Here is a 42,871-nt window from a genome sequence, read left to right as displayed (position 1 = left end):
TTTACTCCGCCGTTGACAATTATGACAGCCATGCCCAGCTGACCGCGCATCTCAACGACTTCATTGACGCCTACAATTATGGTCGGCGGCTGAAGACCCTCAAGAGACTCACACCCTTCGAATACATCTGCAAAATGTGGACAACTGAACCAAACAGATTTACACTTAATCCAACTCATCAAATGCCTAGACTAAACACCTAGCTTCAAATCAAGGTATCAAAATTCATATTTGGTATTCTCGACCACCCAATTCATCGAAGATATGACAGGTCATTCTAACATTGCGGTTAGCGTTCGTGGGAGCTTTTCCAAAAAGAAAGAACGCTCCTGAGAGCTGCGACAAAGGCCAATGGCTGATCGAGCATCAGGTGGTGGCGGGCTTCCGGTATGGCTATTATCGGGATGTCGTTTCCACCCATCTCGCGGATGTAATCGGCAGAATCCTGTGAGAAGAGCAGACTGTTACCGCCGTGCACGATTGCTTTGCGGCCCGGCGCTTGCACCAGCCGCTTACCCATGTTCAGCCACTCCTCGGGCCTATTGCTCCGCCGGAAAACCTCTGGTGAGAATTTCCACGTCCAACTGCCTCTTTTATGCTTCAGCGAATGATACGCAATATAATCTAGCAGGAATGGCTCCTCGGCGGGCTGAGGCGGCGATAGGATGTAGCGCGCACGCGCTGCTTCATAGCTGGGATAGCGCTTGTTGGGCTTGTCCGGATTCCCTGATCCCGGGCTCGACCGATCGTTCTTCCAGTATTTTTCAAGCAATTCAGGGCGCATGATCATAAGGTCGCATACGACCACTCCAGCAAAGGCGTCGGGCGACTGGGTCACGGCTGTCAGCGCGGCACCCGAACCGAAGCTGTGCGCGATGATCGTTGGCTTTTGGCCATCCGCAAACATGTTCAGGGCCTCGGCAACCTCGGTGAATTCCCTCCCGCGGCCGCCGTGTCAGCTGCCCCCCGCATTTCGCTGTCCCCCATACCCGCCAAATCGAATGCCACGACATCATATTCTTCCGCGAAGAACGGCGCAATAAAAGCGAAGCAGCGGGCATGGGCGAGGAAGCCATGTGTCATTAGCAATTTGGGCTTATCGGGCTGCCCCAGCGGAGATAGTGCACCTTGGCACCGGAAATCTCTACATAAGCTTCTTCGCGCGGCACGTTCAGTGCTGCTATGAACCATTCGGGCAGGTGCGAACCGTCCCCGGCCCACAAGGAATCGATGTCAGTCGGAAGGTTGTTTACAGGGGTCATTTCATTCATTGCGCGAAAGGTTCCTTGTTGGTGAGTTTTTAGGTGGCGAATCCGCGATAGGCATTTTGCGCTACGTCGTCGCATACGGCGGCATAGCCAACCACGCTTGGGAAATTGATAAGCTGGCGCTTCTTGCTCGGGATGTTTGCGCCCATGTACCAGGAGTCCGCTTCGGGAAAGAGTGTCATCGCGCCAGCTTGGGCGACTATTTCGGTCCAGGTCGTCTCGGCCTGCGGTTCGGCATCGAAGAGCTTGATCCCGCCTTGCCTCAGCCATATCAGAAAGTCGCAAATCCAGTCGCCTTGTATCTCAGCGCTCGTTGGGCCGTTCGCAAAACCTGATGGGCTCAGGGGACCGTAAGAAAACAGCATATTGGGAAAGCCCGTCACGGACATGCCCAGATAGGCGCGCAAGCCATCGTTCCAGGCCTGTGCCAAACCGAGCCCGCCCAGCCCGGTTATATTCATGTCGATCAGTCCGCCGCGTCCGGCATCGAAGCCTGTTGCAAAGACGATCAGATCGCAGTCAAACGCCCCATCCTGAGTTTCGATACGGTCCGCGCTGATCCGGACGATCGGCGTTTCCTTCAGATCGACGAGCGCGACATTTTCCTGCGCAAAAATCTCGTAATAATTCTGTTCCAGCGATGGCCGCTTGGTGCCGAAGGGGTGGGGCGGCTCGGCAGGAGCAAGTTTTTCCGCAAGCGCCGGATCGACGATCCGCTCCCGGACTTTGTCGCGCCAGAAATCATAAGCGTAGCGGTTTGCTTCGCGGTTGGTGAGCATATCCGCAAAATTGTGATACCAAAATTTTAGACCGCCGCGCTGCCAGAGATGCTCGAAATGTGCGGTGCGCTCCTCATCGCTAACCTCAAGTGCCGATTTTCCAGCGACTGGTATTCAAAACCCCCGCTGGTCTGCTTGCGTTGTTCGAAAATGGCCGGATACCCCTGCTTTTCGCACACCTGCCCTTCCTCGGTCATTGTCTCCTGGCGCATGGGAAGGGCCAGGATCGGCGTCCTCTGAAACAGTGTCAGCCGGTCTGCTGATTTTGCTGCCTCCTGTGCCACCTGCACACCGCTGGCGCCGGTGCCGATCAGGCAAATCTTGCGGCCTGCCAGATCAATGCCTTCCTGAGGCCAGCGCGCGGTGTGGCACCATTCGCCAGCGAAGGTGTCGAGGCCGGGAATGTCGGGGACATAAGGCTTCGACGCGAAGCCGAGAGCCGGCAGGAGAAACCGCGCTGTCACCGTGTCCCCACCGTCCAGATGCAGGCGCCAGAGCGATGCCTTTTCGGCGAAGCGCGCGCTTTCGACCCTCGTGCCCAAACGCATGTGCGGCCACAGATCGAGGGTATCGCAGACATGACGAAAATAGGTGCGCAGCTCTTCCCATCCGGGAAAGCGCTCGGTCCAAGACCATGTCTGCCATATATCTGGGAGTGAGAATTCGTAAAGCGGAACCTGCGAATCGACCCGCGCGCCCGGATAGCGGTTCCAGTACCAGATGCCGCCGGGCTGGGCGGCAGCATCGACCAGCAGGATATTGAACCCGGCCTCGCGCAGTTTGTGAAGCAGGTAGATGCCGCTGAAACCGGCACCGACGATCACCGCGTCATAGTCTGGCGTGGTCTTGCCGCTCACGCTGCCGCCCTGCTGCCTTCCGCAATTTTCTTTGCCGCTGCGTAATCCGCCTTTCCGTTCGAGGCGCGCAGAGGCGTGTCGGTAGGATGGATCGCCTTGGGCGTTTTATATCCCGCCAGCTGCTGGCGGACGTGATCCTTTACAGCTTGCTCATCAAATTCAGCCTGCTTGTCGAGATGAACCACGGCGGTTACCGCTTGACCCCATTTTCGTCCGGCACGCCGACCACCAGCGCATCGGCGATGGCGGGGTGGGTCTTCAGCACTTCTTCGACTTCTTCGGGATAGACCTTTTCACCAGCGGTGTTGATGCACACGCTGCCCCGGCCGAGCAGGGTCAGGCTGCCATCGGTCTCCACGTGGCACCAGTCGCCCGGTATCGAGTAACGCACACCGTCGATTGTCTTGAAAGTCTTGGCCGACTTTTCGGGGTCCTTGTAATAGCCGACCGGGATCGCACCCTTGCGCGCGATAAAGCCGGGCACGCCGCTGCCCGGTTCGACCGTCTGGTCGTTCTCGTCGAACACGTCGCAGAACTCGCCGATGCCGAATTTGGCGGTGTTGGTGCCGCCTTGCGCGGTGGTGACCGAAAGGCCGTAGCCGAGGCCTTCGGAAGCGCCGAAACTGTCCATCAGGATGACTTGAGAAATGTGCTTGCAAAGACCGGCCTTGACCTCCTTGCTCCACATCACGCCGGACGAGATGATCGACACGAGGCTGCTGGTATCCCAGCGGCCGGGATGTTCGTCGAGGGCGCGAAGCATCGGCTTGGCGAAAGCGTCACCCACGATTGCGATACTCTCGACCTTGTGTTTCTCGACCGTCTCCCACAACTCTTCGGCATCGAATGACGGGTCGGAGAGTGTAACGATTGCACCGCCCGACATCAGCGCGCCGATCCCGGTGATAAAGCCTGTGCCGTGCATCAGCGGGCAGGAGGGGAGGGTGCGGCGTCCCGGCCCCTGGCTCTTGATCAGCGCGACGTTTTCTTCGTGCGACTGCGGCACCGGGCCGAGCAGCTTTTGCGCGTCGAGCTGCGCCTTGCGCATGTCGTCGTGCCGCCACATCACGCCCTTGGGCATGCCGGTGGTGCCGCCGGTATAGATGAACAGCAGATCGCCTGGTGAGCGCTCGATGCCTAGAGGCGAACCGTCTCCCTGCGTCGTGAGATGTTCATAGGGAACGGCGAAAGGGGCGATTTCCGACGCATCACCGATCTCGACGAAAGTGTGGACCTTCTCAAGCCGGTCCTTCAGCTCAAGGATATAGTCGCGAAATTCGGAGCTGTAGACGATCACCTCGCTGTCGGAATCGTCGAAGATGTAGAATACTTCTTCGGGCACGTAGCGATAATTGATGTTCACATGCGTGAGCCGACCCTTGAAGCAGGCCGCCATCAGCTCGCCGTATTCGGGACGGTTTCGCATGTAGAACGCCACCTTCGCTCCGTCGACGGCACCGCGTTCCCGCAGGTTGCGCGCGAGATTGTTCGAACGGACTGACATTTCCGGCCATGTGATGATCCGGTCGCCATGGATCAGCGCGGGCGCATCCTTCGGCATGGCCGGTTCGATAGCATCAAGAATGTCGCCAAGGTTCCAGTCGATCACGTTTCCATCTCATCTCTTGGCGGGGCGCCGCTTGTCTCGCGGCGTCCCCGCAGCTACTTAAATCACGCTGCCCGGGTCCACCCCTGCCGCGCTGCTGCTTCGGCTCTCACCGCTTCGGGGCCGCCAAGAACCTGGCGATCGAAACCGATCCGCTTGAACCAATAATGGAGCCCAAGCAGGTCGGTGAAGCCCATCCCGCCATGCACTTCGGTGGAAGTGCGCGCGACGAAGCGATACACCTCGCCGGTATGCGATTTCGCATGGCACGCGGCGAGCGTGGCTTCATCCGACGCCGCGTCGAAAGCATGCGCTGCGTACCAAATCAGGGAGCGGCATGGTTCGTGACGGGCTGCCATTTCCGCGCACATATGCTTGACCGCCTGAAAGCTGCCAATGATCCGCCCGAATTGTTCGCGCTGTCCGGCATAATCGACCGCCTTCTCAATCATGGCCTGACCCGCGCCGAGGCTGTCAGCGGCCAGGATCACCCGGCCCGCATCGCGCAGCCGTGCCGCAGTCGCTCCGCCATCGTTGGCCAGTGGTTCGGCCGCAACGGTCTCGAACCGCATTTCCCCTACGCTGCGGGTGCGGTCGATCGTCGTCAGCGGGATTTTCTCCAGCCCCGGTGCATCGGCGGGGACGAAGTGCATCCGCCCCGCGGTATCGGCCACCAGGAAGGCCTCGGCGCCGGTGAAATCGAGTGCGAACAGCGCCGTGCCGTCCAGCTTGCCGCTGTTGCAGGTTACGCCCGCCCCGTCGCGCGCCTCAATAGTCTCGGCAATGGCAACGGCGATCTGCGCTTTGCCGCTGGCGATCTGAGGCAACCACTCAGCCTGCTGCTGCTCGTTGCCGGCTTGCGCCAGCGCGATGGGTGCAAGCACATGGCTGGCGAGAAACGGCACCGGAGCGACCGCATAGGCAAGCTGTTCGGCCACAATAGCTGCATCTAGCAAGGTCATACCGAGGCCGCCATGCTGTTCGGGAACCATCATTCCTGTGATGCCCAGTTCGCTCAGTGCAGACTGCACCTTTTCGCTGTAAGAAGCTTCGCCTTCGGCGCACTCACGCACATGGTCGAGCGGGCAGGTGTCGGCGAGGCATCGCGCGACTGTATCGCGCAGCATCTGCTGGTCTTGCGACAGTCCGAAATCCATCAGGCGGCTCCCTGTTTCTGGCGGGCCGCGACGGCGGCGCCTGTTCGGCCGGCGCAGGTTTGGCCAGCTTAGGTTCGCGCGGCATATCGAGACCGCGTTCGGCGATGATGTTCTTCTGGATCTGCGCGGTACCTCCACCGATGATAAGGCCCAGCTGGAACATGTAGTTCCACTGCCACGCGCCTCCTTCGCGCTCGCGATTGCTACCGTGATAAAGGATGCCGATCTCGCCCATGGCGTCGATCGCCAGAGCCGATATCTGATGCGCCAGTTCGCAGCTTTGCAGCTTGACAATCAGCTTGGCCATGCCGCCGGGTTCGCCCTTCAGATTGTCCGAAAGGATACGCATTCCGTTGTATTTCATCGCTGCAACTTCGGCCTGAAGCGCCGCCAACCGGTCGCGCAGCACGGCATTGTCGATCGCGCGGCCTTGGCCGACACGTTCTTTCTGCATTAGCTTGACCAGTGCCTGAAATCGGTTTTCCAGCGCATCGGGATCGCCCAGCATGCCGCGTTCGTGACCCAGTGTCGCATTGGCGACGAACCAGCCTTGACCACGCTGGCCGACGATCTGGTCCATCGGCACCCGCACGTCGGTGAAGAACGTCTCGTTAAATTCGGCGTGACCGGTCATGGTCTTGAGCGGACGCACCTCAATCCCCGGCGTATCCATCGAGAATATCAGATAGGAAATGCCGCCGTGCTTGGGCGCGTCAGGTTCGGTCCTGACCAGGCAGAAGATCATGTCCGCCTGCTTGGCCGTGCTGGTCCAGATCTTCTGGCCGTTGATCACGAATTCGCCGTTTTCGATCCGCGCGCTGGTTTTCAGGCTGGCAAGGTCCGATCCCGCGCCGGGCTCGGAATAGCCCTGGCACCATACGACCTCGCCTTTCAGCGTCGGCTCGACCCACTGGCGTTTCTGTGCCTCAGTTCCCAGTTCCAGCAGTGTAGGGACCAGCATCGATATGCCTTGGTTGGCAAGTCCGCCGGGAATGCCGGCGCGCGCGAATTCCTCGGCGATGATTCGCGATTTGAGAATGTCGGGCTCGGCCCCGTAACCCCCGTATTCCGTGGGGATCGTGCGCGCGGTATAGCCATGTTCGATCAGCAGCTTTTGCCACTCGACCGCCTCGGGACAGGGGCGGGCGGCCCGGCCCTGCTCGGCTGGCGCACGATTCCCGTACGTCTTTAAGAATTGTCGCACTTCCTCGCAGAAAGCGTCATATTCGGGTCCATATTCGAGATCCATTTCGTGCTTATCCTTCGTGGGGTAGGTTCGTATCGGGGCGGAAAACCGGCAGGCGGAAATCCGCGCCGATCAGTTCGAAATCGAGCGTTACCGGAAGGTCCAGCTCTAGCTTGTCGCGGTCGCAATCGATCAGACGCGTGGCCATGCGGACGCCTTCTTCCAGTTCCACCACCGCCGAGACGAACGGAATGTCAGCGGCAAAGGCAGGGTGCAGAGCCTGATGTGTGACCGTCCAGGAAAACAGCGTACCTTTTCCGCTGCTTTGCTCCCAAGAAAAGTCGGGCGAGCCGCATTTTGCGCACATGTAGCGCGGCAGGTGGCGGAAGGTGCCACATTCGCCGCAGCGCTGGAAATAGAGATTGCCGTCCTGGCAACGGTTCCAGAATTCCTGTTCCACCGGATCCTGCGGGCGCGGTTGCGGCTTTGGCGGCGCCTTCTGCGCCGAGGCACGCATTTTGGGCGGAAGATTCTTCTCGTCGCTCATGCAAACCTCCTCAGGATAGCGATACTGCCATCGCCCAAGTCGCCCCAGCCGGTGACCAGCCCGGTCTGCGCGCCTTCGACCTGGCGTTCGCCGCAATCGTGGCGCAGTTGACGCACCGCCTCGACCACGTGGTTGAGGCCCCAGACATGCGCTTCGCTCAGCAGGCCGCCATGGGTGTTGACCGGATAGCGCCCGCCCAGCTCGATCTGCCCGTCGGCGACAAATTCACCCTGTCCGCCCGGTTCGCAATAACCCAGCGCTTCGAGCTGTAGCAGGACGACATAAGTAAAGCAGTCGTAGATCTGCAGGAAATCCATGTCCTCGCGGCGAACGCCCGCCATGTCGAAGGCGCGCGGGGCGGCATAGCTGAGGCCGATTTTGAACGGATCGGGCCGGGAAGGAATGTCGTCGGCCGGATAGGGATGTCCCTCGCTGCGCCCGCAATGCTGACGGGGACATGCGGCATGTCTTTTGCCCGGTCCATCCGCGAGACGACGACCGCGCAGGCTCCGTCGGTTTCCAGGCAGCAATCGTAAAGGCGGAAAGGTTCGGAAATCAACCGCGCCGAGTGATAGGTTTCCGCGTCCAGCTCGCGCCCATAGGTAAAGGCCTGCGGATTCATCTGCGCATGGCGGCGGCAGGCCAGCGCGACGGCCGCCATTGCGTCAGGCCCGACGCCGTAAAGCTTTGAATGGCGGGTCGCGAGCCAGGCATACATTTGCACCGGCAAAAACACGCCATAGGGACTGTAATAGCCTTTGACCGTGTTGGTCAGCGTGTTCATGTTCATCGGCCGCGTCGGCGGCGCACCTGGCTTGGGCCTGAGCGCCGAATATCCGTTCCAGCCCAGCGTTATGAGCACATGGTCGCACAGGCCGCTGGCGATCGCCATTGCCGCGTTTTGCAGCGCCGTAGTCGGGCTGGCCCCGCCCATATGCACTGTGGCGGCATAGCGCAGCACATCGATACCCAGATTGGCGGCCATTTCCTCTGACGTCGTATAGATCGGCGGCGGCACCATGCCATCGATATCGGAAGGTTTCAGCCCGGCATCCGCGATGGCGCGGCGCGATGCTTCCAGCATCATGTCCACTGCGGTGCGTTCGGTGCCTTTGACGAAAGCGGTTTCGCCAACGCCAGTGATAGCGGACCTGTCGCTGAAGCTTAGGGCGGCGGGACCGTTCATGCCTGCAGCTCGCCTTGCCGGCGCGCCTGAAACTCACGCTCCAGTCGCTGTGAAAGATCACGCACGCCTACATATACTGCCGGGGGCTGGAGGTTCAGATCGCGGCGCACTTCCTCAAGCGGGTGATCGAGGTACCTTTCCCAATAGAAAGTGGTCAGGTCCGCTGCCTTGCGACCCAGTCGCCACGCCTCAAACGCGGCGCGCGCGACGGGGAGCTGCCATTGCTCCGCCAGCAGTTTGGGAATACCGACCGCAACGATGAAGGTGATGCCGTGATTGTAGAATTGTGCATTGCCAAAAGAGAGTACGCACAATTCGCCCAATGCATCGCGGCCATAACCGGTCACCACATGGAACAGATCGTGCGAATCGCGCAGACGTTGGCGATAGAGCGTGACCGCAGGATCGCTGAATTCTGCCATGCCGCTTGCCTCGCTCGCCTCGGCCAAGCCCTGAGCGGTCAGTCCCTCGCCATAGACGAAATCGAGATAAGCGCGGCCAAGCGTCCCCGGCGCGCAGCGCGCCAGACGCTCCCGGTCGCTGAGCGTGCCGAGCAAATCGGCCCGTTCCGTCAGGATCGTCTGCCCTTGCGGCGAGGCGGCGAAGCGGCGGAAGTTGCGGTAGTAGGAATTGCCCGATAGCGCCTGGACGATGCGAAATACCTGCGAAGTGTCTTCCTTGTCCGCTATCAGCCGGCGCATTGCCGAAAAGGCTTCTCCAGGGCGAATGCCGCGGCGCAATTCGTGCCCTTGCGGCAAGTTTGGTACTTCGTTCATGACAATACCTCCGTCGCGGTTCACGAGTAGGACTTGGCGGATGAAAGCGCCTCTTCGGCCCCCGTGACGAGATCCTGCATGACCTCGGAGGCGGGACGGATCGCGTCGATCAGTCCGATCCCCTGACCTGCGAAACCGGGAATAACGTCTTTTCGCTCCGCCTTGATGCCGGAGGCCATTACCGGCCCGGAAATCATCGATTGGTACGGCATGGGGAGGGGCTCTTTGCCCGCCTCAACCCATGCATCGGCCCATCTGTTGCGAATCATGCGCGCAGGCTTGCCGGTAAGAGAGCGGCTGACCACCGTGTCGTCCTCGCCGCTTTCGGTGATCGCTTCTTTCTGGAAGTGTTCGATACCCGCTTCCTCGGTCGCGAGGAACGCCGTTCCGATCCATGCGCCCTCGGCGCCCAGCATCATCGCGGCAGCAACGCCGCGGCCATCCGAAATGCCGCCGGCACCGATGACGGGAACGCGATCGCCTACCGCATCGACCACTTGCGGGATGAGCGAGATGGTGCCGATCGGCGAATTGTGACCGCCACCATCGTGACCCTGCGCCACAATCATGTCGATGCCCGAACCGACCACTTGCTCGGCATGTTTAACCTTGCCGATCACCGCCATGACCTTGGTGCCATTGGCATGCAGGCGGTCCATCCACGGTTCGGGATTGCCAAGACCCGCAGCATAGACGGACACTTTTTCCTCGATCACCACTTCCATCTGCGCTTCAAAGAACTCCTTCGAGAAGAGCTGAGGCCCGCCTTTCCCCATTTCGGGGGCGCCAGCCGCCCGCATGGCCGCCTCAGTATCAACTTGAGGAAGGCCTTCGCGGTCCATGAAATCGCGGGTGAACTGCTGGTATTCGCCCAGCAGTTCCATCGGATTTTCGGGTGCGCCACCGCTCTGCGGTGCGGATCCGCGCGTGACCGAGGCGGGCAGCAGCGTATCGACGCCGAAGGGCTTGTCGGTCAGCTCGCGGGTCTGACGAATCCAGTCGCGCAGCTGTTCAGGCGAACACGCCGCCGCACCCAGCACGCCCAACCCGCCCGCATTCGATACTGCCGCGGCCAGTGCCGGAACGCTTGCACCGCCCATGCCGGCCAGCAGGATCGGATATTCGATTCCCAGCATTTCACAAATTCGGCTTCTCAGTGCCATTTTCTCTTCCTCTCCGCATGGATGCCTTTTGGCACGCTTCAATTGGTTACAACTGCTAAATTTGCCCCCATTTGACCCGTTGGGACACCAGTTCCGGGCTGCGTTCCGCAAGATAGGATGCCGAGCCCGAGACGAGGCGGCTCATCGCCTGCCGCGCAGCTGCCTGGTCGCCAGTGCGCACCGATTCGAGAACGCTGCGCAAAATCGTAGTTGGACCGCTCGCTCTTGTGCCGAATACCCCAGCGAGTTCGAGAATTCGCGGGTCAGCAAATGCATCGTCGAGGTTAGCAAGCCAAAGAGCGGATTGCCGCTTGCCCAGCCAAGCAGGTCGTGAAAACGGCGGTTCAGTTCCTCGAAATTATTGTCGGCTTCATTGCGCTCCAGTTCTTTGAAGCAATCGGCAAGTGCACTCAGGTCGCCCGTGGTCGCGCGCAGCGCGGCATAGGCAGCGACATCGGCGCAATCGCCTCGCGCAGTTCCAGCAATCCGCGCAGGTCCGCTTCCATGAAATGCAGGATCAGCGACAGGCTATTGGCGAAATCACCAGTCTGCGGGCGTGCCACCACCGGCCCGCCTCCGCGCCCCAGTTGCAGGTGGATCACGCCCTGGAGTTCCAGGAAGCGCAAGGCTTCGCGCAAGGTCGCACGGGCAACCTCGTAGCGCGCCAGCATCTCGTCCTCGTGCGGCAGCCGGTCCCCAGGAGAATGCGCCCCCGCCTCGATGTCGCGCACGATGTTCTGGGCGAGCGATAAGGCGCGCTTGGTTTTCTTCACTGTTTCGACCTGCGGCTGCATCGTTGCCCCTTGGCTAAAGTCGTATAACATTTAAAAGCGTTCAATGCCCGCTGTCAATGGCCTTGAAACGATAGGGTGGGGTAAAAAGTAGAAAATATTATAAGCTTTCTTGACAAGAATCGGCTAGACCATTATTTTGTAAGATTAGGGCAGGATTGCTTGCGGGAGAGGAAGACAGGATATGAATACCCAGATCATGGAAATGGATACTGCAGACAAGATCGCCGCGATTCCGATTGAAGAGATCGACGTTGCCCGGCCAAGCCTGTTCCAGAACGATACCATCGGATTGTTCTTTGATCGGCTGCGCAAGGAAGATCCGGTTCATTACTGCCGCGACAGCTATGTCGGCCCTTATTGGTCGATCACCAAGTTCGACGACATCATGGCGGTCGATACCAACCACAAGGTGTTCTCGTCCGAGGCGAAGCTTGGCGGTATCGCGATTCAGGACATGCATTCGGTTGAGGGTGCGCTTGACCTGGAAATGTTCATTGCCATGGATCCACCCAAGCACGATCAGCAGCGAAAGGCTGTGACGCCCTCGGTCGCGCCGTCCAACTTGCAGCAGCTGGAACCGATCATTCGCCAACGTGCCGCCAAGATTCTCGACGACCTGCCGGTCGGTGAGGAGATTGACTGGGTCGACAAGGTTTCGATCGAATTGACCACTATGACGCTCGCGACGCTGTTCGACTTTCCCTGGGAAGAACGGCGCAAGCTCACCCGCTGGTCGGACATCACAACGGCTGCGCCGGAAACTGGCATCGTCGAATCCTACGAGGCGAGGCGCGAAGAGCTCATCGAGTGCGCAATGTATTTCAAGGGGCTGTGGGAACAGCGCATCAATGAGGAGCCAAAGAACGACCTGATCTCCATTATGGCGCACTCCCCGGCGACAAGGGACATGCCCTTCCTGGAATTTCTGGGTAACCTTCTGCTGCTCATCGTGGGCGGCAACGACACGACCCGCAATTCGATCAGCGGAGGCGTGCTGGCTCTTAATGAGAACCCCGATCAATATCGCAGGCTGTCGGACGACCCTTCGCTCATTGGCAGCATGGTGCCGGAAATCATCCGGTGGCAGACGCCGCTGACCCATATGCGCCGCACTGCGCTCCAGGATTGGGAGATCGGCGGCAAACAGATTAAAAAGGGCGACAAGGTCGTGATGTGGTATCTCTCCGGCAACCGCGACGGCAGCGTCATCGACCGAGCGGACGAATTCATTATCGACCGCAAAAATCCGCGCCATCACCTCTCTTTTGGCTATGGAATTCATCGCTGCATGGGCAGCCGCCTCGCCGAACTGCAACTGCGTATCATCTGGGAAGAGATTCACAAGCGTTTCTCAAGGGTCGAAGTGACCGGCGAGCCTGAGCGCCTGTTTTCAAATCTGGTGCGGGGAATCACCAATCTGCCGGTGCGTTTGCATGCCCGCTGATTGTCCGAACCAAATATTGCGGAGATAGAAATGGTAAAGGTAACGTTCGTCGCGAGCGACGGAGAGCGCCGGGAAGTCGAGATCGACAAAGGCGAAACCGCGCGCGAAGCGGCATTGTTCAACGACGTGCCGGGTATCGACGGCGATTGCGGAGGCGTTTGCGCCTGCGCGACCTGTCACGTTCATGTCGACCCCGAATGGATCGACAAGGTCGGTCGGCTGCAGGAAGACGGGATGGAAGCCGAACTGCTGCAGTTCGCCGAAGGCACTACAGAATACAGCCGCCTCGCGTGCCAGATTCCGATGAAGCCGATGCTGGACGGCCTAGTGCTTCACGTGCCCGAACAGCAATATTGATCCATCGAGATAGATCTCGCAATCCTCGCCCAATCGATGGAGAAGCAACCCTGATCCTCAGATGGAGACCATGATGGCGACCCAGCTGAAAGAGAACACCCACGCGGACGACGACGCGTTTCGCACAGAAGTACACGAATTCCTTAGCGAAAAATTCCCGCAAGAACTCAAGAGCAAGGTCAACCTTGCTAGCAGGCCTGAAAATTCCGACAAACGAAACGCCTCTTCATACAAAATGGCGTGAGTCATATTGGTGCTCGGGGCTGGGCACGCCCACTGGACCCAAGGCATATGGAGGCAGTGGCAGGCTGCTGCCGAGATGCTCGATTTGGCGCAGGCATTGTTCGACAGCACGCTTGACTACCTGAAGCAGCACGTGCGGTTCAACCAGATGCTCGCTTCTTAGCGCTTCAATACCGCGCTGAGCTTTCGCCTGCCGCTAGCTGCGCGAGGAAGGCTAGCTAAGCGGCATGTGGGCACGCAACTCTCGCGCCCACGATCCGAGCGGTCGTCTCATCCGCCCGATCATTTTCGCAGGTGCTGAGACTGTCCGTCGAACAGCACAGTGGAGGTTTAAATGCATTCGGGCCTACTTCTTTCGTAAGCGAGTTCGGCACCGACTTGCTGCCAACCTCTGCCTTCCTCTCAGCAGGTTGATTCTTCCCCCGTCAATTCTGTCCGCCCCCGAGTCCAATCAGAACAGCCCGGGCTGGACGGCCTGCGAATAGGCGGAACTGTTTGCCCTTCATTCGAACACCCATTCGTTCAGGAGCTATCGGGAATGCAATCTCGTCAACCTACTACTTCACTGGCTGCCCCATAACCCGCACTCTCGGGAATGGTGAGAATGTTCTTCCCGTCACGCTGAACGATTTTCGGGAGGACTGGCGCGATCAAGCGCGCTTCGGCACGTTCGACGCAGTCCTGCGCACTGCTGGCCTGGGCCAGCAGTTCCAGGTTCAGCCTGGTGGGAAAGATAATCGTCCGCTCCCCGGCTTCGCCCATAGCCAGTGCGCCGCCAGGTGATAACCATTCGGCATCCACGGTTTCGTAGCCATCGCACGCCGCGATCTGGCGTTCGGGAGCGCGGGCGACGTAGAACCAAGTGTCGAAGCGCTTGTTCATGAAGGTGGGTGTGATTCACCGAGCGAAATCGCTAAGCCTGTCCAGCCGCAATTGCACATCGGCCTCACGAACCACGTCGAGGAACGCGAGTTCGCCTTGTTCGACCGCCTTGCGGCTTGCCGGGTCGCAGGAACCCTCGAAAGCGCTGCCATCGCTTTTATCGGCCAGCAGGATGCCCGCTTCCTCATAGGCTTCGCGAACTGCGGCGATCCGCAGGGTCCGCTGTGTCGGTTCAAGTGTGTCCCAGCCGGCGCAATGGTCGGCCCATTGCGCAGCATCATCACCCGTAGCTGGTTTCCCACCCGGAAAGACCAGCGCGCCGGAGGCAAAGTCGATCTGGTGGTGCCGCTTTACCATCAGCACTTGGAATTCCGGCTCGTCGCGCAGCAACAACATGGTGGCTGCGGGGACGGGATCGACGGGTTGCGGGCTGGTCATATTTCTCTCTCCGGTTTGATCTTCGCTTATTTGTGTTGGCTTTAAGACATGGGCAGTCGGCTGGTTCAATTCCATTTCCGGACCAATGCGATCAGTGCGAGCGCTAGGGTGATCCCTGCCAGCACCCACGACTGGTCGGGTCGATGGTCACGGGAATCGAGCCAGATCGGGCGATAATGGTGGCATTGCCGATTAGGTCTGGCAGGGAAGCCGAAAGACCGAACAGTCGGCGGCGCAGCTTGGTGAGCTGGCTGCGGGTCGCACCGAACGAGAACCGTTCCGACAGCAGTTCAATAAGGATGGGTCTGGTCTCTTCGGCAATGTTGTAGTCTGGCGCGAACGCGAGGACAGGGCCTTCGGTCGTCAGCAGTGTGCGCAGCAGGATGGCAAGATCGGGCGGCAGGACGAGGCTGTATTCGCGCAGAAGGCCGAAAACCCGGTCGAAAAGCGCCGATAATTCGATCCCCGACAGCACCGTGCCGCGAAATTCTTCGATGATATGGTCCAGATCGAGGGCGAGCTGGTCGCGATCCACCGCCGGATTGCCGGCCCAGTCGAGCAGCAGATCGGCAACGTCCTCCGCCTGTTCGTCGGCGATTGCGAGGATCAGACGGACGATTTCCTGCCGACTCGCTCCGCTGAGAAAACCGACCGCGCCGAAATCGATGAAGCCAACCTGGTCAGCATCCATCCGGAAAATATTACCGGGATGGGGGTCGCCATGGAATTTGCCATTGAGGATCATCATCCGCAGCACAGCATCGGCATAGCGTTTGGCAAATACGATGTTTCGCGCCTTCTCCGCCACACGGTCGATCTGCGATGCGGTGCGATCTCAACCGGTCGATGCAACACAGGCGTTCCAGCACATTCACCCGCAGGCCGGTGAGATGCCAGTGTATCGCCGGGGACTTCGCTCCCAGCGTTTCAAGGTAGCCGCCGATCCGCTCGCAGGCCCGCGCTTCTGCAGCGAGGTCCATCTAGCGGGCCAGGTTCTTGCCGAAGGTCTGGAGGAACTCGACTGGACGATAGCGGGCGATGTCGCTCGACCGCCGCTCGGATAGCTTCGCCAGCCGCACCAGTATGCGCATGTCTGCTTCCAGTCTGGCCGCAGTGCCCGACCGTCGAACCTTCACGATCACGTCACTGCTATTCAGCAAGGTTGCCGTATAGGTTTGGGCGATAGAGGCGGAGGCCATCGGATCGCGCTCGAATGCCGTGAAATCTTCCTCCCACTTCTCGCCCCAACTGGCGACGAGAACAGGCTCGATCGCGTCAAACGGCAGGGGCTCGACCCGGTCCTGAAGACTGGCCAAGGCGTCTATCCACTCGTCAGAGAACACATCGCCGCGCGTTGCGAGAAGTTGGCCGAGTTTCACACCGATCGGGCCAATATCGCGCAGCAAGGCAACCATTGATTTCGGTCGCAAGTGCTCTGGACTGACATCTTCTTCCGGAAAAGGTGCAATTCCAAGGGCATTACCCAGATTCATTGCACCGTGACGGGCAAAAATTCGACCGAGTTCCGCCAATCGCGAAAGGTCGCCTATGAGTTTTTCCGAATCTCCGGGCATCTGGCTCAGTCCGTTGCGTCCGGGAGTTTTTCAAGGTTCTTGGATATCCGATCATCGTCAGTGATTATCTCCCGACGGTCTTTCGATTCGCGCACTTGGAGTTCATAGATGGCCATGGGATTGCTTTAGCCAACTTGGTATGAAACACCAAACAAATATAATAAAGTGCTTTACGATCTGTAGGGCTATCTCTAACTCACCCGTTAAATGAATCGGGATCGATAGAGTGAGCGGACAAATGAAGGATATTTCCGAAGCTGTAGAGGGCGACAATGAACCGGCTGCGGGATCGCGTTCCAACAGGAAACTACGCCTGTTCATCCTCGCGGCGGTGATCGTGGCCGTTCTTGCAGGTGCCTGGTGGTATTATCGTTATGTTACCTACGGGCAATACATGCAGTCAACCGACAATGCCTACGTTGCAGCGGACAGTGTGGTGGTCTCTTCCAAGGTGGCCGGATACGTCGATGCGGTGCTGGTTTCGGAAAACCAACAGGTTGCCCGCGGCGAAGCACTGGTCCAGCTCGACCTGCGTGATTACCGCGCCCAAGCCGCTCAGGCACGCGCCCAGATCGCGGCCACGGTGGCCGGTGCCGACACGATCCGCTCGCAGGTGAGCGAACAGAACGCCGCGATCCGCCAGGCGCGCGCGCAATTGGCCGTCGCGCGCGCGACGCTAGACCTTGCCAACAAACAGGTGAACCGCTATCGCCCGCTCGCCGCCAGCGGGGCGGAACCGCGCGAAAAACTCGACCAGTACGTGACACAAGCGCAGCAGGCTCGGGCCGAACTTGCCTCCGCGCAGGCTGCGGTCGCGGCCGCCACAGGCGCCGCGCCACGTTGTTTGAGCAGATCGAGCAGACCCGGGCACAGGCCGATGCTGCTCGCGCGCAGCTCGATGTTGCCGACCTCAATGTCTCTTCGACCCGGCTGGAAGCGAGCAGGGCAGGGCGCATTGGTGACCTGTCGGTCCGGGTCGGGCAGTTCGTCCAGCCCGGCCAGCGGCTCATGACTCTGGTGCCGGTGAGCCAGATCTACGTTACCGCCAATTTCAAGGAAACGCAGGTCGGTCTCGTGCGACCGGGTCAGCCGGTCAGACTCGAAGTGGATGCATTGCCAGATGGCAAGATTGCTGGAACGGTGGACAGCATCTCGCCCGGAACCGGGGCCGAATTTTCGATTTTGCCACCAGAAAACGCGACCGGGAACTTCACCAAGATCGTCCAGCGTATCCCGGTCCGCATATCCATCGACGCAGCACCCGAAGTGCGCCGCCTGCTCGTGCCCGGCATGTCGGTCGTCGCTACCATCGACACCCGCGGTGCCGTCGGCGAACTCGAAGAGATTTCGAGCGCTGCCGAATGACCGAGGCAGCGCCTGCCCAAGCTGGCCCGACCGGTGCTCCAACCAAGCCGCAGAATGCCGACGTCACTGCCTGGGTCGCGGTGGTGGCGGGCGCGCTCGGCGCTATGCTGGCGACCTTGGACATCTCAATCGTCAATTCCGCGCTTCCCGTCATTCAGGGCGAAATCGGGGCGACCGGTACCGAGGGCACCTGGATCGCTACCTCCTTTCTCGTCGCCGAGATTGTCGTCATCCCGCTCAGCGCCTGGCTGGAGCGCCTGTTTGGCTTGCGTACGCTGCTCATCATCGCCGTGACTGCGTTTACAGGCTTCTCGATACTATGCGGGATCGCGACCGATCTGACGACTATGATTATCGGTCGTACAGGTCAGGGATTTATGGGCGGCGTACTGATTCCGACTGCGATGACGATCGTGGCGAAGCGGCTGCCTCCCCACCAGCAACCCATCGGTATGGCGCTGTTCGGCATGACCGTCGTCTTAGGTCCGGTCATGGGGCCGCTGATCGGCGGATGGTTGACTGAGAATCTTAGTTGGCACTACGCCTTCTTTGTCAATGTCCCGGTCTGCGCGACCCTCCTCTTGCTCCTATTCGTAGGTTTGCCACACGAAAAGCCGAACTGGGAATATCTGACCCAGGCAGACTGGGCCGGTATCCTTGGCATGATTCTCGGGCTTGGTGGACTGACGGTCGTGCTGGAGGAAGGCCACCGCGAGGAATGGTTCGATTCCTCTCTCATCCGATGGCTTACCCTGATCACTGTAATCGGGTTCGCGTCCCTCATCTACGGTCAATTGTACGCCTCCAAACCCGTTCTTAAACTCCGGCTACTCTTAAGTCGGCAATTCGGGAGCGTCGCTGTGATGGCGCTCGCGTTGGGGATGGTGATGTATGGCTCGATCTACGTTATCCCACAGTTCCTGGCGATTATATCTGATTACAACGCCTTCCAGACCGGGCTGGTAATCTTCTGGATGGGTGTGCCGGCGTTCCTGTTGATGCCGGTTCTACCCTTCATGATCCGTCGCGTTGATATCCGCATCGCAGTAGGGGCTGGTATGCTCTTGATGGCCCTTAGCTGTTTTGTGAGCACCAGCCTTACAGCCGAATCCGGTGGCGCAGTGTTTACCGAAAGCCAGCTAATACGCGGGGTGGGTATGATCCTGGCGATGATGTTCCTCAACCAGGCGACTGTTGCCTCGGTGGCGAAGGACGAAGCCGGCGATGCTTCGGGCATCTTCAATGCCGCGCGCAATCTGGGGGGTCATTCGCATTAGCGGGCCTCGCCTCGTTCCAGGACCAGCGCACCTGGCATCACAGCCGCCGGATGGAAGAAACTCTGAATGCAAACAGCGTCTCGCTGCAGAGCTACCTGGATTCGCTGGCGCGGACCTTCGGCGGTATGGATGAAGCAATGGCCGTGCTGGACCGGACCATCCAACGTGAAGCCTTTGTTATGACCTATAACGACGTGTTCTTCGTGATGGGTCTGTTGACGGTGATAACGGTGCCGCTTGTCGTGTTCCTCAAGCCGCTGCCCAAGAACGTTTCCCTCTCGATGCACTGATACCGACATGATCCGAAAATCAATTCCTTTTCTTCTTATTGCCGCCACTCTGGCAGGATGCACCGCCGGCCCAGACTATGCGGGGCCGCCCGAGTTGGCTGCCGCCGGCGGAGCCGGGGGTTTCATCCGGGCCGGCGACAAAGTGAGCAGCACAGTGCCGGAACTCGCCGAGTGGTGGATTCTACTCGACGATCCCGGACTCGATCGACTGATCGAGGCGGCGCTCGCCGATAATCCTTCGCTGGAGGCGGTGGGTGCGCGCATCGCGCAGTCCCGCGCATCCCTCGCGCAGGAAAATGCAGGCCGTCTGCCATCGCTTGGCACCCAAGCAACGGTCGTGCAGGGCCGTCTGCCGGGTTTAGACATTCAGGGCGGTCCGCCACTTCCTCCAGGGACGCCCGGAATGCCGCCAGAAGAGGAAGACGATACCATCAGTTTTTATAATGCCGGCCTCAACGCCAATTGGGAGATCGATTTTGGTGGCGGGACCGGGCGGCGGATCGAGGCAGCCAATGCACAGTTGGCCGCTGCCGTAGCGAATGCCGAGGATGCGCGAGTCCAGCTAACTGCAGACGTCGCCAACGCCTATGTGAACCTGCGCGAGGCACAGCAGCGGTCGTGCGGTACCGCCTGCAAAGCGAGTTGCAGGAGCAGATACTCGTTCTGACCTATCAGCGTTATCAGCAAGGTACCCTACCGCTGTTTCCGGTCGGAAATGCTAATGCAGAACTGGAGTTGCTCAAGTCGCAACTGGCCGAGGCCGAAGCAGATGAGGCCGTGTTGCTCGATGCGCTCGCCGTTCTGACCGGGCGCGCTCCGGGAGCGCCTTCTCTCGAAGTTGCACCGATTGGCGAGATCCCCCTGCCGCCCGAAAGAGTGGCGGTAGGTGATCCCGCTAGTCTCATCGCGCGGCGGCCCGATATCCGCGCCGCTGAACGCACCTTGGCCGCCGCGACGGCGCGGGTCGGTGTGGCCGAGGCTGCGAAGTTTCCGAAACTCTCGTTCATGGGCATCCTCGGGCTGGGGGGAACCTCGCCGGAAGATATCTTCGACGTAGGCGAGTTTTCTGCCATTGCGATTCCGCGCCTGCAATGGAATTTCCTTGATTTCGGAAGGGTCGACGCGTCGATCGACCGGGCAGGTGCGGCTCGCCGCGAGGCTGCTGCAAATTACCGGCAGACCGTGCTTGCAGCTTTGCAGGATGCCGAGCGCGCCTTAGCCCGTTTCGCGCAGCAGCGCGCTGCGCTGGCGGCTTTGATCCAGGTCAAGCGACATGCCGATAAATCGGCGGATCTCAACCGGCAGCGCTTTGAGTCGGGGGCGATCTCGCGCATCGATCTCAACCGGACTTTGCGCGAGCAGGAGAAGGCCAATACGGACTTGGCCCGGGGCAGAGCTGCCCTTACTCTTGCGTGGATTGCGGTGCAAAAATCGCTCGGCCTGGGATGGCAGGCGCCATCCTAGATGCCGACCCTACAGGTCACCGCATATATAGGCACCGCGCCCGCTAGCGAGCAATTTTTCATTCGGCCCGGTAACGCTGGTTTCGGCCACTGAAATTTGCTGACCGACTTTCACAATCAAACCGGTTGCGACGAGCGGGCCTGAGGTTGCCGGGCGATGATAATCGACCCGCAGATCGGCAGTAGCCTTTACTTTCGTGCCCTGTGCAATGAGGGCGTAGAAACCGGTCAGGTCGATCAGAGACGCAAGTACGCCGCCATGGGCCGATCCGATTATAGGATTGGAAACGATTTCGTCGCGCCATGGCATTTCGAGCTCCAGCCGCTGCGGAGTCAGCGACCTAACCTTCAGATCGAGCCACGCATGGAAAGGCGCGATACGGAGAATTTCCTCTATGCGTGCCCGATCTATTCGCGCTGGCGCCTCGCTCATGTTTCTCGCCCCCGCATGGAGTGATGTCGTTTCAGGAAATCGAGAATGGCGTGAGAAAACGAATCGTTCGCATCGCCCACAACCATGTGAGTGGCGCCGGCGATGTCGGTATATTCCGCATGCGGCGCAAGTTCGCGTAGATGCTCCACCGCGTCTTCGGAAACGAGGTCGCTCGAACCGCCGCGAATGAGATGGACCGGCAAGGTGAGGTTCTGGGTCGCCTGGCTTAATGCTTCAAATTGGCGTTGATGGCGCCCTTCATCGCGTTTGCTGACCGTCCTGCTGCTAAGGATAAAGGCTGGATCCCAATGCCAGTAATACCGCCCATCGGCTTTGTGTCGTAGATAGTTACGCAGCCCTTCGCCGCTCGACCGCTTGCGTCGAAGGGGCATATAACGCGCGATCGCTTCCGACGCCTCTTCGGGCGAGGCGAAACCGGTTTCGATATGCTCTTCCATAAATCCGACAATGCGGTTGACCCCGCTTACTTCCATCTGCGGTGCGATGTCGACAAGTGTCAGGGAAGCGAAGCTGCCGGGCGCCAAATCCCCTTCGGCGAGTATACCGGCCATTCCGCCCAGCGACGCCCCGACCAGCGCAAGCTTGCGCTCCATCCGTGATACGATGGCGACCAGATCGGACGCGAAATCGTGTGTTTCGTAAGCGCCATCGGCTGCCCATTCGCTGTCGCCGTGGCCCCGCATGTCGATGGCGATTGCGTGGAAACCCGCCTCCGCAAGGTCGCCGACCACGTTCTTCCATGCACGACGTGTTTGCCCACCACCATGAGCGAGCAGGACGGGCATCGCACCACTCTCGCCGTTGGCTTCGGCTGTGAGGGTCAAGCCTCCAGCTCCTTCAATGCTGACTGTTTCGCAATACATGGGACTACCCCCTAGCTTCCGGCGCCCCAAACAGTAAAGTTATTTAATGTCTCGCCTTTGAAGGAAACTCACCAGCTTATAGCTGGTAGAAGGCTTCAGCCGTTATTGTTTGCTCAGCACTATCCTCCAGAAAATGACCCGCTCGCAGACGAAGTCATTTTCTCGAGGGTTGTGCTCATGCCATATTCATGCGGGAGCCACACGGCTTTTCATCATCATTATCATATTGTCCGGACTCCAAAATACCGCTTCAAGGTGCTGCATGGGGAGGTCCGCCTGCGGGTGCGGGAGATCATCCGGCAGGTCTGCAGCGAACTGGGCGTGAAGATCATCCATGGCGTTCTGTCACGCGATCATGTGCATATGTTTGTCGAGATCCCGCCCCATATTGCAGTCAGCGACTTCGTGCGCCGGGCAAAGGGACGCTCATCGCGCAAGATACAGCAGGAGTTCGAGCATATCCGCAAACGCTACTGGGGCCAGCGCTTCTGGCAACGAGGCTATTTCTCGACCACCTCAGGCAATATCACCGACGACGTGATCCTCAATTATCTCGACAAGCATACTAACCCAAACAAAGCTGGCTTCAGCCCCAACCCGTGAACCTACATGGAGTAATCGCGGGAGCGTGTCGCCTTGACGGCATTTATGCAGTAAAGGGCTTTATATTATATTGAATTTACGATATGGTCACTATCATGACAACCGAAACAGCTACAATGAGCGCAAACGCGCAAGACGGCTTCCTGAATGAGACCGATGAGTTTGCGTTTTTGCTGGAGGAAGTACCGCGAGTCCTGCGCAAGTCATTTGATGAATCGATTGCCCAGTTCGGCTTGTCCCGCACCCAGTGGAGAACATTGGCCTATCTGATCAAGACCGAGGGAATGACGCAAACCGAGCTGGCAGTTTGCCTAGAACTGGAACGAGCTACGATCGGATTGACGATTGATCATCTTGAAAAACTGGAATTTGTCGAACGTCGGTCCGCAGAAGATGACCGGCGTGTCTGGCGGATATTCCTGCGTCCAAAGGCAATCGACATTATTCCGGAACTTCGGAAAGAAGCCAACGCCGTTTATCAGAAGATGTTCAAAGGCATTTCCAAAGCAGACTTGACCATCATACGAACCGCGATGGAAAAATGGTTGGGAATCTAAGGGTGTGCTGAACACGTCAGATCCCAAAATCTAACTGGTTCTGATCCTTCTCTCCCATAGGATCAGCTGGAGCGAGTGGCTGGGGCCACTCGCTCCCTTTTTTGGTATAAGCCAGTTATTGGCGTTGCTAGCGATCGACTCCTGCCGGAGCATAAATCAGGCAGTCATCCGCGGCTAGAAGTTGCTTAACGGGATGTACGACGTGGATAGAGTAGATATCCTCATCCTTATATACAGCGGATATGATCTACACTGCGCCATGTAGCCGTTGGACGGCATAGCGCCCGAGACTACCGAGAATCTCCCAGCGCGGATTGTGTTTGCTTGTAAGAATACCGAAGAGGTGGTCGACCGACCGACAAGAGGGCGGGTTGTGTTGAAAAACTCGGTCTTGTCAGCATTGTAGAGATGCGATTCAGCATTCCTGTAGAGGCGGGAGATGCTGCGATGATGGGCGAGCGGACGGTGATGCAGGAGGCGCTGTTTTCGGGTCGATGGTCCGGCAACCAATTTGCTCGCTGTTTTCGGTGACTGGCAAGTGGTTCAGCCGAGCGTTGCCAAAGCACTTGATCGCCTTTTTCGGGGGAAGGTGAAGAGTTTGCGACCACCGACTGTGCTGCGCTGATGCCGCGCAGCTGGCAATGGCTCGACGGCTCTGCCTTTTCAACTCATGGAGACCTTATGCAAGTCGCGTTTGGTCTGGATCCAATCAATACCGACAAACCGCTCATGTATCAGGGTGTTCGGATCGGTTTTTCGGCCCGACCGAAGATGTGTCGTTGCCCACTATCGAACATGGTATTGATTTTGAAGGCGAGTTCGGTGTTATTGTAGATCATGTTCCAATGGGAACATGCGCTACGGACGCAACGAAACACATCAGACTAATCGTCAAAATCAACGACTGCTCTTTGCGCGCGATTGCTCCGATAGAAATGGCAACCGGCTTTGGTTGGGTGCAGGCAAAACCGGCCTGTTCGATGGTGCCCTTTGCGGTGACACCCGATGAACTGGGTGAAGTCTAGAAAGATGGCGTGTTTGACACGACTTATAAATTGACTTGTACGGTGAACGTTTTGGTGCAGCCATGGATTTTGGTTTCCAGGGACTGGTTGCTCATGCTGCATTGACGCGCGATCTGGTAGCGGCAACGATTATTGAGTCGGGTACCGTTTCCGATTCAAACTATACAGAAGTCGGATCAAGCTGTATTTCAGAGGTTCGTGCGATCGAGGTGATCCGCGACAAGGGCCTAGCCACAACGCCGTTCCTGTCTTTTGGTGACCCTATTCGCATCGAAGGGCGCGGAATTGACGGCTCATCCCCATGTGGTGTGATCGACCAGCAGGTCGTTCAAGCCTGACGTGCGACTGCCACTTTCTGAAAATAGTATAGGAAAGCCTGATTTGTCATGCCAAGATCGCTCAATTGAAATTGTTTTCAATTGAACCTATTTGGTTGATCTTTTTGACCATGTTCTAGAATGAGCGTGAAATCCATAGGGTGCGATGAGAACAAAAAGAGAGTATCCGCACTTACATTGCACTTACAGCGGTGATATAAGAATTCAGCATTTTGAAAAATGGCTGAAAACTGGCCGGGACGAGAGGATTCGAACCTCCGATCCCCCCAGCATCGACTGCTCAGGATAACGCGATCATCTTTAGCCAGGATTGTTCAATCAGTGTTTATTTTGTCAGAAAAAAGATTACCATGACACATCTTATTCGTCTGCCCTCTGGTGTTGTTTCGCTGAACACCTAAAGCTCTTGTTCGCATCGCAATTTGAATCGTGATACAACGCAACTATGACCAAGCCAGATCCAGCAACATTGAAAATTGTGGCGGCGCTAATTCGAACCCGCATGGACCGCCTTTCCGGCGATCAGCGACTTGATGGTCTAGAGCGCCTTGGAGCATATCGTGAGTTCAATCAATTGGCGAAAGATCTTGACGCGACCGCAGTCGAGTTTACTCGCGACGAGAAATGGTAGCAGGCGCCGCTACCGGAAATCGTTTTTACATTTATCACTGTTTTGGGTTGGATGGTTCGTTGGTTTAGCAATCAACGCTGTTGTATTCCCTACCTTTGAAAGAACTGGTCCATCATCAGTTCTTCGAATATTGGAATTTCTTCCATTTGCTACCCAAAATGCTACCCAAGTTGCAAATATTGCAACTTCGAATATCATTCTGTCAGAAAATCGTTTATCTTCAACGTATTATGGTGAGCCCTGCTGGGTTCGAACCAGCGACCTACTGATTAAAAGTTAGTATTTGCGGCAAGTGTCCGGATGGTGATGTTTGGCACTATTCCAATTCAGGCGATCTCATATTTGAAGAACCTATCTGGTTGGCGCAAATATTCCTCCGATGATGATCCCCGGGATGATGGTGATGCTTTGGAGAACAAAAACAGAAAATCTGCACTTACATTGCACTTACAGCAGTGATATAAGAATTCAGCATTTTAAAAAATGGCTGAAAACTGGTCGGGACGAGAGGATTCGAACCTCCGACCCCCACACCCCCAGTGTGATGCGCTACCAGGCTGCGCTACGTCCCGACCGAGGCTGGGCATATATGGTGGTCGGGGAAGCTTGGCAAGTCGTTTGCGTCATGTTCGCAACCTTTCCCGAATACGGATTTCGTTGCACCTGTGACAAGCGCGTGATAGGCGCGCGCAACATCTGGGTCGGCTGTTTCGGGGCTTGAAACAAGAGCCCGGGCAGCACACATAAAAATTGCAACAATCGGGACGAGTTCATGACATCAATCACTATATTATCTGCTGCAGCTGGTGCCGGCGGGGCCGGAGGCTTTCTGATTTCGGTAATGCCGCTGGTGCTTATTTTGCGGTTTTCTATTTTCTGCTCATTCGTCCGCAGCAAAAGAAGATGAAAGAGCATCAGGCAAAGGTCGGCGCGGTCAAGAAGAATGACGAAGTCGTGACCGGCGGCGGACTGGTCGGCAAGGCGGTCAAGGTTGACGATGAATATGTCGAAGTCGAAATCGCCAATGGCGTCCGTGTCAAGGCGATCAAGGCGACGTTGACCGATGTCATGCCACGCGGCGGTGCCAAACCCGCGAACGACTGATCGCGGTGATATAGAAAGTTAATTTCGATGCTCGATTTCCCGCGCTGGAAAGTCATTTCCATTTCTCTGCTGCTGGCCTTTGGCGTGCTGATGTCCATACCCAGCCTGCTTGGCGAGAATGGCCGGCAATATTGGCCGAGCTTTCTGCCGAATGTAACCATCAATCTGGGGCTCGATCTCCAGGGCGGCAGCCATATCCTGCTGGAAGCGGATCCGGCCGATGTCGCGACTGCTCGGCTCGAGACGATGGAAGAATCGGTGCGCGCGGAAATGCGCCGCGCCAGTCCGCGGATTGGCATCGGCGATATATCCCGGCGCGACGGTGTATTGAGCTTCATGGTGCGCGACAGTACCCAGGTCGATGCAGCGCGTGATGCGATCGTGCCGCTGACCAGCGGGGCAGGCCTGACCGGCCAGCGCGACTGGGACATCGAAGTGCGCGACGATACGCGCTTTGTCCTGACCCCGACCGCAGCGGGTCTGGAAAATGCCGTCGAGAATGCCATGGAAACGGCGACCGACGTGATCCGCCGCCGGATCGACGAAATGGGCACGCGCGAACCCACGATCATCCGCCAGGGCGATAACCGGATCGTGGTGCAAGTACCGGGACTGGATGATCCGGAAGCGCTGAAGGCGCTGCTCGGACAGACCGCGAAACTGGAATTCAAGCTGGTCGACAATGAGGCCGACCCCAATGCGGTGGCCGCAGGCCGGGCACCGGTGGGCAGCCAGATTTTCCCCTATCCCGACAATCCGACCGGATTGCCGAATATTGCGGTCAAGCGGCTCGGCGGGATCAGCGGCGACAAGCTTACCGACGCCGGCCAGGGCTTTGACCAGCAAACCAACGCGGCGGTGGTCAATATCACGTTCGACAGCGAGGGCGGGGCCAAATTCGCCCGGCTGACCCAGAATAATGTCGGCCGGCCCTTTGCCATCATCCTTGACGGCAAGGTGCTGTCCGCGCCCAATATCAACGAGCCGATCCTTGGTGGTTCGGCGCAGATTTCGGGCAATTTCTCGGTCGAAAGTGCGAACCAGCTGGCGATTGCCCTGCGGTCGGGTGCACTGCCGGTCGAACTGAAGATCGTCGAGGAACGCACCGTCGGTCCCGATCTCGGCAAGGATTCGATCGACAAGGGCATGATCGCCGCGATCATCGCTACCGTTGCCGTGCTGACCTTCATGGTCGTCACCTATGGCCGCTTTGGCATGTATGCCAATATCGCGCTGGCGCTGAACCTGTTCATCATCGTCGGGGTGATGGCGATGTTCAACGCGACTTTGACGCTGCCGGGTATCGCGGGTTTCGTGCTGACCGTCGGTTCTGCCGTTGACGCCAATGTGCTGATCAACGAGCGAATACGCGAAGAGCGACGGCGCGGGCGAAGGGTCATCCAGGCGATCGAAGTGGGCTATAAAGAGGCTTCGCGCGCTATTTTGACGCGAATATCACCAATATCATCGCCGGTGTGCTGCTGTTCATGTTCGGCTCCGGGCCGGTCAAGGGCTTCGCGGTCGTGCTGATGATCGGTATCGCCTCATCCGTCTTTACCGCCGTGGTCGTAACCAGAATGTTTGTGGCGCTCTGGGCAAGAAAAGCCCGTCCGCAGGAGTTGGTGATATGAAATTGATCAAGCTTGTTCCGGACGACACCAACATCAGCTTTCTGAAATGGCGCAATATCGCCATGGCTTTCAGCATTTTGACGATCATCGCGTCGATCGGGCTGGTCGCTGCCAAGGGGCTGAATTTCGGCGTCGACTTCATCGGCGGCCAGATGATCCAGGCGACCTTTACCGAAACGGAAACCGCGCCGATATCCGAGCTGCGCGACCGTATCGGCGGTCTCGGCTATGGCGAAGCGACGATCCAGCGATTTGGCGATGCCAATGAAGTCTCGATCCGGATGCGGCTGCCGGCCGAAGCCGAATCGCGCCCCGAAGCGGCGAATGAAATGACCGAAAAATCGTTTCGACGCTGCGCACCGATCATCCCGATGTCCGCATCGACGGGGTCGAGTCGGTCTCCGGCAAAGTGTCGTCGGAACTGTTCGAGAAGGGCACTTTCTCGCTGATTGCTGCGATTATAGCGATCTCCATCTATATCTGGATCCGCTTCGAGTGGCAGTTCGGTGTCGGCGCCCTGTTCGCGCTGGTGCACGACGTTGCGCTGACCTTCGGCCTGTTCGCGCTGACGCAGATGGAATTCAATCTCAATATCGTCGCGGCTCTGCTGACAATCATCGGCTATTCGCTCAACGACACGATCGTGGTGTTCGACCGTATCCGCGAGAATCTGAAGAAATATCGCAAGATGGATATCATCGCCTTGCTCGACCTGTCGGTAAACGAGACGCTGGCGCGGACGGTGATGACCAGCTTGACCATGCTGATCGCGCTGGGCGCCTGATCCTCTGGGGACCGGATGTGATTTTCGGCTTCTCCGTGGCGATGTTCTTCGGCGTGTTCGTCGGTACCTATAGCTCGGTCTATATGGCTGCTCCGATCCTGATCTGGCTCAAGGTTGGCCCGGACACATTCGTCCCCGCTGAATCCGACAATGACAAGGCAGAGAAACTCGGTGGACCAGAGCAGGTTGGCTGACCCTTGGTAGAGTTACGCAAGGATGTCGAATTTACCGGTCCGGTCATTACCGGCTTCACGGCTACGGGCTTCAAGAGCGGTGACCAGCGGTTCGAAAAGGGACTGCTGATCTCGCCCGAGCAGGTCATCGGCTGGGCGGCTCGGGTCTCGAGGCGCTGAACCTCGCGGACATATTGTCCAGCCTCGACCTGTCGCCCAAACCGGAATTTCTCCTGCTCGGCAGCGGCCCGTCGATGCTGCAGCCGCCTGCCGCTTTCCGTCGGGAAGTGGAGGCGGCCGGCATGGGGCTTGAGGTCATGGACAGCCGCGCTGCGGCGCGGACCTGGGGTGTGCTCCGGGCTGAAGAACGCTGGATAATCGGCGCCTTTCTGCCGCTCGCCTAATATTGGCCGGATGCCTGCCGCAAGATGGCCAGCAGCTGATCACCGTTATTCTGCCAGCTGAACTGGCTGACCGATGACCGGACCACATCCTGCGCCGGCGGGTCGGCAAGCAGCGCTTTTGCGGCTTCGACAATCGCTTCGACGCTTTGGTCGACTATCCGTCCGGCATCCGGGCTGATCACCAGCTCCCGCGCCCCACCGGCCGCGCTGATGATCAGCGGCGTACCGCAGGCAAGCGCCTCAACCCAGGCATTGGCCAGGCCTTCGGATTGCGACACGAGAATCGCGATATCGGCGGCGGCAGTGAGGTGCGGCAGCTGATCATGCGGAACGCTGCCGAGGAAACGGACGCGCCCCGCGACGCCCAGCTGTCTGGCGAGCGCCCGATATGTCTGCTCCTGGTCGCCCGCGCCGCGAGCATCAACGTGGTCCCGGGAATATGGGGCAGGGCGCGGATCACCAAATCCTGGTTCTTGCGCGTGATCAGCGCGCCGGTGGTGATGAACAGCGGGCCGCTGACCCCCAGGGCCTGCTTGGCTGCTGTCCTGTCGACAGGGATGAACTTCTCCTGATCCAGTCCGGTATAGTGAACGGAAATCTGGCCTCCATCCATGCCAAGGGCGACCATATCCTGCTTCAGCGCCCCGGACACCGCCAGCAGAGCGCCGGCCTTGTCAGCAGCCTCGAGGATCTGGGCGCGGCATTTCGGATCACTGCGCCAGTGATGGATGTCCGCCCCGCGCGCCTTGATCGTGAAGGGAATGCCCAGAGCAGCGGCAAGGCGCATCGCAGCCGGCCCGTCGGGATAGAAAAATTCCGCATCGATGATATCGAAGGGCGCTTTCGCGTGTAATTTTTCACCAGCGGCAGGACCGCCTCGGCGATGCGGCGCGGATTATCGGCTCCGCCGAACCGGGGGATCAACCTGAACCGGGGGCGATAAACGTCCAGCCCCCGCCACTCTTCACGCTCCGGCAGAGATTGCAGCACCCTATATTGTCCAAGCCTGTTCAGGGGGAAGGGCGGCATCCCGACCGGATTGATGACTGTAACATCTGCTTCAGCGCGGCCCGCGAGCTCGGCAGTCTGCCGCTCGACAAATATCCCGAAATTGGGCGCTGCCGCATTGGGGAACAGGGTCGACAGGGTCAGCACACGCAGCGGCTGGGTCATGGCAAGCGTCCCGGCATCCGGTCCCTAAAGCTCCCTTACCAGCCGCACCGCGACGCCGATCCATTCGGGGTCGCTGACAATCTGCTGCCGCGCGCCGCTGCCCAGCGGCAGGATTTGCAGCTTGTTGTCCTGACGACCGATAAGGCGACCGAACAGAAAGCGCCCGGCGGGGCGAGGGACCAATATGTCCCGGTTGAGCGCGCTGCCAAATTGATCGGCGCTCCGCCGGGAAAGCCAGACATCGTCGCCGGCGCGATAGTCGCCGACGCTGCTCTTGACGCGCAGCGCCACCATCGCCGGCTCGATCGCCGGTTGATATATATGCTCGACCTTGCCGAGCGCGTGTGCGCCCTTGTGATCGAGAATGGCGGCGACCGGCAATTCCTCCTGATCGGGCAGCGACAGGAGTGCCGCGCTGTCCACGCCCAGGGCATCGGCAATCCGGTTCAGCCAGCCGAGTGACAGGGTCCGGGTGCCGGTTTCGAGCCGCCCGATGGTCTGGGCGGTTGTCGGCGGCTCGCACCGCATCGCGACATCGTCGAGCGTCAGTCCCTTGGCCTTGCGAACGTCTCTGATACGGCTGATCATAAATATCTCCAAACCTATATGGTTTTATCCTTTCCTACAATATTGCCAAAATGGCAAGAGGGTTGCAAGCCAAAGAGGAGATTATATGTCCGCCAGCAGAACCAGAAGAGACAAATCACCATCCGGACCGCGTCTGCTCGCCGAACGGGCGCTGCCGCAGGATGGCGAGGAAAGGCAGGGGCGCGAAGCGCCGCGCAGGCGGGCGCGCAGTGTCACGGTCAATCTCGCGGAATCGCCCCTGGGATGGCTTCACGCAAGAGGCCATTTGTCCGACCGGCAGTTTGACGCCGGGGAAAAATTGCGGGCCGACTGGGAACGGGCCAATCTGGCGCCCAGCGTGACGATGCGATGGGATGCCGCGCCGGTGGCCGGCGGCAAGCGGGCTGCGCCGCACGTCCTGAACGAGACGGAAGCGCAGCTTTCGGCCAGGCTGCGTTTCGAGAATGCGATCGATCATCTGGGCAGCGACCTGTCCGATATCGCCTGGCGGATTATATGCGGCGGGGAGGGGACTCCGGCCGCGGAGAAAAATCTCGGCTGGCCAGCGCGCTCCGGCAAGCTGGTGCTGAAAATCGCGCTGGACCGGCTGGCGGAATATTACCGCCTGCCCGGCTGATCAATTGTCGGCCAGCCGCTCGACTTCTTCTGCCAGTTCCAGCCAGCGCATTTCGGCTTCGTCTTTCTCGTCGATCAGGGCGCTATTCTCTTTGGTCAGCGCCTCGAAACGCGGAAAATCCCGCGTATACAGATCGGGGTCGGCGAGCGTCTTTTCGATCTCCGCCATACGCTGTTCGATAGCCTCGATTCGCGCGGGCAGAAGATCATAGTCGCGCTGGTCCTTGTAGCTCAATTTCTTGCTGGAGCCCGCAGCCCTGGGGCTTCCCTGGCTGCCGGACTGAGCGGATTTGGAAGCCGCTTTCTGCGCCGGTGCCCGCGGCTTGCGACGGGCTTCCCATTCGGCATAGCCGCCGGCCACAATATCGACCGTTCCGCTGCCATCGAGGCCGAGCGTTACCGTCACCGTGCGATCGAGAAAATCGCGGTCATGGCTGACCAGCAATACCGTGCCTTCATAATCGGCGATCACTTCCTGCAGGAGATCGAGCGTTTCCAGGTCGAGGTCGTTGGTCGGCTCGTCAAGCACCAGCAGGTTGGACATCCGCGCAAATTCGCGCGCCAGCAGCAGCCGGGACTGTTCGCCGCCGGACAATGTACCGACCTTGGCGTCGATCAGCGACGGCGCGAACAGAAATTCCTTGAGATAGCCCTGCACATGTTTCTTGTCGCCGCGCACATCGACCCAGTCGCTGCCATCGGCGAGCACGTCGCGGACCGTTTTATTGCCTTCGAGCAAGCTGCGCTGCTGGTCGATAAACACACCGTTGAGCGTCTTGGCGAGCGTCACTTTGCCGCTATCCGGTTCCAGTTCGCCGGTCAGCATCTTCAGCAATGTCGTCTTGCCGGCGCCATTGGCCCCGACGATGCCGATCCGGTCGCCGCGCTGGATGCGCAGCGAAAAGTCGCGAATGATCTGGCGATCACCGAAAGACTTGGAGATATTCTCGGCAGTGATTACCGACTTGGTGCGGCTGTCATCGTTCTGGATCTTGAGATTGGCGGTACCGGCCGGGCCGATCATCGCGGCGCGGGCCGCGCGCATTTCCCACAGTTTCTCGAGCCGTCCCTGATTGCGCTTGCGCCGCGCGGTGACGCCGCGTTCCAGCCAGCGCGCTTCGAGCTTCAGCTTTGCGTCGATCTTGCTGGCCGCCTGCGCCTCGTCCGCATGGATTTTCTCCATCCAGGCGTCATAGCCGCCAAAGCCGATTTCCTGACGCCGCAGCGCACCGCGATCCAGCCAGATCGTCTGTTTGGTCAGCCGGGTCAGGAAGGTTCTGTCATGCGAAATGGTGATGAACGCGCCCTTGTACGCCCGAGCCAGTCTTCCAGCCAGTCAATCGCCCCGAGATCGAGATGGTTGGTCGGCTCGTCCAGCAGCAACAGATCGGGGTCGGACGCCAGCGCCCGGCAGATCGCCGCCCGGCGTTTCTCGCCGCCGCTGGCTTTGGCCGCTCCCTTGGACAGATCGGTGCCCAACTGATCGGCAATGGCCTCGACCTCGTGGAGGGCAGGGCCTTGCTCGCCCGAAACGGCAAAGTCTCGCAGGGTTTCGAACGGCGTGAAGTCGGGTTCCTGCTCCAGATAGACGATATTCGTGCCCGGGGGGATCATCCGCTGGCCCTTGTCCGCTTCGATCTGGTCGGCGATCAGGCGCAGCAGCGTCGTCTTGCCGGCGCCATTGCGGCCGATCAGGGCAAGCCGGTCACGCGGTCCGACGTGCAGGTCGAGATTCTCGAACAGCCAGCCTTCGCCTTGATGGAGCGAGAGATTCTCATATGCAAAGATCGGGGGTTGAGCCATGGTTCCCGGGCGTTAGGGCCAAGCGGGCCCGGGCTCAAGTCTTCTCTTTTAAACAAAGGCCATTGACCTGCCGCGCCATATCGGATTGTTAGAAATGCAGAGGCTATTTCGGGGGCAGGTGGAAAAATTGGATATAATCTATCTGAATGGCGAATATGTCTCCAAGTCTTCTGCCAAAATCTCGATTTTTGACCGTGGCCTGCTGTTTTCCGATGCCGTCTATGAGGTGATCTCGGTGATCAATGGCCGCCTGATCGATATGGATCGTCATGTCAGCCGGCTTGAACGATCGCTCGGCGAGCTTTCGATCAATGCCTCTGCCGACTGGTCGGCCATGTCGCGGAATCTGGTGGCGCAAAATGATTTGCAGGAAGGCGTGGTCTATCTGCAGATATCGCGCGGGGTGATGGACGAGCGGGATTATCGCTGGCCCAGCCCGGATACCGCCCCGACAATATTCGCCTTTGCCCAGCCCCGGGTGCTGGTCGCCAACCCGATGGCCGACCGCGGCATGACAATCATTACACGCCCTGACCTGCGCTGGCAGAGATGCGACATCAAGACCACGCAGCTGCTTTACGCGTCGCTCATGAAAATGGAGGCGATGGCAGCCGGGGTCGATGATGCATGGATGGCGCATGGCGATATGATCACCGAAGGAACGTCCCAGAATGCCTACATCATCAGCCAGGACGGCGTACTGATTTCGCATCAGCTTGATCGTCGCATCCTGCCCGGCGTCACCCGTATCGAAATGCTCGAGCAGGCGAAATCGATGGAACTAACAATCGAAGAGCGCGCTTTCTCCATAGACGAGGCAAAAAAGCGGCGGAAGCCTTTGTGACATCGTCCACATTGCTGGTCATGCCGGTCGTCGAGATCGACGGCCACAGGATCGGTGACGGACGACCGGGAGAAAAACCGGGAAGATCCGGCAAAACTATTTAGCCGCCGTTCAGAGAGCTTCGTCTACAACGAACTGAATCAATGGAGAACATCATGAAATTCCCAATTTTACTGGCCGGAGCGGCTCTGGCCCTGAGCCCGATCACTATGGCGCAGGCCGCGAATGTCGAAATTGTCGCCCAGAACCCGGTGATTGAGCTGAGCGTATCGGAACAGGTCGACAGCGCGCCGGATACGGCGATGTTCAGCACCGGCGTTGAAACCCGGGCGAAAACGGCGACCGAGGCGCTGCGCCAGAACTCGGTCCAGGCCCGGGCGGTCATGAACCGGCTCAAATCACTCGGCATCGCCGAAAAGGACATTCAGACCACCGGCATCAATCTGCGCGCCGATTATGACTATGACCAGGAAAGCCGGCAGAACCGCTTTGTCGGCTATGTCGTTTCCAATCAGGTCTCGGCAACCGTGAATGACATATCGAAGCTGGGTGAAATTCTCGATGCGATTGTCAGCAGCGGTGCGACCAATTTGAACGGGCCGTCTTTCTCGATCAGCGATGACAGCAAGCTGAAGGATCTCGCGCGGGAACGGGCGCTCGCCAATGCCAAGGCTCGGGCCATGAGCTATGCCCGGGCAGAAGGATATAGCGGTGTTCGGGTACTGTCGATCAGCGAAGGCATGTCGCATCAATCCGATGCACCGATGATGCGGATGGAGGCTTCTGCTTCCTCGTCCGCGCCGCCGGTTGCTCCGGGGCAGGTCGGAACCGTCGTTTCGCTCAATATCACCTATGAAATGACCCGATAATTCTATACTTGCCGAGACAAACCTTATTCACGTGATGTTAAAACCACCGGGCCTAGGAGGGTGCTGATGTTGAAAATAACTGCCTTTTTGCCCCTTCTGGTGCTTGGTGTGTCGGCTGTCGCGCCGCAGGCTTCTGCTGCCGACCGTCGTGGCGAGCAGAATGAGGCGCGCGCCAGATGATGGCGGGCAAGGTGAAGTCGATCCGTTCGATCGAAAACCGGATTTTGCCGCAAATGGGCGACAGCGAATATATCGGTCCCGAATTCGACCCCGGCGCGCAGGTCTACCGGCTGAAATTCATCCGCGATGGCCGGGTGATATTCGTTGACGTCGATGGCCGGACCGGCACCATATTGCGCCAGTCCCGCTGATCAGCAGCGACAGTCGCAATTTTCTAATATCATTGTGCCTTTGGGGGATGGTGATATAGGCTATTCCTGAAAATCAGGCATTATTTCGGAGGACAAGCATGCGCGTCTTGATCGTTGAAGACGAACCTACGCTGGGTCAGCAGCTCAAATCGACACTGGAAGCCAATGGCTATGCCATCGACCTGTCGACAGACGGCGAGGACGGCCATTTCATGGGCTCGACCGAGGATTATGACGCGGTCATTCTGGATCTCGGCCTGCCCGAAATCGACGGACTGACCGTGCTCGATCGCTGGCGCAAGGAAGAGCGCAATTTTCCGGTGCTGGTATTGACCGCCCGCGACAGCTGGTCGGACAAGGTCGCCGGTCTGGATGCCGGCGCCGATGACTATCTGGCCAAGCCTTTCCAGACCGAGGAACTGATCGCCCGGCTGCGCGCGCTTATCCGCCGCGCTTCGGGCAATGCCTCTTCGGAGCTGACCGCCGGCAATGTGCGTCTCGACACGCGGTCCGGCAAGGTCACGCTCGACGGCAGTCCGGTCAAGCTCACCGCCCAGGAATATAAGCTCCTCTCCTATCTGATGCACCACAAGGGCAAGGTCGTGTCGCGAACCGAACTGATCGAGCATATTTACGATCAGGATTTCGACCGCGATTCCAACACGATCGAGGTGTTTGTGACCCGCATCCGCAAGAAGCTGGGCGCCGAGGTCATTTCCACGATCCGGGGGCTTGGCTATAGTCTAGAGGATCCCGAAGCCTGAATGAACCGGCCCAGATAGATCGTCCGCTCGAAGAAAAGGCACCGGCAACCCAATCTCGGCTAGGCACGCAGACCACCGGATCGCTCGGTCGAAGGATGATCGGCATCGCTGCGGCCTGGATCGTGATCCTGCTGTTCGGGGGCGGCTTCGCGCTGGACCGGGTGCTGAACGACGCGGTGACCCGCAATTTCGACAATCAGCTGGAATATGTGCTGACGGCGATGATCGCGTCCGCCGAAATCGGGCCGGATGGCGAGGTTTTCCTCAACCGGCCGCTCGGTGACCAGCGCTTTCTGGAGCCCAATAGCGGGCTTTACTGGCAGATCAGCGGCAAGGGCCACGACGATTTTCCCTCGCGCTCGCTGTGGGACCGGACGCTGTTCTCGAACATCGCCCATGATGACCGCGAAACCCATATTTATGACAGCAACCAGTTCCCCGACGAGCCGCTGCGCGTGCTCGAGCGCACGATCATCCTGCCCGACAGTGACACCAAATGGCTGTTCCAGGTGGCGCAAAGCCGCGACGGTCTGGACGGCCAGATCGCCAATATCCGGTCGATATTGGTCAACAGTTTCCTGATACTGGCGCTCGGCCTGATCGGCATGGCGGCGCTGCAGACGCTCTACGGTCTCTGGCCGTTGCGCAAGATCCGCAGCGCCATCGCGGCCATGCGGACCGGCCAGCAGCGCCGGGTGGTCGAACCGATGCCGATCGAGGTCACGCCGATGGTCGATGAACTCAATGCCTTGCTCGACCATAATGAAAAGCAGGCAGAGGAGGCGCGGCGCCACGCCGGCAATCTCGCCCACGCGCTGAAAACCCCGCTGACGGTGATCATGAACAGCGCCACCGCCAAGGCCGATGATCTGGCCGATACGGTGATCCGCGAGGCCGGTGTCATGCGGCGGCAGGTTGATCATCACCTTGCGCGGGCACGGGCGGTGGGCCGGCGAGGCCATGCGCACAGCAGGGCGAAAGTCTGGCAAAGCCTGCAGGCCGTCGAACGCGCCGTCGGGCGACTCTATCCGCATGTCCGGATCGATATAGACGGCGACAAGGATGCGGTCGCATCGGTCGAGCGTCAGGATCTCGACGAAATGATCGGGAATCTGGTCGAAAATGCCGCCAAATATGGCGGCGGCAGCGTCTTCATCACGGTCGAAAGCGGGGACGAATTTGTCGAGCTGCTGATCGAGGATGACGGCCGCGGTATTCCCGAAGCGGAGCGCCAGCGCATATTCGACCGCGGCGTGCGGCTCGACAGCGGCAAGCCCGGAACCGGGCTCGGTCTGGCCATCGTGCGAGATGTGGCGGAAATATATGAAGGCTCAGTATCGCTTGAGGAAAGCGAAGATCTGGGCGGCCTGCTGGTGCGCCTGCGATTGCCGAAGAGCGAGATTGTCGAAGCTTAGCTCAGGGGGCGCAAATTGCCCTTATAGAGGGTGAGCCGTCCAACCAACGGCAAGCCAATTTCAACGTCAAAATGGAACTTGTTCTCTGCTTCATATTCTCTGGCCTCGATTTTCGGTGCCAGGGCAAGTGGAAAGCGTATTCCAAAGCAATAGGCTTTGCGGATGTGCATCGACAGGCCATCTTCCGTGCGCCGCAATTCCATCGCAAATTGGAAGGGGACAAATTGTTCGGCCAAGAGATCGTCCATCTGACTCAATCTGCTGGCAAATCTCTGTCCGCCGAAATCCCGGACCCAGGTTTCGACGCCGTTTTCTTCTCTCATATGCACATGGGCTGGCCGGTTTGTCCCCGACGAAGGGAAGCCGAAAAGCTTGGAGACAAGAATGGCGATGGCGTTGCTGCCTCTGACCACCTCGGTGGTGCCAGTCATCCCCTGATCGCCTGACACCTGATGCGCATGTTGCACCGTTGGCGGAAGCCGGTCGAATTCCTGCCGCATCACTCGCCGATACAGATAATCCGGTTTAGGAATATCGACGATCTCCGTGTTGATTTCATACCGGTCGAAATAGGGTTCAAATTGCTCAAGTTGGAGAAGGCCGCTCGAACTGCGCGCGCCGGAATGCAATTCACCCTTCAATATCCTGTTTGCCAGCAACGGCGCCGCGAATGCCGGGATCCACATGCCGTGGCCTTTATCTGCTATTATGGTCCATTTTCGTTCGACGCCATTTGCTTCTTGCTGACCGGCAACGCGAATTTCCATCGCCGACCGGCTGCCGCCAAAGATCGATAAAAACGCTGAGCAAGCATCGCTGGACGTCTGAAGGCGGACAGGTCCCGCAGCCATCCCCATTTTACCGGCCATGTGAGCATCCCGAGCAGGAAATCCTGCAATCTGATATCGCTGCCGGCGCGAAATTCGCTGGCCGGCTTGCCGGTATATCGGGCGGGCAGGCTGTCCAGATCGGGTACGTCACAGAACCGCACCGACCTGATATGCGGTTTCATTCCGCTTATCTGGTAAGGGATACGGCGAGCTTCCTGCCAGCCTGTTGCCTGTCGCCATGTCCTGCCGCGCCAGATGCCGATATTCTTGCCTGCGTAACTGAGGATGGCTTCCGTTACCGACCGACTGGCATTCAACCGGTTGCTTGCGCTCAATGATGCGCGGATGGAATTGACGCTGTTCCAGTCTTTGACCAGCTCGTCGGTAACCGCGGCGCTCAGCGCAGGCAAAGTGCTGGCACCGGAAATAACGCATGTTCCGGCCAGCTTTGCCTTATGATCCAGCTCTGCAATCTGGTTCACAAAGGCCCGGCCATCCGAAAGGTCGAGATAGTGGATGCCCGCCTCGATACAGGCTTCGGCAACATCATAATCTTGTGCCTGGAAAGGCCCCGAAGCATCGATCAGTAAACAGATGTCGAGCGACCGTAGTCGATCCGCATCAATCTGTTGGCGATCGAGCCTATGCGGGATCATGGTTCCGGCAGAAAATTGCGAACAAAAGGATTCGGCCTTCGCGAGCGAGCGCCCCGCAACGAGGACTTCATGGCCGTCTTCAGCCAATAATTGACAGACTTTGGCGCCAAATCCACCATAGCCGCCGATGACGATTATCCGGTTCATATGATTTTGTCCGAAAGCGACGGTTGGTTAAGTCCGCATGCCTGGCGGCGGCCAAATATCTTGTACCGGTGGCGTGCAACCAGTGTGTAAACAGAATCCCTGACTGGTCGTGGAATGACCCTGAGCAATCCCAGGGCGCGCCAAGGCCAGCCCAGACGGTAGACCATCCGCAAGATCGCGTCGGACTTGCCCCAGACGAGCGATTGCTCAACCAACAGGAAGGTCTCGTAATTGTCGATGGGCATGTCCATTGCCTGGTAAATAGCTTCTCCCAGCTTGCCTTGTGCAGGCGTAAGCCGGACAATATTTCTGCGATCCATCCAAGCCAGAAACCGCATGGAACGGGAACACAGGATGCAATCGCTATCGAAAACGACAAGCGGAAATTTTTCCGGAATTTGGTCTGATTCTGGATATCCCGTCAGATCCAACAGGCGGGCGGCCATCGCCCTAGCTCTCGCCGCGGATCCGTTCGTGGTGGCGAATCACTTCGTCGATGATGAAGCGCAGGAATTTTTCGGAAAATTCGGGGTCGAGATTGGCGTCGCTGGCGAGCTGACGCAGCCGGGCAATCTGTTCCTTTTCGCGCGCGCCGTCGGCGGGAGGCAGCTGGTTTTTGGCCTTATATTCGCCGACCGCCTGGGTCACCTTGAACCGTTCGGCCAGCATGAACACCAGCGCCGCATCGATATTGTTGATGCTTTCGCGATATTGCTTAAGCTTTTCATCCATTTTGCGCTGCCCCGTTTCCGCCTGTTTCGATTTCGCCGTCTCATGCACGGGACGCAACCGAATATGGCCTGATTTCACTTGCCTTATCCCTAGTGAATTGCCACATCCGGTGCAACATGTCAGCAACGGTCCATCATATCGGGCGGGATAACGCGCCTTCACTAGAACCCATCATGTCTCTGGTCGCCAGCGACATGAACCAGGTCAACAGCGTGATTCTGGATCGCATGCAGTCCGAAATACCGCTGATCCCTGAACTGGCCGGCCATCTGATCGCAGGCGGCGGCAAGCGGATGCGTCCGATGCTGACGCTGGCCGCGGCAAAGCTCATCGGATATCCGGGTGACCGCCATTTCAAATTGGCGGCCGCTGTCGAATTCATCCACACGGCGACCCTGTTGCATGATGATGTGGTCGACGGCTCCGACATGCGGCGCGGAAAAACCGCCGCCAATCTCATTTTCGGTAATCCGGCGACCGTTCTGGTCGGTGACTTCCTGTTCAGCCGCTCGTTCGAGCTGATGGTCGAGGACGGCTCGCTCAAAGTGCTGAAGATATTGTCCAATGCTTCTGCTGTCATCGCCGAAGGCGAAGTCAACCAGTTGACCGCGCAGCGCAAGATCGAAACCAATGAAGACCGCTATCTCGATATCATTGGCGCCAAGACAGCTGCCCTGTTCGCAGCGGCCAGCCGGATTTCCGCCGTGGTCGCGGAATGCGACGACGAAGTCGAACTGGCGCTGGACAGCTATGGCCGCAATCTGGGCATAGCCTTTCAGCTGGTCGATGACGCGATCGACTATTCATCCGATCGCGAAACCATGGGCAAGGATGCCGGCGACGATTTCCGCGAAGGCAAGGTGACGCTGCCGGTCATACTGGCCTATGCCCGCGGCAATGACGAGGAGCGCAAATTCTGGAAAGACGCGATCATTGGGCATAAATCGTCCGATGACGATCTCGCCCGGGCGACTGAGTTGATCCACGCAACCGGAGCCATGGACGACACGATGTCGCGGGCCCGCCACTATGGTCAGCGGGCAATTGACGCACTCGGTATATTCGCTGCGGGCAAAGCGAAGGACGCGATGACCGAAGCGGTTGAATTTGCCATCTCCCGCGCCTATTGAGCCGGTTCAGGACAGGAACAGAATATGGCCGCACGAATTTATCAGATCCCCAGAAACGCCATGCAGTCGGGCAGGGCGCTGACCGACAAATGGGTGCTGGAATTCGAACCGGCGGAACCGCGCAAACCCGATCCGCTGACCGGTTGGGCCGGATCCGGCGATACCCAGCGGCAGGTAAAGCTGACTTTTGACAGCTGCGATGCGGCCAAGGCCTATGCCGACAAGCATGCAATTGCCTATGCTGTCATTCCCACGCCGCACAAGACGCTGAAAATACAGGCTTACGCCGATAATTTCCGCTAGCCGTTACCTGCCTGCGCAGGGAACAATGCCGAAATATTCAAACCAGCTGTAGAAACATCAGCAGCTTGACGTCGATACCGGCGCCTTCGCTGCGTTTGCTCTCGATAAAATCGGTCAGCCCGCTCAGGGCGACACGGTGGACGACAATATTCTCTCCGTCCACGCCGCCGCCATCACCGACCTTGGTCAAACCGCTGGCCCTGAACAGGGAAAAGCTTTCCGAAACCATTCCCGGCGAGGAATAATATTCGCCGCAATCCTCCATTGTATCCGCGCGATAACCGGTTTCTTCCTCCAGTTCGCGGATCGCCGCAATGGCGCTGTCTTCTTCGGCATTCTCGTCATGATCGCCGACAAGGCCGGCAGGCAATTCTATACAATATTTGCCAAGCGGAACGCGAAATTGCTCGACCAGCAGGACATGACCATCGTCAATCGCCAGGATGACCGCCGCCTTGATACCGCGGCTGCGCGAAACATATTCCCATTTGCCTTCACGCTTGGCCGTAATGAAACGGCCTTCCCACATGATTTCGATATTTTCCGACATATTTATCCCGTTCTTGCTGAGCCCGATGAAGCACGCCTGCCGCAAAAACCGACCGTCGACAAGCTCAAGGCGAAGGGAATGTCAGAGTTCGATCAGCCGGTCCGGCAGTTCGTTGGGATTCTGGTCGGATTTGGGGAAATGTTCGGCCAGGACGATGCCCATCTGGCGGACCGCTTCGGCCATGCCTTCGCCCGGCGTACCGGCGCGTACCAGATCGATCATGCCGACCATCGCTTCGCCCCAGACGTCCGGTTCCACCTTGGCGACAATAGCCTCATCAGCCACGATTTCCGCGCGATGTTCACGCATCGACAGATAGAGCAATATGCCGGTCCGTCCGACTGTGCGATGATCCGTGGACACCCGGAACAGGGATATCGCCCGCTTGCGCACCCGTGATTTCTTGATCGGTGGCGGGATGAGCAGGAAAAGCAGCGGCTTCCAGATCAGGATCAGGCGCGTACCAAAAATTTTAACGCTGCGAAGATGAACAGCGCCCAATAGGGCAGGGCGGTGATACCGCTCCAGCCGCCGGCCATCCAGTCGATGATGCCGAGATAGACTTCCGGAAACAGGCTGATCACCAGCAGGGCGGTCAGCGCCACCAGACCGGATATCGCCCAGGCGACATCACCATAATGGTCGGATTCGCCGGTCACGATGGTAACGATTTCGCCATCGGTCGTTTTCTCGGCCTGCGAGACTGCGGACGTGACAATCTTGTGGTCGTCCGGGGTGAACTGATTGACTTTAGCCATCACCATCCTCCCGAAGCGCCGCCGCCGCCAAAGCTGCCGCCGCCGCCGCCAAAGCCGCCGCCACCAAATCCGCCGCCGCCGAAGCCGGAACCGCCGCTGCCGCC

Annotated in this window: 54 protein-coding genes, 1 tRNA gene and 6 pseudogenes; 28 read left to right on the top strand and 33 right to left on the bottom strand. The window is 58.7% G+C overall.

All coding sequences use genetic code 11. The features are described 5' to 3' along the window. On the top strand, window positions 1-203 hold a 203-nt coding region (locus tag C8024_RS06640), incomplete at its 5' end, for an IS3 family transposase (RefSeq protein WP_173203628.1). Window positions 204-289: 86 nt separating this feature from the next. Here C8024_RS06640 and C8024_RS21155 read toward each other — a convergent pair. The 15 genes from C8024_RS21155 to C8024_RS21115 form a co-directional block, all read right to left on the bottom strand. Then, complete coding sequence (locus C8024_RS21155) at window positions 290-907, bottom strand: alpha/beta fold hydrolase (protein ID WP_254305646.1); 618 nt, start codon at window positions 905-907, stop codon at window positions 290-292. A gap of 175 nt (window positions 908-1,082) precedes the next feature. Then, complete coding sequence (locus C8024_RS21150) at window positions 1,083-1,271, bottom strand: hypothetical protein (RefSeq protein ID WP_254305645.1); 189 nt, start codon at window positions 1,269-1,271, stop codon at window positions 1,083-1,085. A gap of 29 nt (window positions 1,272-1,300) precedes the next feature. Then, on the bottom strand, window positions 1,301-2,047 hold the full coding sequence (locus tag C8024_RS21145; protein ID WP_254305644.1) for a hypothetical protein: 747 nt from the start codon (window positions 2,045-2,047) through the stop codon (window positions 1,301-1,303). A 26-nt stretch (window positions 2,048-2,073) separates the two neighbouring features. Further along, a complete protein-coding gene (locus C8024_RS21140; protein WP_367947202.1) occupies window positions 2,074-2,904 on the bottom strand; it encodes a flavin-containing monooxygenase in 831 nt (276 codons plus the stop codon). Further along, window positions 2,901-3,089, bottom strand: a complete 189-nt coding sequence (locus C8024_RS21135) for a hypothetical protein (protein ID WP_367947201.1) — start codon at window positions 3,087-3,089, stop codon at window positions 2,901-2,903. The genes C8024_RS21140 and C8024_RS21135 overlap by 4 nt, the downstream gene beginning before the upstream one ends. Before the next feature lie 5 nt (window positions 3,090-3,094). Next, a complete protein-coding gene (locus C8024_RS06625; protein ID WP_367947200.1) occupies window positions 3,095-4,513 on the bottom strand; it encodes an acyl-CoA synthetase in 1,419 nt (472 codons plus the stop codon). 62 nt (window positions 4,514-4,575) lie between these two features. Beyond that, window positions 4,576-5,667, bottom strand: coding sequence for an acyl-CoA dehydrogenase family protein (locus C8024_RS06620; RefSeq protein ID WP_100092243.1), 1,092 nt, complete (start codon window positions 5,665-5,667; stop codon window positions 4,576-4,578). After that, window positions 5,576-6,916: an acyl-CoA dehydrogenase family protein gene (locus C8024_RS06615; protein WP_254305643.1), complete on the bottom strand. Its 1,341-nt coding sequence runs from the start codon at window positions 6,914-6,916 to the stop codon at window positions 5,576-5,578. The genes C8024_RS06620 and C8024_RS06615 overlap by 92 nt, the downstream gene beginning before the upstream one ends. A 7-nt stretch (window positions 6,917-6,923) precedes the next feature. Continuing rightward, the gene (locus C8024_RS06610) at window positions 6,924-7,400 is read right to left on the bottom strand and encodes a Zn-ribbon domain-containing OB-fold protein (protein WP_100092241.1); all 477 of its coding nucleotides are present in this window, start codon (window positions 7,398-7,400) and stop codon (window positions 6,924-6,926) included. Continuing rightward, window positions 7,397-7,528 (bottom strand): hypothetical protein, encoded by a 132-nt coding sequence (locus tag C8024_RS23090; protein ID WP_367947199.1) that lies wholly within the window; start codon window positions 7,526-7,528, stop codon window positions 7,397-7,399. Before C8024_RS23090 ends, C8024_RS06610 begins: the two co-directional genes overlap by 4 nt. Window positions 7,529-7,557: 29 nt before the next feature. Beyond that, on the bottom strand, window positions 7,558-8,586 hold the full coding sequence (locus tag C8024_RS23085) for a hypothetical protein (protein WP_367947198.1): 1,029 nt from the start codon (window positions 8,584-8,586) through the stop codon (window positions 7,558-7,560). Continuing rightward, window positions 8,583-9,362: a ubiquinone biosynthesis protein COQ4 gene (locus C8024_RS06600; protein WP_240616811.1), complete on the bottom strand. Its 780-nt coding sequence runs from the start codon at window positions 9,360-9,362 to the stop codon at window positions 8,583-8,585. The genes C8024_RS23085 and C8024_RS06600 overlap by 4 nt, the downstream gene beginning before the upstream one ends. A gap of 20 nt (window positions 9,363-9,382) precedes the next feature. After that, window positions 9,383-10,525 carry a nitronate monooxygenase family protein gene (locus C8024_RS06595; RefSeq protein WP_100092238.1) on the bottom strand — a complete coding sequence of 381 codons (1,143 nt, stop codon included), beginning with the start codon at window positions 10,523-10,525 and terminating at the stop codon, window positions 9,383-9,385. 141 nt (window positions 10,526-10,666) lie between these two features. After that, the gene (locus tag C8024_RS21120) at window positions 10,667-10,939 is read right to left on the bottom strand and encodes an FCD domain-containing protein (protein ID WP_254305649.1); all 273 of its coding nucleotides are present in this window, start codon (window positions 10,937-10,939) and stop codon (window positions 10,667-10,669) included. Continuing rightward, window positions 10,936-11,319 (bottom strand): FadR/GntR family transcriptional regulator, encoded by a 384-nt coding sequence (locus tag C8024_RS21115; protein WP_254305641.1) that lies wholly within the window; start codon window positions 11,317-11,319, stop codon window positions 10,936-10,938. The genes C8024_RS21120 and C8024_RS21115 overlap by 4 nt, the downstream gene beginning before the upstream one ends. Window positions 11,320-11,500: 181 nt before the next feature. Between C8024_RS21115 and C8024_RS06585 the strand changes: the two genes are divergently transcribed. The 3 genes from C8024_RS06585 to C8024_RS06575 all read left to right on the top strand — a co-directional run bounded on the left by C8024_RS06585 (window position 11,501) and on the right by C8024_RS06575 (window position 13,364). Then, entirely contained in the window at window positions 11,501-12,763 is a 1,263-nt protein-coding gene (locus C8024_RS06585; RefSeq protein WP_100092236.1) for a cytochrome P450, read from the top strand. A gap of 30 nt (window positions 12,764-12,793) precedes the next feature. Continuing rightward, window positions 12,794-13,120, top strand: coding sequence for a 2Fe-2S iron-sulfur cluster-binding protein (locus C8024_RS06580; protein ID WP_100092235.1), 327 nt, complete (start codon window positions 12,794-12,796; stop codon window positions 13,118-13,120). Between the two features lie 73 nt (window positions 13,121-13,193). Beyond that, window positions 13,194-13,364 (top strand): hypothetical protein, encoded by a 171-nt coding sequence (locus C8024_RS06575; protein ID WP_173203626.1) that lies wholly within the window; start codon window positions 13,194-13,196, stop codon window positions 13,362-13,364. Between the two features lie 548 nt (window positions 13,365-13,912). Here C8024_RS06575 and C8024_RS20070 read toward each other — a convergent pair. The 4 genes from C8024_RS20070 to C8024_RS21105 all read right to left on the bottom strand — a co-directional run bounded on the left by C8024_RS20070 (window position 13,913) and on the right by C8024_RS21105 (window position 16,215). Further along, window positions 13,913-14,245 carry a hypothetical protein gene (locus tag C8024_RS20070; RefSeq protein WP_206169918.1) on the bottom strand — a complete coding sequence of 111 codons (333 nt, stop codon included), beginning with the start codon at window positions 14,243-14,245 and terminating at the stop codon, window positions 13,913-13,915. Between the two features lie 15 nt (window positions 14,246-14,260). Next, entirely contained in the window at window positions 14,261-14,683 is a 423-nt protein-coding gene (locus tag C8024_RS20065; RefSeq protein WP_206169917.1) for an NUDIX domain-containing protein, read from the bottom strand. Window positions 14,684-14,786: 103 nt separating this feature from the next. Then, a complete protein-coding gene (locus C8024_RS21110) occupies window positions 14,787-15,491 on the bottom strand; it encodes an AarF/UbiB family protein (protein ID WP_240616810.1) in 705 nt (234 codons plus the stop codon). Window positions 15,492-15,663: 172 nt separating this feature from the next. Beyond that, window positions 15,664-16,215 carry an AarF/UbiB family protein gene (locus C8024_RS21105; protein WP_246255333.1) on the bottom strand — a complete coding sequence of 184 codons (552 nt, stop codon included), beginning with the start codon at window positions 16,213-16,215 and terminating at the stop codon, window positions 15,664-15,666. 280 nt (window positions 16,216-16,495) lie between these two features. On the opposite strand from C8024_RS21105, the gene C8024_RS06560 reads away from it, so the two are divergent. The 5 genes and pseudogenes from C8024_RS06560 (at window position 16,496) to C8024_RS21090 (ending at window position 20,653) form a co-directional block, all read left to right on the top strand. Then, window positions 16,496-17,269 carry an HlyD family secretion protein gene (locus C8024_RS06560; protein WP_254305640.1) on the top strand — a complete coding sequence of 258 codons (774 nt, stop codon included), beginning with the start codon at window positions 16,496-16,498 and terminating at the stop codon, window positions 17,267-17,269. After that, on the top strand, window positions 17,188-17,622 hold the full coding sequence (locus C8024_RS21100) for an HlyD family secretion protein (protein ID WP_254305648.1): 435 nt from the start codon (window positions 17,188-17,190) through the stop codon (window positions 17,620-17,622). The genes C8024_RS06560 and C8024_RS21100 overlap by 82 nt, the downstream gene beginning before the upstream one ends. Then, window positions 17,619-19,189 (top strand): annotated as a pseudogene (locus C8024_RS06555) (MDR family MFS transporter). Before C8024_RS21100 ends, C8024_RS06555 begins: the two are co-directional and overlap by 4 nt. A 142-nt stretch (window positions 19,190-19,331) precedes the next feature. Further along, entirely contained in the window at window positions 19,332-19,856 is a 525-nt protein-coding gene (locus tag C8024_RS21095; protein WP_367947197.1) for a TolC family protein, read from the top strand. Next, window positions 19,832-20,653 (top strand): TolC family protein, encoded by an 822-nt coding sequence (locus C8024_RS21090; RefSeq protein ID WP_254305638.1) that lies wholly within the window; start codon window positions 19,832-19,834, stop codon window positions 20,651-20,653. Before C8024_RS21095 ends, C8024_RS21090 begins: the two co-directional genes overlap by 25 nt. A 9-nt stretch (window positions 20,654-20,662) precedes the next feature. Here C8024_RS21090 and C8024_RS06545 read toward each other — a convergent pair whose 3' ends face one another. Together C8024_RS06545 and C8024_RS06540 are read right to left on the bottom strand one after the other, a co-directional pair. Further along, complete coding sequence (locus tag C8024_RS06545) at window positions 20,663-21,085, bottom strand: hotdog fold thioesterase (protein WP_100092230.1); 423 nt, start codon at window positions 21,083-21,085, stop codon at window positions 20,663-20,665. Then, entirely contained in the window at window positions 21,082-21,930 is an 849-nt protein-coding gene (locus C8024_RS06540) for an alpha/beta fold hydrolase (RefSeq protein ID WP_240616807.1), read from the bottom strand. Before C8024_RS06540 ends, C8024_RS06545 begins: the two co-directional genes overlap by 4 nt. 216 nt (window positions 21,931-22,146) lie before the next feature. Here C8024_RS06540 and tnpA point away from each other — a divergent pair, with 216 nt between their 5' ends. From tnpA to C8024_RS06520, 5 genes are all read left to right on the top strand, one after another. Continuing rightward, window positions 22,147-22,572, top strand: a complete 426-nt coding sequence (tnpA, locus tag C8024_RS06535; protein WP_100092228.1) for an IS200/IS605 family transposase — start codon at window positions 22,147-22,149, stop codon at window positions 22,570-22,572. A gap of 95 nt (window positions 22,573-22,667) precedes the next feature. Continuing rightward, on the top strand, window positions 22,668-23,129 hold the full coding sequence (locus tag C8024_RS06530; RefSeq protein WP_254305637.1) for a MarR family winged helix-turn-helix transcriptional regulator: 462 nt from the start codon (window positions 22,668-22,670) through the stop codon (window positions 23,127-23,129). Between the two features lie 779 nt (window positions 23,130-23,908). Then, the gene (locus tag C8024_RS21085; protein ID WP_254305636.1) at window positions 23,909-24,154 is read left to right on the top strand and encodes a fumarylacetoacetate hydrolase family protein; all 246 of its coding nucleotides are present in this window, start codon (window positions 23,909-23,911) and stop codon (window positions 24,152-24,154) included. A gap of 62 nt (window positions 24,155-24,216) precedes the next feature. Then, a complete protein-coding gene (locus tag C8024_RS21080; protein ID WP_254305635.1) occupies window positions 24,217-24,492 on the top strand; it encodes a hypothetical protein in 276 nt (91 codons plus the stop codon). Window positions 24,493-24,937: 445 nt separating this feature from the next. After that, window positions 24,938-25,123, top strand: a complete 186-nt coding sequence (locus C8024_RS06520) for a hypothetical protein (protein ID WP_100092225.1) — start codon at window positions 24,938-24,940, stop codon at window positions 25,121-25,123. A 495-nt stretch (window positions 25,124-25,618) separates the two neighbouring features. Here C8024_RS06520 and C8024_RS06515 read toward each other — a convergent pair. Next, window positions 25,619-25,695 (bottom strand) — tRNA-Pro (locus C8024_RS06515). 200 nt (window positions 25,696-25,895) lie between these two features. Here C8024_RS06515 and yajC point away from each other — a divergent pair. The 5 genes and pseudogenes from yajC (at window position 25,896) to C8024_RS06490 (ending at window position 29,219) form a co-directional block, all read left to right on the top strand. Beyond that, window positions 25,896-26,227, top strand: a pseudogene (gene yajC / locus C8024_RS06510) (preprotein translocase subunit YajC). A gap of 27 nt (window positions 26,228-26,254) precedes the next feature. After that, window positions 26,255-27,858 (top strand): annotated as a pseudogene (gene secD, locus C8024_RS06505) (protein translocase subunit SecD). Beyond that, a pseudogene (secF, locus tag C8024_RS06500) lies at window positions 27,855-28,836 on the top strand (protein translocase subunit SecF). Before secD ends, secF begins: the two co-directional pseudogenes overlap by 4 nt. Window positions 28,837-28,839: 3 nt before the next feature. Beyond that, entirely contained in the window at window positions 28,840-28,995 is a 156-nt protein-coding gene (locus tag C8024_RS06495; protein ID WP_173203624.1) for a hypothetical protein, read from the top strand. Between the two features lie 14 nt (window positions 28,996-29,009). Further along, window positions 29,010-29,219 carry an Mth938-like domain-containing protein gene (locus C8024_RS06490; protein ID WP_254305634.1) on the top strand — a complete coding sequence of 70 codons (210 nt, stop codon included), beginning with the start codon at window positions 29,010-29,012 and terminating at the stop codon, window positions 29,217-29,219. On the opposite strand, the gene C8024_RS23080 is transcribed toward C8024_RS06490, so the two are convergent. Beyond that, the gene (locus C8024_RS23080) at window positions 29,216-29,587 is read right to left on the bottom strand and encodes a glycosyltransferase (RefSeq protein ID WP_367947203.1); all 372 of its coding nucleotides are present in this window, start codon (window positions 29,585-29,587) and stop codon (window positions 29,216-29,218) included. The genes C8024_RS06490 and C8024_RS23080 overlap by 4 nt on opposite strands. Between C8024_RS23080 and C8024_RS23075 the strand changes: the two genes are divergently transcribed. Continuing rightward, window positions 29,489-29,791: a hypothetical protein gene (locus C8024_RS23075; protein WP_367947204.1), complete on the top strand. Its 303-nt coding sequence runs from the start codon at window positions 29,489-29,491 to the stop codon at window positions 29,789-29,791. The two genes, C8024_RS23080 and C8024_RS23075, sit on opposite strands and share 99 nt — an antisense overlap. 53 nt (window positions 29,792-29,844) lie before the next feature. Here the strand turns inward: C8024_RS23075 and C8024_RS23070 are convergent. Further along, window positions 29,845-30,006, bottom strand: a pseudogene (locus C8024_RS23070) (glycosyltransferase family 4 protein); the annotation flags it as partial. A gap of 410 nt (window positions 30,007-30,416) precedes the next feature. Beyond that, window positions 30,417-30,980: a helix-turn-helix domain-containing protein gene (locus C8024_RS06480; RefSeq protein WP_173203622.1), complete on the bottom strand. Its 564-nt coding sequence runs from the start codon at window positions 30,978-30,980 to the stop codon at window positions 30,417-30,419. An 85-nt stretch (window positions 30,981-31,065) separates the two neighbouring features. On the opposite strand from C8024_RS06480, the gene C8024_RS06475 reads away from it, so the two are divergent. Next, window positions 31,066-31,596, top strand: a complete 531-nt coding sequence (locus tag C8024_RS06475; protein WP_173203620.1) for a DUF6456 domain-containing protein — start codon at window positions 31,066-31,068, stop codon at window positions 31,594-31,596. On the opposite strand, the pseudogene C8024_RS06470 reads toward C8024_RS06475, so the two are convergent. Further along, window positions 31,597-33,398 (bottom strand): annotated as a pseudogene (locus C8024_RS06470) (ABC-F family ATP-binding cassette domain-containing protein). Window positions 33,399-33,516: 118 nt separating this feature from the next. Between C8024_RS06470 and C8024_RS06465 the strand changes: the two are divergent. The 5 genes from C8024_RS06465 (at window position 33,517) to C8024_RS06445 (ending at window position 37,661) form a co-directional block, all read left to right on the top strand. Continuing rightward, window positions 33,517-34,242, top strand: coding sequence for an aminotransferase class IV (locus tag C8024_RS06465; protein WP_217272045.1), 726 nt, complete (start codon window positions 33,517-33,519; stop codon window positions 34,240-34,242). Between the two features lie 155 nt (window positions 34,243-34,397). After that, entirely contained in the window at window positions 34,398-35,111 is a 714-nt protein-coding gene (locus tag C8024_RS06460) for an SIMPL domain-containing protein (RefSeq protein ID WP_173203618.1), read from the top strand. A gap of 176 nt (window positions 35,112-35,287) precedes the next feature. After that, window positions 35,288-35,482 (top strand): PepSY domain-containing protein, encoded by a 195-nt coding sequence (locus tag C8024_RS21075; protein ID WP_254305633.1) that lies wholly within the window; start codon window positions 35,288-35,290, stop codon window positions 35,480-35,482. Window positions 35,483-35,580: 98 nt separating this feature from the next. Then, the gene (locus tag C8024_RS06450) at window positions 35,581-36,246 is read left to right on the top strand and encodes a response regulator transcription factor (protein ID WP_089132861.1); all 666 of its coding nucleotides are present in this window, start codon (window positions 35,581-35,583) and stop codon (window positions 36,244-36,246) included. 95 nt (window positions 36,247-36,341) lie between these two features. After that, the gene (locus C8024_RS06445) at window positions 36,342-37,661 is read left to right on the top strand and encodes a HAMP domain-containing sensor histidine kinase (protein WP_173203616.1); all 1,320 of its coding nucleotides are present in this window, start codon (window positions 36,342-36,344) and stop codon (window positions 37,659-37,661) included. Here C8024_RS06445 and C8024_RS06440 read toward each other — a convergent pair. Genes C8024_RS06440 through C8024_RS06425 form a run of 4 tightly spaced genes read right to left on the bottom strand, consistent with a single transcriptional unit; the run spans window position 37,658 to window position 40,026 of the window. Beyond that, window positions 37,658-38,347 (bottom strand): DUF4166 domain-containing protein, encoded by a 690-nt coding sequence (locus C8024_RS06440; RefSeq protein ID WP_173203614.1) that lies wholly within the window; start codon window positions 38,345-38,347, stop codon window positions 37,658-37,660. The genes C8024_RS06445 and C8024_RS06440 overlap by 4 nt on opposite strands. A gap of 20 nt (window positions 38,348-38,367) precedes the next feature. Next, complete coding sequence (locus tag C8024_RS06435) at window positions 38,368-39,294, bottom strand: saccharopine dehydrogenase NADP-binding domain-containing protein (RefSeq protein ID WP_173203612.1); 927 nt, start codon at window positions 39,292-39,294, stop codon at window positions 38,368-38,370. Continuing rightward, the gene (locus C8024_RS06430; RefSeq protein WP_173203610.1) at window positions 39,291-39,740 is read right to left on the bottom strand and encodes a thiol-disulfide oxidoreductase DCC family protein; all 450 of its coding nucleotides are present in this window, start codon (window positions 39,738-39,740) and stop codon (window positions 39,291-39,293) included. Before C8024_RS06430 ends, C8024_RS06435 begins: the two co-directional genes overlap by 4 nt. Before the next feature lie 4 nt (window positions 39,741-39,744). Beyond that, window positions 39,745-40,026 carry a chorismate mutase gene (locus C8024_RS06425; RefSeq protein WP_173203608.1) on the bottom strand — a complete coding sequence of 94 codons (282 nt, stop codon included), beginning with the start codon at window positions 40,024-40,026 and terminating at the stop codon, window positions 39,745-39,747. Between the two features lie 116 nt (window positions 40,027-40,142). On the opposite strand from C8024_RS06425, the gene C8024_RS06420 reads away from it, so the two are divergent. Beyond that, entirely contained in the window at window positions 40,143-41,156 is a 1,014-nt protein-coding gene (locus tag C8024_RS06420; RefSeq protein ID WP_173203606.1) for a polyprenyl synthetase family protein, read from the top strand. Between the two features lie 24 nt (window positions 41,157-41,180). Then, entirely contained in the window at window positions 41,181-41,459 is a 279-nt protein-coding gene (locus tag C8024_RS06415; protein WP_100095289.1) for an ETC complex I subunit, read from the top strand. Window positions 41,460-41,496: 37 nt separating this feature from the next. Here the strand turns inward: C8024_RS06415 and C8024_RS06410 are convergent, their stop codons facing one another. The 3 genes from C8024_RS06410 to C8024_RS23060 form a co-directional block, all read right to left on the bottom strand. After that, window positions 41,497-42,009, bottom strand: coding sequence for an NUDIX hydrolase (locus C8024_RS06410; protein ID WP_254305632.1), 513 nt, complete (start codon window positions 42,007-42,009; stop codon window positions 41,497-41,499). 81 nt (window positions 42,010-42,090) lie between these two features. Continuing rightward, a complete protein-coding gene (locus C8024_RS23065; protein WP_367947196.1) occupies window positions 42,091-42,510 on the bottom strand; it encodes a TPM domain-containing protein in 420 nt (139 codons plus the stop codon). Further along, a complete protein-coding gene (locus C8024_RS23060; protein WP_367947195.1) occupies window positions 42,462-42,767 on the bottom strand; it encodes a hypothetical protein in 306 nt (101 codons plus the stop codon). The genes C8024_RS23065 and C8024_RS23060 overlap by 49 nt, the downstream gene beginning before the upstream one ends. Window positions 42,768-42,871: the final 104 nt, after the last annotated feature.

The organism is Sphingopyxis sp. BSNA05, from assembly GCF_013265645.1.
Classification (GTDB): Bacteria; Pseudomonadota; Alphaproteobacteria; order Sphingomonadales; family Sphingomonadaceae; genus Parasphingorhabdus.
This window is presented reverse-complemented; position numbering and strand designations above follow the sequence as displayed.

Coding starts and splice junctions, on each gene's coding strand:
- C8024_RS21155 (WP_254305646.1), bottom strand. CDS start 907: ATGTTTGCGGATGGCCAAAAGCCAACGATCATCGCGCACAGCTTCGGT.
- C8024_RS21150 (WP_254305645.1), bottom strand. CDS start 1,271: ATGAATGAAATGACCCCTGTAAACAACCTTCCGACTGACATCGATTCC.
- C8024_RS21145 (WP_254305644.1), bottom strand. CDS start 2,047: ATGCTCACCAACCGCGAAGCAAACCGCTACGCTTATGATTTCTGGCGC.
- C8024_RS06620 (WP_100092243.1), bottom strand. CDS start 5,667: ATGGATTTCGGACTGTCGCAAGACCAGCAGATGCTGCGCGATACAGTC.
- C8024_RS06615 (WP_254305643.1), bottom strand. CDS start 6,916: ATGGATCTCGAATATGGACCCGAATATGACGCTTTCTGCGAGGAAGTG.
- C8024_RS06610 (WP_100092241.1), bottom strand. CDS start 7,400: ATGAGCGACGAGAAGAATCTTCCGCCCAAAATGCGTGCCTCGGCGCAG.
- C8024_RS23085 (WP_367947198.1), bottom strand. CDS start 8,586: ATGAACGGTCCCGCCGCCCTAAGCTTCAGCGACAGGTCCGCTATCACT.
- C8024_RS06600 (WP_240616811.1), bottom strand. CDS start 9,362: ATGAACGAAGTACCAAACTTGCCGCAAGGGCACGAATTGCGCCGCGGC.
- C8024_RS06595 (WP_100092238.1), bottom strand. CDS start 10,525: ATGGCACTGAGAAGCCGAATTTGTGAAATGCTGGGAATCGAATATCCG.
- C8024_RS21115 (WP_254305641.1), bottom strand. CDS start 11,319: ATGCAGCCGCAGGTCGAAACAGTGAAGAAAACCAAGCGCGCCTTATCG.
- C8024_RS06585 (WP_100092236.1), top strand. CDS start 11,501: ATGAATACCCAGATCATGGAAATGGATACTGCAGACAAGATCGCCGCG.
- C8024_RS06580 (WP_100092235.1), top strand. CDS start 12,794: ATGGTAAAGGTAACGTTCGTCGCGAGCGACGGAGAGCGCCGGGAAGTC.
- C8024_RS06575 (WP_173203626.1), top strand. CDS start 13,194: ATGGCGACCCAGCTGAAAGAGAACACCCACGCGGACGACGACGCGTTT.
- C8024_RS20070 (WP_206169918.1), bottom strand. CDS start 14,245: ATGAACAAGCGCTTCGACACTTGGTTCTACGTCGCCCGCGCTCCCGAA.
- C8024_RS20065 (WP_206169917.1), bottom strand. CDS start 14,683: ATGACCAGCCCGCAACCCGTCGATCCCGTCCCCGCAGCCACCATGTTG.
- C8024_RS06560 (WP_254305640.1), top strand. CDS start 16,496: ATGAAGGATATTTCCGAAGCTGTAGAGGGCGACAATGAACCGGCTGCG.
- C8024_RS06545 (WP_100092230.1), bottom strand. CDS start 21,085: ATGAGCGAGGCGCCAGCGCGAATAGATCGGGCACGCATAGAGGAAATT.
- tnpA (WP_100092228.1), top strand. CDS start 22,147: ATGCCATATTCATGCGGGAGCCACACGGCTTTTCATCATCATTATCAT.
- C8024_RS06530 (WP_254305637.1), top strand. CDS start 22,668: ATGACAACCGAAACAGCTACAATGAGCGCAAACGCGCAAGACGGCTTC.
- C8024_RS21080 (WP_254305635.1), top strand. CDS start 24,217: ATGGATTTTGGTTTCCAGGGACTGGTTGCTCATGCTGCATTGACGCGC.
- C8024_RS06520 (WP_100092225.1), top strand. CDS start 24,938: ATGACCAAGCCAGATCCAGCAACATTGAAAATTGTGGCGGCGCTAATT.
- C8024_RS06480 (WP_173203622.1), bottom strand. CDS start 30,980: ATGATCAGCCGTATCAGAGACGTTCGCAAGGCCAAGGGACTGACGCTC.
- C8024_RS06475 (WP_173203620.1), top strand. CDS start 31,066: ATGTCCGCCAGCAGAACCAGAAGAGACAAATCACCATCCGGACCGCGT.
- C8024_RS06460 (WP_173203618.1), top strand. CDS start 34,398: ATGAAATTCCCAATTTTACTGGCCGGAGCGGCTCTGGCCCTGAGCCCG.
- C8024_RS21075 (WP_254305633.1), top strand. CDS start 35,288: ATGATGGCGGGCAAGGTGAAGTCGATCCGTTCGATCGAAAACCGGATT.
- C8024_RS06450 (WP_089132861.1), top strand. CDS start 35,581: ATGCGCGTCTTGATCGTTGAAGACGAACCTACGCTGGGTCAGCAGCTC.
- C8024_RS06445 (WP_173203616.1), top strand. CDS start 36,342: ATGATCGGCATCGCTGCGGCCTGGATCGTGATCCTGCTGTTCGGGGGC.
- C8024_RS06440 (WP_173203614.1), bottom strand. CDS start 38,347: ATGTGGATCCCGGCATTCGCGGCGCCGTTGCTGGCAAACAGGATATTG.
- C8024_RS06435 (WP_173203612.1), bottom strand. CDS start 39,294: ATGAACCGGATAATCGTCATCGGCGGCTATGGTGGATTTGGCGCCAAA.
- C8024_RS06430 (WP_173203610.1), bottom strand. CDS start 39,740: ATGGCCGCCCGCCTGTTGGATCTGACGGGATATCCAGAATCAGACCAA.
- C8024_RS06425 (WP_173203608.1), bottom strand. CDS start 40,026: ATGGATGAAAAGCTTAAGCAATATCGCGAAAGCATCAACAATATCGAT.
- C8024_RS06420 (WP_173203606.1), top strand. CDS start 40,143: ATGTCAGCAACGGTCCATCATATCGGGCGGGATAACGCGCCTTCACTA.
- C8024_RS06415 (WP_100095289.1), top strand. CDS start 41,181: ATGGCCGCACGAATTTATCAGATCCCCAGAAACGCCATGCAGTCGGGC.
- C8024_RS06410 (WP_254305632.1), bottom strand. CDS start 42,009: ATGTCGGAAAATATCGAAATCATGTGGGAAGGCCGTTTCATTACGGCC.
- C8024_RS23060 (WP_367947195.1), bottom strand. CDS start 42,767: ATGGCTAAAGTCAATCAGTTCACCCCGGACGACCACAAGATTGTCACG.